Raw genomic sequence first — 57,059 nt, 5'->3', positions numbered from 1 at the left:
GGCTGAATTTTTCGCGGAAGGGTCCGGTTCAACAAGGAAAACCCCTGACACCGGTGGTGTCAGGGGTTTTGGTCTCCGGGAGCCCGCTTCGGGGATCTCCGCGGTGTGCTCCGGGACAACCTGTTCCCTTTTTTTACTATCTTTGTTCTGTTCAGCGGGAAAATCGAGTATGAAAAAGATCATCACCTTCGGAGAAATCATGCTGCGGCTCACGCCGCCCGCCCGGTTGCGTTTCAACCAAACGAAAATCTTTCAGGCCAGCTACGGCGGCAGCGAAGCCAACGTCGCGGTGGCACTGGCCAACTACGGACTGCCGTGCGAATTCATCACCTGCCTGCCCGACAACCGCATCGCCGAAGCCTGCATCGACGACCTGCGCAGCTACGGCGTCATCACGGAGCACATCCTCCGCAGCGGACAGCGCCTCGGACTCTACTACATGGAAGAGGCGGCGGCCATGCGCTCGTCGCAGGTAGTCTACGACCGGGCCGGCTCGTCGTTCGACACCCTCCGCCCGGGGATGATCGACTGGGCGGCGATCTTCCGCGGCGCCGCGTGGTTCCACTGGTCGGGGATCGCCGCGGCGGTGAGCGCCTCGACGGCGGAGGTCTGCGCCGAAGCCATCGCCGCAGCCCGGCAGGCCGGGCTGACCGTCTCATGCGACCTCAACTACCGCAAGAACCTCTGGAAATACGGCAAAACGGCACAGGAGGTCCTGCCGCCGCTCATGGCGCAATGCGACTTCTTTTTCGGCACGGATGACGAATACGAACGGATCCTCGGGCTGCAACTCCCGAAATTCGAAGCCCGGGACGCCGCCTACCAACCCGACACGGCGGGCTACGAAGCGGCTTCGCGACAAGTGGCGGAGCGTTTCCCGGCATGTCGCGGCATTGTCTTCGGACTGCGCAGCGTATTGAGCGCCAATCACCATCTGATCTCCGGAACACTCTACACCGACGGACGGCTCTACACGTCACGGGTCTATGATGTCGACTGTGTGGTGGACTGCGTGGGAGTGGGCGACGCCTTTGTCGGTGGATTGGTCTACGGATTGGCCTGCCACGCCGGCGACATGCAGTTCGCGCTGGATTTCGGCACGGCGGCCTGCGCCCTGAAAAACACCGTGCCGGGCGACTACGGACAATTCACGGCCGAAGAGACGGCCCAACTGGCCCGCGGCCCGATCAACGGCCGTATCGCCCGCTGACCCCGGTTTAAGAAACCGGGCCCCTTTAAGAAAGGGGTTTTAGGGGCTGCGGGACCTTTGTGGGGTTTCCGAAACCTTTACCCGCGTCGACAGCCGCCGCACTTTGCTTGGAGCGGAAAAAGAATCTTCGGAAAACCGAGCGCCCGGAACGGGAGGCTGTAAAGGCTTGATCTTACTGCACCCGTTCAGCGAGGAGTTCCGAAGATTCCCGCGAAAAGCAACTTGCGGCTGGTTTTGGTGGCACCTTTTGACACCAAAAGGTGCCGGTTTAAGAACCCGGTTTCAGCGGCAGAGGTGTCAGCGAAGAGTTTCCAAAGCAGTTCCTCGCTTCAACCGCCGGAAGCGGGTAAATGCTTCGGGCTCCTTGTAAGGTTCCGCAGCCCCTAAACCCGGTTAAGAAAGGGGAGCCCGGCTCCACTTCCGTGGGCCGGGCTTTCCGTATCATCGGATTCCGAACCGACTATTCGATACCCTTTGCCTGTTTGTAGAGGGCGTTGTAGGTGTTGTACTTGTCCATGATGCCCGGTTCGTCGCGCAGACGGAAGCAGAGCGATTTCAGGAACTCCAACGTATCCACATCCTCGGGTTTGATCTCATGAGCCTTCTCGAACCAGGGCACGGCGGCCAGATAGACCTCATTGACGGCTTTCAGATCCGTGTCGTATGCGGACTGGCTGCTGTACTGCTTCTCGTTCATCTCCTTATTGAGCGCATCGCCCTTGATCGTGTAGAAGACTCCCAGATAGTAGTTACCCTCGAACAGGTCGGGTTTCAGCTCCACGACCTTCTCGAACGACTCGATGCTCTTGTCGTAATCTTTCAGGGCATAGAAGATCCGTCCGCGGCCGAACCACAGGTCGACATTCGTCGGGTTGTCGGCAATCGCCTTGTCGATCAGCGCCACGAGGTCCGCGGGGTCACCGACACCCTCTTCCGACGTATAGAGCTGCATCAGACCGTCGAGGATCCGCTCGTTCTTCGGGAACTTCTCGATACCGGTCAGCAGCGCCTGCTTGGACTTCATGACATTCTCCTGATCGGCAGCCTTCTGGCCGTAGTAGCAGTGGAAGAGGTAGTAGTAGATATTGCCCTCCTCGTCGGCATAGCCCTGGTCGATGGCCTGTTGCAGGTAGTTGCCGCCCCGGACGAACGACTCCGCGTTGTTCGCACCGTCGACCGTCAGCAGGTAGCCCGCATAGTAGAGCAGCGCCGGATCGGCCTTGCCATAGGCCGGGCTGGACTGCGCCTCATAAGCCGTAACATAGGCATCCGCAGCTCCGGTATAGTCCCCGGAGTCGATGCCGGCATTGCCGACCTGCGAGCAGAAGTCGCTGACCTGCTGCAAGCCCTGCTTCACCTTGTCGGCGCTCTTCGGGTCGAGCTCATAGGCCTTGTTGTAGGCTTCGATGGCCTTCCGGGGCGCATCCTTGATCACCCATTTGGTCTGCTTCCACGTAGCGACCTTGTTGTCCTTGATGTAGGCCGTGAACCAGGGATAGACCCATGCCGTGTACTGCACGCCGTTGAGCGTCTCCTGCGAGGTTGACTTCGGATCCCCGACCGTCAGTTTGAGCATCGTGGCCTCCATGTTCACGAAGAGGTTCTTCGTCGGCTCGACTGCCACCTCATAGAAAGCCTTGCCGCGGTTGATCCACGTTGCGGACTTCGAAGCCTTCTTCTCGTTGGCGATGTCGGCATCGCTCTTCTCGATCTTGGCGAGGAGAGCCTCCTTGTTCACCTTCTGGGCCTGCACGGCGGGAACTGCAACGAGCAGCGCCGCGAGAGCCGTCAAAATCGTCTTTTTCATACGAATTGGAATTAAAAGTTTTTCAGTTGTTTTCCCTGTTCATTGCTATTCTTCCGCGGAGCCGTCGGTCCCGGGAGCCGCCGTCGCGGACTCCGCATCTGCGGAGATCCCGGCCTCCACGACGCCTTCGGGAGTTCCGCCCTCCTCCGCGGCCGGAGTCTCCTCCTCGCCGGCGGCCGGAACGGCCATCACCGAAGCAATGGCGTCGCCTTCGCGCAGGTTGATGATCCGCACGCCCTGCGTGGCTCGCCCGGCGAGCCGGATCTGCGACACCGCGGTGCGGATCGTCAGGCCCGAACGGTTGATGATCATCAGATCGTTGTCGTCCGTCACGGCCTGGATCGAGATCAGCTTGCCGGTCTTCTCCGTGATGTTGATCGTCTTGACGCCCTTGCCGCCGCGGTTCGTGATGCGGTACTCGTCCAGATCGGTACGCTTGCCGTAGCCGTTCTCGCTCAATACCAGCACGTCCTGCTTCGAGTCGGGCTCCACGCAGATCATGCCCACGACCTCGTCGCCCTCGTCGATCGAGATGCCGCGCACACCGGCGCCCACACGCCCGATCGGACGCACCGTCGTCTCGTTGAAGCGGATCGCCTTGCCTTCACGCGCCGCGATCATCACCTCGGCCTGGCCGCTCGTCAGCTTGGCCTCGATCAGCTGGTCGCCCTCGCGGATCACGATGGCGTTCACACCGTTCTGACGCGGCCGCGAGTAGGCTTCGAGCTTCGTCTTCTTGATCGTGCCGTCCTTCGTACACATGATGATGTAGTTGTTGTTCACATACTCCTCATCGTTCAGACGCTTCACGTTGATATAGGCGCGTACCTTGTCGTCGGGCTCGATCTGGATGACGTTCTGGATCGCGCGGCCCTTCGACGAACGCGTACCCTCGGGGATCTCGTAGACTTTCAGCCAGTAGCAGCGTCCCTTCTCCGTGAAGAAGAGCATCGTGTTGTGCATCGAGGCCACGTAGATGTGCTCGATGAAGTCCTCGTCGCGCGTGGCACTGCCCTTGGCCCCCACGCCGCCGCGGTTCTGCGTGCGGTATTCGGCCAGCGGCGTGCGCTTGATGTAGCCCATGTGCGAGATGGTGATCACCATGTCGTCGTCGGCATAGAAATCCTCCGGATTGAACTCCTCCGAGGCATAGATGATCTCCGTGCGGCGCTCGTCGCCGTATTTCTCCTTGATTTCCAGCAGCTCATCCTTGACGATCTGCATCTGCATGGCCACGCTGGCCAGCACCTCCGTGAGGTGGGCGATCAGGGCGGTCAGCTCGTCGCGTTCGGCGATCAGCTTGCCGCGTTCGAGTCCCGTCAGGGCGCGCAGGCGCATCTCGATGATGGCCGACGCCTGGATCTCCGAGAGCTCGAAGCGCTCCATCATCGCCTGCTTGGCGGCATCCGGCGTCTGCGACGAACGGATGATATGCACGATTTCGTCGATGTTGTCCTGCGCGATCAGCAGACCCAGCACGATGTGCAGACGCTCCTCGGCCTTGCGCTTGTCGAAGCGCGTGCGGCGAACCACCACGTCGTGGCGGTGATCGATGAAGTGTCTGATCAGGTCGCGCATCGACAGCAGCTGCGGCCGTCCGTTCACCAGCGCGATGTTGTTCACGGCGAACGACGTCTGCAACGGCGTATTCTTGAACAACGTGTTGAGCACCACGCTCGCCACGGCGTCGTGCTTCAGGATGATGATGATCCGCAGTCCGTTGCGGTCCGACTCGTCGTTGATGTAGGAGATGCCGTCGATCTTCTTGTCGTTGATCAGGTCGGCGATCTTCTTGATCATCTCGGCCTTGTTGACCATGTAGGGGATCTCCGTGACGACGATGCACTCGCGGCCGCTGGGCGTATGCTCGATCTCGGTCTTGGCGCGCATGATCACGCGGCCGCGGCCCGTCAGCATCGCCTCCTTCACACCCTCGTAGCCGTAGATGAGGCCTCCGGTGGGGAAATCCGGGCCCTTGACGTAGTGCAGCAGCTCCTCGCCCGAGATCTCGGGGTTGTCGACATAGGCGCAGCAGGCGTCGACCACTTCGCCCAGGTTGTGCGGGGCCATATTGGTGGCCATACCGACGGCGATACCGCTGGCTCCGTTGACGATCAACAGCGGGATTTTGGTCGGCAGGACCGTAGGTTCGGGGATCGTATCGTCGAAGTTGAGCGTCCAGTCGACGGTCTCCTTGTCGATATCGGCCATCACCTCGTCGGTGATCTTCTTCATGCGGGCCTCGGTGTAACGCATGGCCGCAGGCGAGTCGCCGTCCATCGAACCGAAGTTACCCTGCCCGTCGACCAGCGGGTAGCGCATCGACCACTCCTGGGCCAGGCGCACCATGGCGTCGTAGACCGACATATCGCCGTGGGGGTGGAACTTACCGAGCACGTCGCCGACGATACGCGCCGACTTACGGGTCGGTTTGTCGGAGTAGAGGTTGAGCTCCGCGCTCATATCGTAGAGGATGCGTCGGTGTACGGGTTTCAGACCGTCGCGCACGTCGGGCAGGGCCCGCGACACGATGACCGACATCGAGTAGTCGATGTAGGCCGACTTCATCTGCTCTTCGATATTGATGGGGATAATACGCCCCACCAAACCGGCATTCTTTTCTTCTTCTGTAAGCATCTATCTCTTCTATAAAACCGATTGCGCTCGCGGGTCGGCGTCGGAGCGTCTGCCGCCCCTCGGTACAACCCGCCAAATAACGAACAAAAATAGTAATTTCTTGCGATCCGGGCAACTTTGGGGGATAAAATCGCACGCGCGTGCGATATTTTTCAGGGAACATGCCGTTTTTTGGCCCTTTTCGGGCGATTTGAGGCAAAAAAAATTTTCACCCGACAGAGGGTCGGGAGAAACGGTCTGGAGGATGGTCCAATTCGCACAAACCCTCGGCCTCTCATCAAACCAACGACTTAAACCACGGAGGCAGTTTGCAGAAAGAACGGCAGTTTTTGCCGGGAAAAAGAGGGTTGTCACATTTTTTTTGCTATCTTTGTCGTAGGGCCATACCTGACCCGGGACATACTGAAAGAAGCGTTATGCTTATCTCGAAGTCGGGAACGTAGGAACTTCAAGACTATTCAGAGAGAAAGGCGTAATGGTTCTCACGCGTATAGCGTGGGCTGCTATTACCACATCTCTGAATAAAGGTTTTCCTACGACCTTCAAGTTTAGACGTGGCATTTGCGGCACCACGCTTCTTGTTTACAAATGACCGCCGGAGGAGCCGCCAGCGGGACAAAACGACAACACCTATGAAGAAATTTTTATGCGTAGCCATTGCTTTCGTCTGCACTACGGCTTTGCAAGCGCAAGAAACGGAAAAAGACGTCACAGAATTTCTCGGTATCCCGGTCGACGGATACAAGCCCGCCATGATTGAAAAGCTGAAAGCCAAAGGGTTCACATCCACCACATGGGACAAAGATGTTTTGGAAGGCGAGTTCAATGGAACCGATGTCTATGTACAGGTTGTAACAAACAACAATAAAGTCTATAGAATCATGTTGGCAGATAAAGCCCCCCGTGGTGAAACAGATATCAGAATCCGATTTAATTTGCTTTGCCAACAATTCGAAAACAATCCGAGATATACATCTTTGAGTGAAGACCAAACTATACCTGAAGATGAAGATTTCGCCTATGAGATGGCCGTCCACAATAAACGCTATGAAGCCATATTTTACCAGAAACCTCTGACTGATCTGACTGATTCGCTATCGCTCGCCAAAAGAACCCAACTTATCACAAAAAAAGTTCAATCAGATCTATTACATAAATACACTCAAGAACAGATAGATAACCCGTCAGAAGAAATTCTATCAGAAATTTTCAAATTAACGGCAAAATATTCGGTAGAATATGAGGTAAACATGCTGACCAAGAAATCTGTTTGGTTTATGATTTCAAAGCCATTGGGTAAATACCATATATTCATGTTCTACGATAACGAGTACAATAAAGCCAACGGAGAGGATCTCTAACGCTCTATCAACAACAGACGACGTGCCGCCATATTTTTAACGAACCTACTGACAATCCGCTCCGCCATTCGACAAGATTAACGGAAGTCGATGAACTCGTACCCCTCGAAGCGGCTCCGCTCGAAGCGGGCAAGCGGTCCCGCCAGCGGCGCGACACGCCGCACCACAACCCGGATGCGTTCGCCGTCATAGTCGTAATCGAGCTGCTCGGGACGCATCGTGGCGGTCGAGACCGTCACGGCGACCGTTCCGGCCGAGGCACCGCTGCCCTCCACCGGAGTCAGCCGGACCACGGCCTTGCCTCCCGTTTCGGAGAGGAGTTCGGCGCGGTAATCATCGCCCAGAAAATCGAACGCCCGCACGGGGTTGTTCAGGATGTTGCGGCTCGTGGAGTCGACTCCGGCAATCGTCACCTCGCGGCGGGCGTTGTCCACCTCGTAGCGGACCGTGCCGTCGCAGAAAACCTCGGCATCGCCCAGCGTCAGGAAATAGCCCTGCCCCTCGACGGCATAACTGCCTGCGGTGCGGTACTCCCCGGCCTCGACCGTGAAGTCCACCTCATACCCTTTCATGGCGCGGAACCCCGCGGCAAGCCTTTCGAGAATCTCCCCGGCGCGGTTCTCCGCCGCACGGACCGTGCCGCACAGCAACACCGCCAAAAGCAACCATCGTTTCATCTTCGGAATCTCTTTTTTTCGTTTTACCTGCCGGCTGCCCTCCGATGTCTCCGACAACCGACGCCTTATCACGCCCCACGACCGACCGGAAACCGACCCCGACGCCTTATCACGCCCGACGCCCCACGACCGACCCCGTAAACCGGACCCCACGGCCCACGCCCCACGGCCCGACGCCGGCCTACGACACCCCAAGCTCCTGCAACTTGGCTTCCAGCGAGGGAAGGTCGTAGAAGAGAATGTCACGGGGCTTGGCACCCTGCTGACGGCCGACGATGCCGGCCCGTTCGAGCTGCGTCATGATGCGACCCGCACGGTTGAATCCTACCTCGTAGTTGCGCTGGATCATCGACGTCGAGATCTGACCGCTCGACACCGCATCGCGGGCGATCTCGGCGAAGAGCGAGTCGTACTTCACCGGCGCCGAGGACTCCTCGCTGCCCATCTGCACCCCGTCGTTGCTGTCGGGCGTGTAGTCCGGCAGCGCATAGGCCTCCGTATAGCCCTGCTGCTTGGAGATGTAGTCCGTGATGCGCTCGACCTCCCTCGTCTCGACCAGCGCACACTGGATACGGGTCAGCTCGCCGTCCTTCGAGATGAGCATGTCGCCGCGGCCGATCAGCTGGTCGGCGCCCGGACGGTCGATGATCGTCCGCGAGTCGATCATCTGCATCACGCGGAAGGCGATACGGGCCGGGAAGTTGGCCTTGATCTTGCCCGTGATGACGTCGACCGACGGACGCTGCGTGGCGATGATCAGGTGGATGCCGATGGCGCGGGCCTTCTGGGCCAGACGCGTCACGGGCGTTTCGACCTCCTTGGCCGTCATGATCAGGTCGGCGAACTCGTCGATCACCACCACGATATAGGGCAGATAGCGGTGTCCGTTCATCGGATTCAGCTGCCGCGCCACGAACTTCGCATTGTACTCCGCGATGTTCCGCGCCCCGGCCCTCTTGCAGAGTTCCAGACGCGTGTCCATCTCCGTGCAGAGGGCGTTGAGCGTATAGACGGCCTTCTTCGGGTCCGTAACGATCGCCTCCTCCTCGGACTGCATCTTGGCCAGGAAGTGGCGTTCGATCCGGGCGTAGAGCGAGAACTCGACCATCTTGGGGTCGATCATCACGAATTTCAGCTGCGCGGGATGCTTGCGGTAGAGCAGCGACGTGATGATGGCGTTCAGTCCCACGGACTTGCCCTGTCCCGTGGCACCGGCCACGAGCAGGTGCGGCATCTTCGTCAGGTCGAAGACGTAGTTCTCGTTCTGGATCGTGCGCCCGATGACCACCGGCAGCTCGGCCTTCGACTCCTGGAAGCGCAGCGAACGCACCGCCGAATACATCGAGACGACCTGCTTGTTGCGGTTCGGGACCTCGATGCCGATCGTCCCGCGGCCCGGGATCGGCGCGATGATGCGGATGCCCGACTCGGCTTTGAGGCTCTGCGCAATGTCGTTCTGCAAGCCCTGGATCTTCGAGATCTTGACGCCCTGCGCCTGCACGATCTCGTAGAGCGTCACCGTCGGGCCCACCGTGGCCTTGATGCGCTGGATCGGAATGCCGAAATATTTGAGCGTCTCCTCGATCTTGGTCTTGTTCTCGAAGATCTCCTCGTCGGAGACCTCCGAATCCGAAATATAGTCCTCCAACAGCGTCACGGGCGGCTTGCGGTAGTTCACCAGGTCTTTCAGCGGATCGTAGCTCTCCGTGGGGATCGACTTCGCGTCGACCAGTTTCGCCGCATGCTCCTCGACCGTCACCACCAGTCCTTCCGGTGCGGCCGCAGGCGCTCCCGTTCCTGTCTCCGCGAATGCCGGCCCCTCCGCCCCATCCGCGCCGGACGCTTCCGGCTCTCCGGAAGCCGCTCCGGCGACGCCGACCGCGCCGGGAACCTCCTCCGCCCCGAAGGGCTCCGTGGCTCCCGACGGGCTGTTTTCCGCCTCCGACGCGGACTGTGCCGCCTCCGGGACGTCGTCTCCGACCGTGATCTCGATGAACGGATCGTCCGGATCCGCCGTCGGGCGTCCGCCCGACGGATTCCGGGGTGCCGGGCGTTCCAGCTCGACCAGCCCGCCGCGCCCCATTACCACACGTCCTTCCGGATGCGAAAGATCCACTTCGGTGAACTCCCCGTCCGCAACCGCGGCTCCGGCCGCCGGCTCCGGCTCCGCAGGCGCTCCGACCGGCGTACCGTCGGGCAGCAGCTCCACGAAGGGATCCTCCGCCGCCGGGCGTTGTACGCCCGTCCGCGGCGACACCGGAACCGGTCCGGCACCTTCCGGATCCCCGGCGCGCTGCACGGCCGGGCGCTCGACCTGCAAACCGACCGGACGACGTTCCGACGGCTCCGTGCTGCTCCTCTCCGCGGATTCCGGACGCCGGATCCCCGCATCCGTCGCGGACTCTGCTCCGGAGCGCTGCCGCGCAGTCGGTTCCGCAGCCGCGGCTGCCTCCGCTCCGCGCACGCCATTCGCCGCGGCATCCGCCAGCGGCGTCGGTCCGTCGAGCGGCGTATCCTCCCCGCCGCGCGGGTGGATCACCTTGCTGCGGACCGTATCGACGATCTTCTCGCTCTGATCCACGAGGACGTTGCCCGCCCGGTTGACCTTGTTGATGAAGTTGCGGTTGATGAAGACGCCCGTCAGGATCCACCCTCCGACAAGCAGGATCAGCGTCCCCAACGAGCCGATGGCCCCCGGCAGCAGACCGATCGCCGGGGTTTCGCCGAAGGGGCGGCGGCTGGCCATCAGGTTGCCGAAGGCGCCGCCCAGCCCCGTGCTCGAACAGAGCTCCCAACGGGTGTCGAGCAGGAAGCCCAGCGTCATCGACCCGAGGATCATGACGAGGAAGAGCGAAAGGATCGACTGGTTGAGCCGCAGCGGCTGCTGGCGGATGATCCGCAGACCGATGAGGATCAGCATCACGGGAATCAGGATCCCGAAAATGCCGAACGAATTGTCGACCAGCAGGCGTCCGAGCCGCGCGCCGAGCGGTCCGCAGGGGTTTTCGATCTCGGCGCCGAGCAACTCGCGGTCCTCGGCGGTTTTTTGCAGGACGCTCTGGTCCGCGTCCCAGCTGAAAAAGGAGAAGAAGACCGCCGCGGCAGCGAACAGACCCAGACACAGCACCAGCAGACCCGCAATCCAGCGGGCGCTGTCGCGATTCGAACGCTGCACGTTCTGCCGTGCGTTGGTGGATGTATTGCGGGATGCCATTTTCCTGAATTTCGTCTTGATTCTATCGAACAAAGATACGGTTTTTTTCCGAGATTCCGGGCCCCGAAGGGGTGAAAATGGAGAATGTGCCGTCAGAGGGATTCCAAAGCCTTCTGTTCGAGGCGCCGGCGGTAGGCTTCGTCGGCGAAGGTCTGGAAGTCGAACGCCGGGCGGTGGTCCGCTGCGGCCCGCAGTCCGTCGCGGTCGAGCAGCTGCACGACGCGCCTTGCCACGGCCGGCGACGGGTCGACGATCGCAACGCCCCGCCCCGCCACAACGCGATCCAGAACGGGAAGCAGGAAGGGATAGTGCGTACACCCCAGTACGATCTGGTCGGCGCCACGCGCCAGCATCGGTTCCACAGCCGCACGCACGCACGCTTCGGCTTCGGGAGTCGACTCCCGATTCCCCTCGACCAGCTCCACGAACCCCCGGCCGGGCACCATCAGCACCTCGATTCCCTCGCCGTACTTCGCGGCCGTATGGCGGAACAGCTCTCCGTCGAGGCTCCGCTCCGTGGCCAGCACCCCCACCACGCGGCTGCGGGTGGCCAGGCAGGCGGGTTTCACGGCCGGTTCCATGCCCACGATCGGCACCCCGGCGTATTTCGCCCGCAGGAAGTCGATCGCCGCGGCCGTCGCCGTATTGCAGGCCACGACGACGAGTTTGCACCCCGCCCCGACGAGCCGCCCCACGGCCTCGTCCGCCAGCCGGCGGATCTCCTCCCGGGGCCGCGAACCGTAGGGGCAGTTCTTCCCGTCGCCGAGGTACGTCAGTGACTCTCCGGGCAGCATGCGCCGGATCTCGCGCCAGACGGTCAGCCCGCCCAGCCCCGAATCATAAACGCCTATGGGTGCATTGTTCACGGCTCCGAGTCTTTGAAAATCAACGTCCGACGTGCGCCACGATCCGCTCCACCAGTTCGTCGTCCGGAAGCGAATCGCACGCCAGAATCAGTTTCGCCCGGCTGTAAAAAGGCTCCCGCGAGGCCATGTCCCGCGTCATGAAGGCCACCAGCTCCTCGTCGTTCAGTCCCTGCAAACGCGGACGCTTGCGGCGTCCGTAGGGGCTCAAACGGCCGGCAATGTTCTCCGCCGAGCGGCGCAGGTAGACCGTGCAGCCCGCGGCGTTCATCCGCGCCATGTTGTCGCCCCAGACGGGCAGTCCGCCCCCCGTGGAGATCACCGCCGAGTCGTTCCCGGCGATGGCCGCATCGAGCACCTCGCGCTCGATCTCGCGGAAGCGCTGCTCGCCCTCGTAGCGGAAGAGGTCCGAGACCGTGGCCCCCTCGCGCTCCTCGACCCGCGCGTCGGTGTCGATGAACGGAACCCCCAGACGCCGGGCCAGCCGCCGCCCCAGGGTGCTCTTGCCGCAGCCCATGTAGCCCACCAGAAAAATGAGTCCCATCACGTCAGAAAAGATTCAGTTGTTCGGGGTCGATCATCTGCTCGGCATCGCCCTTCGGGCGGTCGATCTCGAAGGCCACGCCCCCGGATTCCGAACCCGTGCGGGGCAGCCCCGCATCCGAGACAATGCCGCCCGACGAAGCCTCCTTCGACGGCTCCTTCGCGGAGGTATCCTCCGAAACCGCATCCGCTTGCAGACCGTCATCCGGGGTCTCCGTCAGCATGTCGCCGTCGAACGCCTCATCCTCCGACGACTCGGGCTCGGGCGGAAGCTCCGGCTCGATCATCCGCAGCGTATCCACCTCGTAGGTGGTCAGGCGTTTGCCCTTCGCGCGGTGGCTCTTCACGCCGACGAACTCGTCGACATCCACCAAATCGGCCGGACGCGAGGCATGCGCCCCCTTGTAGGTGATTTCCAGCTTCGCTCCGGCGCGCTCCGTCATGCAGACGAACCGGTCCTCCGGGTCGAGGAAGTCCTGCATGCGGTCCGACAGCTCCGCCGTGAAACGCTTCATGTAGTAGTATTGCTGTCCCTGATCGTAGTAGCAGAGACTGTACACCCGGTCGGGCGAGTAGCGCCCCACGTAGGTCGTATCGTCGGGGAAGTGCTGCCCGAGGTCGTAACCCGTGATGTAGTACTGGTTCTTGGCCGTCCAGACGATCAGCTTGTCGTCGCCCTTGAACTCGCCCAGCAGGCGGCCCCGCCCGTCGGCATTCAGCCGCCGCACATCCTCGTCGAACCAGATGTTCTGACCGCCCAGCGTCGACGTCCCGCGCTCTTTCAGCACGATCTTGTGGATCCCGTAGCGCGAGAAGAGGTTGCCCTGGCTCTGGCGTCCCTTGATCGCAAGCGTCGAGAAGTCCAGATCCACGATCACCTTCTTCAACCGCGGGCGCGGCTTGAAGTAAACCTTCAACACCTCGGCCTCACCGTTCGGATTCACAGACATATACAGAATCTCGCTCTTCGGCGTGCCCTTCGTGATGTCGTACTCCTTGTCGCGCGTGATGCCCTTGATCGCGCAACGCTTCATCATGATCGGGCCGTTCTTCCCGTCGCGGTACAGCACGTTGTAGATCGTCCGCTCGTCGTTGCGCTTGAAGACCCCGATGTAGTAGATCCCCTTGTCGAAGAAGGCCTTGTCGCTCACCTTCGTGATCACGTAACGCCCGTCCTTCGTGAAGACGATCACGTCGTCGATGTCCGAGCAGTCGCACACGAACTCCGCATCCTTCATCGACTTCCCGATCCCGAAGAACCCTTCGGCACGGTCCACGTAGAGCTTCGCGTTCGTCACCGCCACCTTCGTCGCCTCGATCGAGTCGAATTCGCGCAGCTCCGTGCGCCGTTCGCGCCCCTTGCCGTACTTGTCGCGGATCCGCTCGTACCATGCCACCGCATATTCGGTCAGGTGTTCCAGATTGTATTGCGTCGTCCTGATATCCTCCTCGATCTGCCGGATCTCGTTGTCGGCCTTCTCCGAATCGTAGCGCGAAATACGGATGAACTTCAACTCCGTGAGCCGCTGCACGTCTTCGAGCGTCACCTCCCGCCGCAACCGCTTCTTGAAGGGTTCCAGACCCTTGTCAACGGCCGCATAGGCCTCCTCGCGGGTCTTGCAGCCCTCGATCAGCTGGTAGAGCTTGTTCTCAATGAAGATCCGCTCCAACGACGCCGCATGCCACGCCTCGTTCAGCTCCCCGAGCCGGATTTTCAGTTCCAGACCCAGCAGCGACCGCGTATGTTCGGCCGAGCGGCGCAGGATCTCCGAAACCCCCAGGAAGTGCGGCTTCTCGTCCCAGATCACGCAGGCGTTCGGCGCGATCGACACCTCGCAGTCCGTGAAGGCGTAGAGCGCGTCGATCGTCTTGTCCGACGACTCGTCCGGAGCCACCTGGATGATGATCTCCACCTTGTCCGCCGTATTGTCGTCCACCTTCCGGATCTTGATCTTCCCCTTGTCGTTGGCCTTGATGATCGAATCCTTGATCGACTCCGTAGTGGTCGTATAGGGAATCTCCGTGATGGCCAGCGTCCGCTTGTCGATCTTCGAGATCTTCGCACGCACCTTCACCGTACCGCCCCGCAGTCCGTCGTTATAGCGGCTCACGTCCGCCATGCCGCCCGTCGGGAAGTCCGGGTAGAGCTGGAACTCGCGCCCCTGCAAATGGGCGATCGCCGCGTTGATCAGCTCGTTGAAGTTGTGCGGCAGGATCTTCGACGCCAGACCCACGGCGATGCCGTCCGAGCCCTGCGCCAGCAGCAGCGGGAACTTGATCGGCAAAGTCACCGGCTCCTCCTTGCGGCCGTCGTACGACAGCATCCACTCCGTGGTCTTCTTGTTGAAAACCACGTCGAGCGCGAATTTCGACAGCCGCGCCTCGATATATCGTCCCGCTGCGGCCTCGTCGCCCGTGAGGATGTTGCCCCAGTTGCCCTGGCAGTCGATCAGCAGGTCCTTCTGGCCCAGCTGCACCAGCGCGTCCTTGATCGAGGCGTCGCCGTGCGGGTGGTACTGCATGGTCTGGCCCACGAGGTTCGCAACCTTGTTGTAGCGCCCGTCGTCCACCACCTTCATCGCGTGCAGGATCCGTCGCTGGACCGGTTTCAGGCCGTCCTCGACGTGCGGAACGGCGCGTTCCAGAATCACATACGAAGCGTAGTCCAGGAACCAGTTCTTGTACATGCCCGTCAGCTTGCGCACGTCGCCCTCGTCCTGCGTCAGGCGGTCGAATTTCCCCGCCTTCGCCGGCGACGAGGAGCCCGGAGCATCATCCGCAGGCGCTCCGTCGGACATTCCTTCGCTCTCCTCCACCCCGGCATCCGCCCCCAGCTCCGCTCTCGGTTCCGTCCCCGCGTCCTCCTCCGCATCCGGGGTCGAGGTATCCCCGTCGAACGCCTCCTCCGGTATCAGATCGTCTCTATCCTTGTTCTTTGCCATAGTCGCTTAACTGATTTTCAGATCCTGCTCCACGAGGTCCTCCTCGATGCGCAGATTGTCGATGATGAAGCCCTGCCGCTCGTAGGTGTTCTTGCCCATGTAGAATTCCAGCAGGTCGTGGATCGGGTCGTCCTTCGTGATGCGCACCTTGTCCAGACGCATGTTTTCGCCGATGAACTCCCGGAACTCGTCCGGCGAAATCTCGCCCAGACCCTTGAACCGCGTGATCTCCGCATTGGCGCCCAGTTTGGCGATCGCACGCTGGCGCTCCTCCTCCGAGTAGCAGTAGAGCGTCTCCTTCTTGTTGCGCACGCGGAACAGCGGCGTCTGCAACACGAACAGGTGCCCCTGACGGATCACGTCCGGGAAGAATTGCAGGAAGAAGGTCATCATCAGCAGCCGGATGTGCATCCCGTCGACATCGGCATCCGTCGCGATGACCACCTTGTTGTAGCGCAGGTTGTCCATGTCCTCCTCGATGTTCAGCGCCGCCTGCAACAGGTTGAACTCCTCGTTCTCGTAGACCACCTTCTTCGTCAGCCCGTAGCAGTTCAGCGGCTTGCCCCGCAGCGAGAAGACCGCCTGCGTGCGCACGTCGCGGCTCTTGGTGATCGAGCCCGACGCCGAGTTGCCCTCCGTGATGAAGATCATCGACTGTTCGGCCAGTTCGTTCCGGTCCGTGCGGTGGATCTTGCAGTCGCGAAGCTTGCGGTTGTTGAGCGACACCTTCTTGGCCGTCTCCCGCGCCTTCTTCTGGATCCCCGAGATCGCCTTCCGCTCCTTCTCGTTCTCGACGATCTTCTTTTGCAGGATCTGCGCCGTCTCGGGGTGCTTGTGCAGGTAGTCGTCGAGGTGCTTGCCCAGGAAGTCCACCACGAAGTTGCGGATCGTCGGACCCGACTTCGACATCTCCTTCGACCCGAGTTTCGTCTTCGTCTGCGACTCGAAGATCGGGCTCGACACCTTGATCGAAATCGCCCCGATGAGCGACGTGCGGATGTCCGACGGATCGTAATCCTTGTGGTAGAACTCCTTGACCGTCTTCGCAATGGCCTCGCGGAAGGCCGCCTGGTGCGTACCCCCCTGCGTCGTGTACTGGCCGTTGACGAACGAATAGCAGCTCTCGCCGTAGCCCGTGCCGTGGGCGATCACCACCTCGATGTCCTCGCCCGAAAGGTGGATCGGCGGGTAGAGCGGCTCCTCCGACATGTTCTCGTTCAGCAGGTCCAGCAGGCCGTTCTTCGACGCATAGCTCCGACCGTTCAGCCGGATCGTCAGTCCCCGGTTCAGGTAGGTGTAGTTCCGGACCAGCTGCTCGACGTATTCCAAGTTATAGGCGTAGGGCCCGAAGACCTCCTCGTCGACCCGGAAGCGGATCTCCGTGCCGTCCTTCTCCGTGAGGCCGCTCTCCCACCTGTCGCTCTGTTCGAGACCCTTCTCGAAATAGACCGTATGGGCCTCGCCGTTGCGCACCGAACGCGCCGAAAAGGTGCTCGACAGGTAGTTCACAGCCTTGACACCCACACCGTTCAGACCGACGGTCTTCTTGAACGCCGCGCCCTCCTCGTCATCGTCGTACTTGCCGCCCGTGTTCATCACGCTCACCGCCGCCGACAGCGAATTGAGCGGAATACCGCGTCCGTAGTCGCGCACCGAGACCTCGTTATTCTCGACCGTGATGTCGATCTGGTGGCCGTAGCCGTTCATGTACTCGTCGATCGAGTTGTCGGTCACCTCCTTGATCAGCACGTAGATACCGTCGTCCGACTGCGTACCGTCGCCCAGCTTGCCGATGTACATGCCCGGGCGCAGCCGCACGTGTTCCCGTGGGGTGAGCGTGCGGATCGCGTCGTCGCCGTAGTTGTTTTGGTTCGTATTGAGTAAATCTGCCATAGTCTATCGTTGCTTGCGGATGTCGGACAGCGCCGCGCACATCGCATCGTGCACCTCCGTCATCAGTTCGTGCGGCTCCGTCGCCGCAACACGCTCCGCCGGAATCGGCGGAAGAACCCGGATCGTAATCCGGTTGCCCCAGTTGAAGAGCAGATTCTTCCGGATCAGCGTCCGCGTGCCGTCCAGCACCACCGGGAGAATGTCGACTCCCGCCTCGCGCGCCAGCGTAAAGGCTCCCGCCTTGAAGCGGTGGATCTCCCCGTCCTTCGAGCGCGTGCCCTCGGGGAAGATCGCAACTGACGCCCCGCGCGAAATCCACATCCTGCCCTTGCGCACCATCTGTTCCAGCGCCTCGGCCGCACGGCCCCGGTCGATGCAGATGTCGCCGTGCAGCACCAGGTACTGGCCGAAGAACGGAACCCGGAAGACCTCGCGCTTCGAAACCCACCGGAAGTTGAGCGGAAGGTAATAGAGCGTCGGGATGTCGATCACCGTGTTGTGGTTGATGACGATCACGTATTGTTTCCGGCGGTCGATCAGCTCCCGACCCTCGACCCGCTGGCGCCAGCGCAGCGGAATGAAGAAGAAGATCCGCACCAGAATGCGCGAGAGTTCGTGAACCACGCGACGCCCCCGGTCGAACGGGTAGCAGACGACCAGAGCCACGGCCGACAGGATCATGAACACGGTGCACAGAAGCACCAGAAACAAATAGTATAAAGCACTCAACATAAGGCGGTTGTTTTCCGACCGGAAGCGCCCCGAAAACCGGACCGAATCCCAATCAATCTGCAAATTTAGCAATTATTTCCCGGGTTTCCTACCCCTCCGCGCGCCCTTTTTTCAACAAAATTTTCACGCAATGCCCCCTTTTATACATAGGTCAAAAAGATTTTTTGAAAATTAAGGTACTATGTATTGCAAAGTACAAAACTTTTTACATATCTTTGTGTCGTAAAATAAAACGTCGCACAAATTACAAACCCGCAATCCTCACGCAGCATGAAAAAGTGGATCCTCCTGATCGTAACGCTTGCCGTAGCCGCCGCATCGGCCCTCGCCGCAAGACTCTGCCCCGCCGTCGGGCGCGTCGTCGACGAACAGGGAAAGGCCGTCGAATACGCCTCGGTCGTACTCCTCAAAGGAACCCAGCAGGTCGTCGGAATGGCCTCCGATGCCGACGGACGGTTCGAATTGAAGGTCGCACCCGGTGAATACACCCTCCAGATCCAGTACCTCGGATTCGATCCCGTGAAACGCATCGTCCGCGTCGAACAGAACAACGACCTCGGAGAGATCGTCATGCGCAACGCCGCCACCCGGATCGAAGGCGTCGTCGTCTCCGCACAGCTCGTGCGCCGCGAGGCCGACCGCTTCGTCGTCGACGTCGCAAATGCTCCCTCCGCCATCGGAAAGGACGGTATCGAACTCCTCGAACATGCTCCCGGCGTCTGGATCGACGGCGAGAAGATCTCCATCAACGGCAAAAGCGGATCGAAGGTCTACATCAACGACCGCGAACTGCGCATGGACGACGAACAGCTGCTCACCTACCTGCGCTCGCTGCGCGCCGAGGAGATTCAGAAAATCGAGGTCGTGCCCGTGACCGGTGCCGACTACGACGCCGATTCGTCGGCCGGCGTCATCCGCATCACCCTCAAAAAACGCCGCGAAAACGGGCTCAACGGTTCCGTCGCCTTCAATACCGCGCAGAGCGGTTACATCGGGTCATACAGCCCATCGGCCAACATCAACCTCCACTCCGGACGGCTCGACTTCTACGCCTCGGCCTGGGGGTATCTGGACAACAGCAAGACGATCTCCGACGAAAAAACCGTCTACAACGCCTCGAACAAGGGGCTGACCGCCCGCTCCGAGGGCACGAGCAACGACCGCAATTTCGGGATCAATGCCGGAAGCATCCTCGAAATCGACACCAGGAACAGCATCGGCGCCGAAGTCGAATACTGGCGCAACCGGTCCTGGGGCCCCACCGACACCGCCACCGATCTGGGCGACGGCCAGCAGACGGCCAACACCCGGAGCCGGTTCGACAACCACAACTACGGAAACAACTACACCGTGACGTTCAACTACATCCACAAGCTCGACACCCTCGGTTCGACCGTCAAGCTCCTGGCCGACTACACGCGCCGCGACTCCGACGCCGGAAACGACAACACGAGCCGCACGACCTCCGCCGACGGCACGCTCGACTCACTCTACCGCGACAACGCCGCGAGCATCTACGATGTCGCCACGGCAACCCTCGCCCTCGAAAAGAACTTCTCGCCCCGCTGGTCGCTCAAAGCCGGCGCCAAGTACACCTTCAACGACATGCGCAACAACGCCCGCTACGAATATCAGAAGAACGGTGCCTGGCTGCGCAACGACGAGCAGAGCTACACGGTCAACTACACCGAGAACATCGCGGCGGCCTACGCCACGGCAACGGCCCAACTGGGGCGTTGGAGCCTCGTGGCCGGGATCCGCGGCGAGTACACCCTCACCCACGGCAAGAGCGGCGACATCCGTCAGAACTACTTCTCGCTCTTCCCCAATGCCAACATCTCCTACGCCCTCTCGCAGGAGAAGGGACACTCGGTCATCCTGCAATACGCCCGCACGATCCAGCGGCCCCGTTTCTGGTGCCTCAACCCGCAGCGGTGGCAGATCTCCGACTACACCTACCAGACCGGCAACCCGTCGCTCGACCCCGCCTTCCAGAACGACCTGAACATCACGTTCGTCCTCGCCGGGAAATACACCCTCACCGGCGGCATGCAGATCGTCGACGGCGAGATCCAGCAGACGATGCTCGCCGATCCCGACGACCCCGACATGTTGCGGATCGCCTGGGTCAACTTCGACGCCACGACCAACTACTACGTGACGGCCAACCTCCCGTTCCAGCCGGCCAAGTGGTGGCAGCTGAACCTCAACGCCGTCTACATGCGCCGCGGACAGCGCGTCGAGCAGCACGGCGCCCAGCAGCACTTCAACTGGGCCTTCGTCAACGCATCGACCACCTTCAACCTCCCGGCCAAATTCTACATCGACCTCTCCTACGCCTACCAGAGCCGCATCGACCTGGGCAACATCTGGGTCATGCCCAACCACTTCCTGCAAGCCGGCGTCAAGAAGCGGTTCGGTGAGCGGTTCGTCCTCTCCTTCTCGGCCCGCAACCTCCTCGACCAGGGGCAGAAGGTCGGTGCCGCGGGCGACGGATTCGTCCGCACGGTCAACATCCGGCAGGCCTGGGGGAAGATCCAGTACCGCTTCGGCGTGACGTGGAACTTCAAGAGCGGAAAGGCCTTCAACAGGAAATCCGTAGAAGCGGGGTCCGCCGAAGAGAAAAAGCGGTTGTAACAAAACCCCGGAAAAAGATGGCGGCCGTCGGGAGAGTTCCCGACGGCCGTTCCGTTTCAGCAGGTCGGATCGAATCAATGGCGATGATGCAGGCGCGGCAGCGGAAGACGGTGCGCCCACCGCACCGCCCAGCGCGGAAGCCGCGGGCGCCACATCCAGCGGGCCAGGTGCGTCACCGCATTCGGGACATGCAGCGACTGACCCGCAATGATCAGCGTTACGGCCGTCAGGATCAGCAGGACTCCGGTGCCGATGCGCGGCGTGAAGGCCTCGCCGAAAACCGCAACGCCGAAAAACAGCGCCGTGACGGGTTCCAGCGCTCCGAGGATCGCCGTCGGTGTCGAGCCGATGCGGCGGATCGCCCCGGCCATCGTCACCAGCGAGATGATCGTCGGGAATAGTGCCAGCGACAACGCATTGATCCACAGCGATCCGCGCGGAATCTCCTGCAAATCGACGCCGCCCCGCAACCGCACGACATAGACCAGCGTGCCGAAAAGCAGGCAGTAGAAAGTCAGTTTCTCGGTCGGGAGGTTTTTCAGCGACGAGCGGTTGATCCCCACGATATAGACCGCATAGGAGAGCGACGACACAAAGACCAGCACGACGCCCGTCAGGTTGAGCGTCGAGCCGTCACCGCCCCGGTAGAGCAGCGAGATGCCCGTGCAGGCCAGTGCGATCGAGAAAACCGTCGTGAAGGTCACCCGTTCGTGGAAGAACGCCGCCATGATCACCGCCACCAGCACCGGGTAGACGAACAGCAGCGTCGAGGCGATGCCGGCGTCCATGAAGTTGTAGCTCTCGAAGAGCGTCAGCGACGACACCGAGAAGAGGATGCCCATCCCGGCCAGCGGCACGATGTCGCGCCGCGAAAGCGCAAACGAATGACGACGCACGAGCATCAGCGCTCCGAGCATCACCACTGCCAGCACATAACGGTAGAAGAGCACCGAATCGGCACCCAGCCCCGCCCCGTAGAGCGGCAGGGCAAAGAGCGGATTCATGCCGTAACTGGCCGCGGCAACGGCCCCGAGCACGTAACCGCGGGTACGTTCGGAGCGCATTTTCAGAACTGCACCTGCGGAACGCGCTCCGCGCCCTCCGATGCCTCGAAATAGGGCTTGCGTTCGAAACCGAACAGCCCCGCCACCAGATTCGCCGGGAAGCGGCGCACTGCACGGTTATAGGTCTCGGCCGCACGGTTGAAGTCCTGACGCGCCACCGTGATCCGGTTCTCCGTACCTTCGAGCTGCGCCTGCAATTCGAGGAAGTTCCGGTTCGCCTTCAAGTCGGGGTAGTTCTCCGCCACGGCGATCAGGCGCCCCAGCGCCGAACGGACCCCGGCCTGCGCCTGCTGGTACTCGGCCAGCCGCTCCGGCGTCAGATCCTCGGCCGAGAGGTTGATCGACGTGGCCCGAGTGCGCGCCTCGGTCACCTCGTTGAGCGTCTGCGACTCATGCTCCGCATAGCCCTTGACCGTGCTCACCAGATTCGGGATCAGGTCCGCACGGCGCTGGTACTGCGTCTCCACGTTCGACCACGCGCTCCGAACCCGCTCCTCCTTGTTCACGAATCCGTTATATTTCACATAAAAGAAAAGCGCAACTACGGCTACAACACCGATCCAAATCCACTTTTTCATCGTTCTATCTGTTTTTGATTCATTTTTCCTTTTCCGCATCCCGTCTCCGGAGCGGGCCGCTCCCGGGCGGGTGCTCACCGCCGCTTACCAGCGCGAGCCGGCACCTCCGCCACCGAACGAACCCCCGCCGAAGCCGCCCCCGAACGAGCCGCCGCCCAGACCGCCGAAACCGCCCCCGCCGATGATCATGCCGCCGCCCCGGCCGCCGAAACGGTCGTTCCGATAGCTGCGGAACCGGCGCCGGAAGCGTTTGCCGCAATGCGGGCAGAGGTATTCGCACTCTTCGAGCCGGTACTCCGGCGTAATGTCCAGCGTCCGCTGCGAGACCTGTTTCAAGGTACGACGCCCGCAGTTCGGACAGCGGTGCCGCCCGTAGCGGTTGGCCAGCCACAGCAGCAGCGGCACGACCACAAAGACGCTCCCGACCAGTGCAAGGGCCGCCCACCACGGAAGGTCGTCCGTCCCGTCCCCGCTCAAATCCGGTTCGCCGCCTTCGAGCACCGCGGCCGCAGCCTCGACCCCGGCGACCATTCCCGCGCCGTAATCCCCCGCACGGAAAAAGGGCAGCATGCGCTGCATCTGGATCCGTTTGCACAGGGCGTCGGGAAGGATGCCTTCGAGACCCCCGCCCGTGACGAAGCGGATCTCGCGCAGTTCCTTCACCAGCAGGATCCCCAACCCGTTGTTGCTCCGCGCGGAGCCCACGCCCCACTGCCGGAAGAGTTCGATCGCGAACGAGAAGGGATCGCCGCCCGCAATATCGTCCACGGCCACTACGGCCACCTGCGCCAGCCCCCGGTCGCGCAGCGACCCGCAGATCGAGTCGAGGCGCACGACCGTCTCCCTCGGCAGGATGCCGTCGGGATTCGAGACGTAGCGCCGCGCATCCCGCAGCTGGACGTTCGGGACCTCCTCCGGGCGCCACGTCCGGGCCGTTGCCGGGAGGGCAAGCGCCACGCCAAGCAGGAGCGCCCCTATAACAGGTATGATGCGTCGGTTTGTCATATCGCTGCCGCAAAGATAACGAAATATTCGCCCCCTGCAACTCCCGGACCGGAGACGCATCCGTTCCGGAGACAAAAAAAAGCGCCCGCCGCTGCCGGTTTCTCCGCAACCTTGCCCGCCGGTTCCGCTCCGCCCTGCCCCGCCGCAAAAAAACGGCCCGCAAACCTGCGGGCCGCCGTCGATGTCTCACAAACAGATTCCGGTCAGAAGCGGAAACTCAAATAGACGCGCATCGAGTTGGTCTTGAACTTGCTCTTCCCGGCCGACAACTTGTCCATCACGTCGTCCACCGTGACATCGCCGTCGCCATAGGAGTTCTCGTCGAAAGCCGCCTCGTCAAACGTCAGTCCACCGTATTTGGCCGTACCCCAGCGCCACTCGACACCCACCGAGATCACCTTCCACGCCACGGCAAAACCGGCATTCCACATCGATACGTAGTTGTGATAGAAGGTCTCGTCCGCATAAAGGGCCGAATAGGAGGGCGCAAAGCGGAAATAGCCGCTTACTTTCAGGTGATGGACCGGGTTGACCGTCACCGAAGGACCGAACTGCATGCCGATCTCCGCCTGGTGCATGCCCGACGTGGAGACCTCGCCCGCATCGCCGTCCGCAAATTCCAGCGTCGACTTCGCATAGTTGATGTCCAGCCACGTCCAGTCCAGTCCGAACTTGATCATCCCGACGATCGGCTTCCTGTGCAGGTAGTAGGTCTTGCCGCTGCTCAACGATACGCCGAAATCGCTCTTGATCTCTCCGCCGAAGGTCTTGTCCGTCACCGTCTGGTTCACGTAACCGATGTTGAAATACTTCGCACGGTCCTTCCAGATCTTCTGGTTCAGATTATCCTTTTCGAGCGTCTCCACATTCGACGTCAGCTGGTTGACGACCTGCTGCAACGAGTCCAGACGCTGTGCCGTCGCTTCATCGTTCTGCTCCGGAGCCTGCTCCTGGGCCCGGGTGCCTGCAACGGCAAGCATCAATCCAAGTAAAAGGCAAATTTTCTTCATGCTTCCGAGTATTTGGTTAAACGTATGGTCGTTTTTGTCCGCCGGATCCGGAACCGAACGACTACAAAACGGCCCGTAGTGACAAAGTTATAAACTTTTTTGTTTCAAAAGATCATTTTCTCCGCCATTTTTGCGGTCAGCGCGTCAGAATCCGGCAACTCCACGGCGCCATCTCCTCTTCGACCCGGCCCCGGAGCTCGTACGGAGCGCCCGTCATGGCATCCGTGTACATCCCCGCATGGATTCCCGTATAGTACTCCGCATGGATCGCATACGGCGACAGGTTCATCACCGCCACCACGCAGTTCTCCGCCACTTCACGCACCAGAATCAGCAGGCAGTCCTCGGCGTTGTTGCGGATCTTCGACAGCTCTCCGCCGCGACCCCCCGACGCCAGCGCCAGATTCGCATGCCGCAGGGCCGTCAGCCGACGGTAAAAGCGCGTATGGTCGTTCTCGCGGTAAAGCTCCGCCGGAATCGGATCCCGGTCGAAAAACGAAAACGAATGGTCGTAGCCCACCTCCTGCCCCGTGTAGATCAGCGGCAGCCCGCGCGGCACGACGAACGTGAAGAGCGCCATCGCCTCGCGCGCCGCGCCCATGCGCGTGAAATCCGTGCCGTTCCACGAATTCTCGTCGTGGTTCGACGTGAACGTCAGACGCATCGCCCACTCCGGATAGCGCGCCCGGTCGGCATAGAGGTAGTCGCGCAGCGCCGTCACCCGGCATCGCTGCTGCGCCACGTCGTTCAGCAGGTGGTGCATCTCCCACGCATAGCACGCATCGAACGCCCCCTGTTCGAAAAGGTTCTGCTCCTCGGCCTCCGCAAGCAGGAACAGGTCCGGCTTCAACGCCCGCAGCCGCGCGGCCGTCTCGTTCCAGAACGCCACCGGAACCAGCATCGCCATGTCGCACCGGAAGCCGTCCACGCCGTGTTCCCGCACCCAGAAGGCCATCGCATCGGCCTGCGCCGCCCACACGGCCCGCTCGCCGTAGTTGAGCTTCGCCGTGTCGGTCCAGTCCCACGGAACCGCCGGGGCCCCCGCCGCGTCGCGTTCGTACCACGACGACGGGCACTCCGCAATCCACCGCGCATCGCGCGACGTGTGATTCGCCACCCAGTCCAGCAGCACCTTCATCCCCAGGCGGTGGGCCTCCGACACGAAAGCGTCGAAATCCGCCATCGTCCCCATCTCGGGATTCACCGCGCAGTAATCCCGGATCGAATAGTAGGACCCCAGCGTCCCCTTGCGCGACTCCTCTCCGATCGGGTAAACCGGCATCAGCCACACCGCGTCGATGCCCAGCTCCTTCAAGAAGGGCAGCCGGCCGGCCGCAGCCCGCAGGGTCCCCTCCGGCGTCAGCTGGCGCACGTTCATCTCATAAATAACGGCCTGATAACTCCATTCGGGATGCAACATCGTTCCCTTTCTGTTTTCAAAGTTCCACAATCAATCGTCCGTCGGTCTCCAACCGCCGCAACGCCCCGCAGAGCCGCAGCTCCATGCCCGGGCCTTCGTTCTCCACCTCGACCCGCTCCCGCGTCACGCGCACCGTCAGCACCCGGCCCCGGAAGTTGACCCGGAAGCCCAGCGACTCCCACGCCGCCGGAAGCTGCGGGTCGAACGTCAGCACCCCGCCGCTCATCCGCATGCCGCCGAAGCCCTCCACCACCGAGAGCCACGTCCCGGCCATCGACGTCACGTGGCATCCCTCGGCCACCTCGCGGTTGTAGTCGTCCAGATCCAGGCGCGACGTCCGCAGGTAGAGCTCGTAGGCCTTCTCCATCTTGCCCAGACGCGCCGCAAGGATCGCATGCACGCACGGCGAGAGGCTCGATTCGTGCACCGTGCGCGGCTCGTAGAAGTCGAAGTTCCGGCACACGGTCTCCCGGTCGAAATCATCCCCGAAGAAGTAGAGTCCTTGCAGGACGTCCGCCTGCTTGATGAAGCACGACCGCAGGATCCGGTCCCACGACCACTTCTGGTTCAACGGACGCTCCGACGGATCCAGATCCGAGGCCAGCCGCTGCTCCTTGTCCAGATAGCCGTCCTGTTGCAGGAAGATACCCAGCTCCCGGTCCTCGCCCAGGTACATCCCCTCCACGATCCGCTGCCACTGCTCCGTCTCCGACGCCTCGTCGAACTTCCGCCGGGCGCAGATCCGCGCGTAATCCTCCGGGCGGTGCTCCCGAACCCACGCCGCAGCCTGCGCCGCATAGCGCATCGACCAGCACGCAATATAGGAGGTGTACCAGTTGTTGTTGACGTTGTTCTCGTATTCGTTCGGGCCCGTGACGCCCAGCATCACGTAGCGCTGCCGCGCCTCCGACCACGTGATCCGCTGCGCCCAGAAGCGCGCGATCGACAACAGGACTTCCAGGCCCGCTTCGGCCAGATAGCCCTCGTCGCCCGTATAGCGGATGTAATTGTAGATGGCATAGGCAATGGCTCCGTTGCGATGGATCTCCTCGAAAGTGATCTCCCATTCATTGTGGCACTCCTCGCCGTTGATCGTCACCATCGGGTAGAGCGCAGCGCCGCCCCCGAAGCCCAGCTTCGCGGCGTTCTCGATCGCCTTGTCCAGCTGGTTGTAACGGTAGAGCAGCAACTCGCGCGCCACGGCCGCTCCGGCCGTCGCCAGGTAGAACGGCAGGCAGTAGGCCTCCGTGTCCCAGTAGGTCACGCCGCCGTACTTCTCCCCCGTGAAGCCCTTCGGGCCGATGTTCAGGCGCGTATCCACGCCCGTATAGGTTTGCAGCAGCATGAAGATGCAGAACCGGATTCCCTGCTGCGCCGCAGCATCGCCCCCGATCGTGATGTCGCAGCCGTGCCAGCGCGCCGCCCACGCCGCCTCCTGCTCGCGGAGCAGCGTCGCGAAGCCCGCACGCCGGGCCTCCGCAGCCACGGAACGCGCCGCCGCGGCCAGCTCCTCCGGCGCGTGGTTCAGCGACGAGCAGATTCCCGCATATTTGGTCAGCGTCACCGTTTGCTCCGGCTCGCAGCGCCGCGTCACGCGGTGGCGAACCTGCTCCGGGCGCGTCTCGCAGGCGAAATCCGCCGTCGTGAGGTGTTCCGCGCCGAAATCCAGCGTCACGGACTGCGCCCACGCCGCCTCGAAACCGCTCTTCCGCGTCCGGCTCTGCGTGACGTCATCCTCCGTGAGCACCGGTTCCCAGAACTTCTCGTCGTAGTTCGCGTCCGCATTGCGCACGTCGGCGTCGATGAACGGCGTCAGGCTCACCTCCACGGCGCGGTTCAGCGGCGTGACCGCATACCGGACCACGCCCGCCTCGCGCCGCGACAGCGGCAGAAAACGCACCGCCTCCACGGCAACCTCGGCGCCGTTGCGCATCCGGACCCGCATGCGGCGCGTCAGCACCGACCGCCGCATGTCCAGCTCCCGGTAAAAGTCCAGGACCTCGACCCGGGCCAGGTCCAGAGGCTCGCCGTCCACCTGCACCTCCACGCCGATCCAGAACGCCGCGTTCAGCACCTTCGCAAAGTACTCCGGGTAGCCGTTCTTCCACCACCCCACGCGCGTCTTGTCCGGGTAATAGACCCCGCCGAGGTAGTTCCCCTGCAACGTCGCGCCCGAATAGGGCTCCTCGAAGTTCGCACGCCCGCCCATCACGCCGTTGCCCAGCGCAAAGAGAGACTCCGAACTCAATACCCGCGCGGGATCGAAATCCCGTTCGACGATCTTCCACGCATCGATCGTCAGGTTCAGTCTATTTGTCTGCATAACATGTCAAAGCTGAAATTCTCGAAACTCCGCAGCTGCATCGTCGCGCCCGATAGCGCCGGGCTGCCGCCAACGCCCACCGAACGCATCCCGGCCCGCGTCGCGGCCTCGATCCCCGCCGCCGCGTCCTCGAAGACCACGCACGACGATGCGGCGGCGCCGGCCCGCGCCGCACCTTGCAGGAAGACCTCCGGGTCGGGTTTCGCACGCGTGACCGTCGTGCCGTCGACCACCGCCTCGAACATCCGCCGAAGGTCGCAGCAATCCAGGATCACCCCCGCATTCTTCGACGCCGAGCCCAGCACCCGGCTGACGCCGTGGCGCCCCACATCTTCCAGAAACGAACGGACGCCCGGAAGCACGTCCGCCGGCGTCATCCCCGACACCTTCTGCAAATAGAGCGCATTCTTGCGGGCCGCCAACTGTTCCTTTTCGGCCGAAGTGAAGCGGTTTTCGAGCCCCCCGGCCCGCAGCACGATCTCCAACGACGCCATCCGGCTCACACCCTTCGTCGCCTCACCCTGCGCCGCAGTGAACGCAAAGCCCAATTCCCGGGCTATTGCCGCCCAGGCTTCGTAATGGAAACGGGCCGTATCGACCAGCACTCCGTCCAGATCGAATATGCAACAATCTACCATTTTTTTATTTTGAGTCACCAAATATACGATTTTTTCCCGAATTCAGACAACATTCCGGGCTTCGCACCCTCCAGACACTCCTCCGGACGGGAAAATAGCACGCCCGAAAAAGGCTGAAATACCGGATTTTTTTCATACCTTTGCCCCATAATGACAAATGCTCGTTTTTCCATGATGAATCGACTCCTTTGCCTGATCGGAATTCTCCTCCTGGGCCTGCCGCTGACCTCCTGCGCTCCGCAGAAACGCATCTGGTATTTGCAGGACATAACCCCACAGACCCCCGAACAGATCGCACAGAACGGACAGATCCGCATAAAACCCCTCGACCGGCTGACGATCGTCGTCAACAGTCAGGACCCCGAACTCGCCGTACCGTTCAACACCTCGTCGTCGTTCAGCTCACTCTCCGGAACACCTTCTACAACATCCGGAAAAGAATCGCTCCAAATATACACCGTCGATGAAAACGGTCGGATTGCCATGCCCGTCATCGGCGTCATCGACTGCGAGGGCCTTACCCGGACCGAACTCGCGGACCGAATCGCCCGCAAGATCATCGACGGAGGATACATCAACGACCCCTCGGTCAACGTCCGCTTCGCCGACATGAAGATCTCCGTCATCGGCGAGGTCACAAGACCCGGTGTGTTCGAAATCGACCGGGACAAGATCTCCATCTTCGACGCTCTCGCCCTGGCCGGCGACATGACCGTCTACGGCGTCCGCAACGAAGTCGTCGTGGCCCGCGAAACCAACGGCGTGAGAACCTTCGAAATCCTCGACCTCACCTCGAAGGAGATCTTCAACTCCCCGGCCTTCTACCTCCAACAGAACGACGTCGTATACGTCAAACCCAACAAGTACAAGGCACAGGCCGGAGAAATCAGCCAGAACCGATCCTTCTACCTCTCGCTCGTAGGTACGGCGATCTCACTCGCCACGCTCATCATTACCCTCACGAAATAACCGCACCCCGCCATGGCCGAAATACAATTCAATACGCAGACCCGCGACAAAATCCACGATCAGACCCCGGCGATCGACCTGCACGACATCATACGCATGGTCATCGCAAACTGGTACTGGTTCATCCTATCGATCCTCGTCTGCGTCGGCGCCGCCTACTACTATCTGGCGAAAACCCCAAAAATATACACCCGCAGCGCCACGATCCTCATCAAGGATTCCAGAAAGGGCGGCGATGTCGAACTCTCCGCATTCAGCGATTTGAGCGGATACCAGAGCCGCAAGAGCATCGACAACGAACTCTTCATCCTGCAATCCCGGAAACTCATGACCGAAGTCGTCCGAAGACTCAACCTGACCGTCAACTACACGGTCGACGGCCGGTTCCAGGACCGCGACCTCTACGGACAGTCGCCCGTCGAGGTGGTATTCGTCAACGACAACGACAACCTGACGCTCTCGCTCGAAGTGACGCCCGTCGACGATCAGAACATCCGGCTCTCGAATTTCCACGACCCGTTCATCTCCAAACAGGAAAGCGAAGACAGGGTCTCCGCACGGTTCGGCGACACGGTCGCCTCCCCCATCGGACAGATCATCGTCCGCAAAACGCTCTACATGGAGCCCTCCTATCGGGAAACCCCGATCCGGGTCAGCAAGGGCGACCTCAAAACCATCGCCAACATGTACCGCGGCGCCGTCAAGTGCGAAGTGACCAACCAGCAGGCCTCCGTAGTCACGCTCTCGATGAACAACGCAATACCCAAACGCGCGGAGGATGTCCTCAATACGCTGATCGAGGTCTATGAACAGGACGCCATCAACGACAAGCGCCGCGTCTCGGTATCGACCGCCGAATTCATCAAGAGCCGTCTCGAAGTCATCGGACGCGAACTCGGAGAGGTCGACCGCGACATCGAAAACCTCAAAAAGGACAACCGCATGGTCGACATCTCTTCGGAAGCAACCCGGAGCCTGACCGAAAGCTCCCAGTACAAAGCCGAGGGACTCTCGCTCGACAACCAGATCAACATCGCCGAATTCGTCCGGGGCTACCTCGCCGATCCGGCGAAATCCGGAGAACTGATCCCCGCCATGGCCGCCATCAGCAACGGAGCCGTGACCGCCCAGATCGACGAGTACAACGCCACCATCCTCCAACGCGAGAAACTCCTCGATAACAGCTCCCCGAACAACCCCGTCATCCGGAACCTCGACAACCTGCTGGCATCCATCCGCCGGGCCATCATCGCATCCCTCGACTCGCACATCGCAACGCTCGAAATCCAGCGAAACGCCATGCGAAACGAAGAGGAGAGCGCGAACCGCCGCATCTCGACGATGCCCTCCCAGGAGAAGATCATCCTCGGAATCACCCGCCAGCAGAAAATCAAGGAGGAACTCTTCCTCTACCTGCTCAACAAACAGGAGGAGACACAACTCAACTACGCCATCGCCGAAAGCAACTCACGGACCATCGACGTCGCGGACGGCAGCCCCGTGCCCGTATCGCCCCAACCGACCTTAATCCTCGGAATCGCCCTGATCGTCGGCGTGGCCATCCCCTTCGGGCTCTTCTTCCTGATCGGAATGCTCGACACCACGATCCACGGCCGCCGCGACATCGAAAACTACCTCTCGGCTCCCTTCCTCGGCGACATCCCCTACCACGAAGGCGCCAGCCAGGACGGAATCGCCGTCCGAGAAACCGGTCGCGACGCCCTCTCGGAGGCCTTCCGTATCCTGCGTTCCAACATGTCCTTCATGAGCGTCTCCGCAGAGAAGGAGATGAAGACCCTGCTCTTCACCTCGTCGAACCCCCATGCCGGAAAAACCTTCATCGCCATGAACCTCGCCATGACCCTCGCCATGGCCGGAAAACGGGTCCTGCTCATCGACCTCGACCTGCGTCGGCATGCCCTCTCCACACTCATGGGACACGGAAAGGACAAGAAAGGAATCACCGGATACCTCTCCGGAAGCATCGCCGATTTCCGAGAACTGATCGCCAAGACCAACTTCCACGAAAACTTCGACATGATCTACGCCGGCGTGCAGCCGCCCAACCCCACGGAAATGCTCCTCTCCGAAAAACTCGACAAGCTCATCGCCAAACTCCGGGAGACTTACGACTACGTTTTCCTCGACAGCACTCCCTCCATGTCGGTGGCCGATGCCGTCATTTCGGACCGGCTGGCGGATCTCTGTATCTACGTCATCCGCGACGGAGTCCTCGACCGCAGGCAGCTGCCCGACATCGAACGTCTCTATCAGGAACGCAAACTCCACAACATGTGCATCGTGCTCAACGGCGCCAGAATACGCCGACACGGGTACGGATATGGATACGGATACGGGTATGGATACGGATATGGCTACGGATACGGGTATGGATACGGCGACGAGGAGTACCACGAAGAGAGTTACCGCAGGAGAATCCGGAACTTCATCCTTTCGCTTACCCGCAGGAAAGAAAAACATTAAACACTTCGCATTATGGCAATCCGAGATGCCGTCATAGCCGTCGATTTCGACGGTACGGTCGTAACCCACGCCTATCCGGAGATCGGAGAGGATGCTGGCGCCGTGCCCGTGCTCAAAGAGCTCGTCGGGAACGGGTGCCGGATCATTCTCTATTCGATGCGTCACGGAAAACTGCTCGATCAGGCCGTGGAGTGGTTCCGGACCAACGGAATTCCGCTCTACGCCGTCAATGAAAATCCCGGACAAAAACGATGGACCTCGTCGCCGAAGATCCATGCGGATCTCTACATCGACGACTGCAACCTCGGGTGTCCCCTGCGTTTTATCGACGGCGAGAAGCGCCCCGTCGCCGATTGGGTCCGCATCCGGGAGCAGCTCGTCCGCGAAGGATTCCTCGACTGACGGGGGGGGGTGGAGAATGGAGAAGTGAGGGTGGGAAAAGAAGAATAAAAGAAAAGGTGTAAGAAAAAAGCGGGACCTCTTTTTGAGGCCCCGCTTCCTTTTTCCGATCCGGCCCGCGGCCGACCCGGCTATTTCCACAGATCGCGCGGATACTTCCCGTCGGCGATCATCCGCTCGATGGCGGCCATCAGCGCAGGTTTGTCCTCCTTGTAGGTCACACCGTGCCACTGTGCGGCCGAACGCAGCACCCGCAACGACGACGTTCCGTCGCCGATCAACTTGTTCACCATCGTCGGAATGTAGAACTCCGACTTGATGTTGCCGCTGTTCGCTTCGTACCACGTCTTGAAATAAGCCTGCGAATGGGCAAAATAATCCGGCGTGAAGCCGAACAGATTCATCGATACCGGCGTATCCTCGGCCAGCTCCTCATCGGCTCCGCCGTCGTGGAAGACGATCCGTCCGTCCGGCATCCGCTCGATCTGCGTGCGCTCGACCATCGACGACAGGTTCCCCTCGCCGTCCACGCCGCACACGCCGCGCGATACCGTTCCGTTCTCCGAAAGCGTCTTGTTCAGATCGTAGGCTACCATGCAGTAGCGGTTCGTCGAATCCCCGAGCTGCATCAGGTACTCCCCGATCGTCTTGTAGGCCTCCGCACCGTAGAAGTCATCGGCGTTGATCACGGCAAACGGCTCGTGGATCGCATCCGCAGCCATCATCACCGCATGGTTCGTACCCCAGGGCTTCACGCGGCCCTCGGGGACCGCAAGCCCGTCGGGAAGATAATCCAGCTCCTGGAAAACAATGTCCACGGCGATGCGTCCGCCGAAGCGGTCTGCCGAAAACAACTCCCGGAACTCCTTTTCGAACGAGTGCCGGATCACGAACACGACCTTGCCGAAACCGGCCCGGATGGCGTCGTAAACCGAATAGTCGATGATCGCTTCGTTGTTCGGACCTACGCCGTCCATCTGTTTGAGCGACCCGTAACGGGATCCCATGCCCGCTGCGAGCACCAGCAATGTGGGTTTTACCATAATTTTATCGTTGTTTTGACGTTTAGGTTTCAAATTCATACAAAGATAACAATTTATGCCCGAATCGCAAAGTTTTTCCCCGTTTTCGCATCCCCGGCTCTTTTCGGCCCCCGCAACCGGCAAATAAATTTGGCAGTCCGATGCGCTTGTGCTATCTTTGCAAGGATAAATCCCCGGCCGGGGCCATCCCCGGAGCCGGCTCCCTGAAAACCCGGGACCGGAATCGGTCTCCACAACAAAACGACAGACCATGAAGTGGTTGAAATACATACACGACCGGTGGCACGGATTCTTCCGCAAGCGTAGATTCAACATGCTCAACGCCACCGACCTCTCCGAAGAGTGGCACGTACACCTCTCGCCGGCAAGCATCCTCGCCGGAACGGTCGCATTCCTGCTCGTGCTCTTCATCATCACGCTCTCGCTGGTCGCCTACACCCCCGTGCTGGAATTCCTCCCCGGATACCGCACCGAAGCCGACCGCTCGCGCGAAAGCCTCATTCAGAACATCATCCGTCTGGACTCCATGCAGCGTGTCATGAACGACATGATGACCTACAACGAGAACATCGCCCTGATCATGGAGGGCCGCACGCCCGTCGCCCGCGTCCTCGGGCCCACGGACTCGACCCGCGGGGCGAAGGTCCTCGTCATGCCCTCGCCCGAGGACTCCCTGCTCCGCGCACAGATGGAGGGCGACGGCCCCTATGCCCTCTCGGGACAGAGTGCCGGATCCCGGCGCCGGCTCCGCGAGGCCATCGAGCTCACGGCGCCCGTCGAAGGAATCATCACCGACCGCTTCGACCTCAAAAAGGGATGCTTCGGCGTGAAGATCGCCGCGGCGGCCGCCGACCGCATCGCCGCCGTCGACAACGGAACCGTCGTCCAGAGCAGCTGGTCGCCCGACAACGGATGCACGATCGTCATCCAGCACGCCCGCAACCTGATCTCGATCTACAAGAACCTCTCCCAGTCGCTCGTCGCCATCGGGCAGACCATCCGGTCCGGAGAACTCATCGGATACAACGCCGAAGCCGAAAACGGAGAGGTCAAACTCTTCGAATTCGAACTCTGGAACAACGGAAAACCCGTCGACCCGGAGGAGTACATCGTCTTCTGATACGACCATGAAACAACGTCTCGCCATACTGGGATCCACCGGCTCGATCGGCGTGCAGACGCTCGACATCGCGCGCGAGAATCCCGACCGCTTCGAGGTCCGCATCCTCACCGCTCACCGCAACTGGGAACAACTCGCCCGGCAGGCCCGGGAATTCGACGCCGATACGGTCGTGATCGCCGACAAAACGTGTTACGAGCACCTGCGCCAGGCACTCGCCGGGACCGACACGAAGGTCTATGCCGGCGAGGAGGCCGTGGCGCAGGTCGCCGCCGGAGGGGACTCCGACGTCGTGGTCAATGCGCTGGTCGGATATGCCGGGCTCGCACCCACGGTGGCAACCGTCGGCGCCGGCAAGAAACTCGCCCTGGCGAACAAGGAGTCGCTGGTCGTCGCCGGAGCCTGCGTCATGCCCCTGGCCCGCGAACGCCGCGCCCCGGTGATCCCGATCGACTCGGAGCATTCGGCCATCTTCCAGTGTCTGCTCGGCGAACGCGCCCCGGTGCGGCGGCTCATCATCACGTGCAGCGGCGGCGCCTTCCGCGACCTCCCGCGCGAGGAGCTCGCCCGCGTGACCGTGGAGCAGGCCCTCCGCCATCCCCAATGGCACATGGGCGCAAAGATCACGATCGACTCCTCGACGCTCGTCAACAAGGGGTTCGAGGTCATCGAGGCCCACTGGTTATTCGGAACCCCGGCCGACCGCATCGCCGTCGTGATGCACCCCCAGTCGATCGTCCACTCGATGGTCGAGTTCGAGGACGGCGCCATCAAGGCCCAGTTAGGATCCCCCGACATGCGCATGCCGATCAGTTTCGCGCTGATGTATCCCGACCGCGCCCGGCGTCCCGGTGAGCGGTTCAGCTTTCTGGAACACCCCCAGCTCTCGTTCGCCGAGGTCGACGGCGGGAAATACCCCGCACTGGGCATCGCCTACGAGTGTCTCCGCCGCGGAGGCACGGCCGCCTGCACGATGAATGCCGCCAACGAAGTGGCCGTCGCGGCCTTCCTCGACCGGAAATGCGCATGGCTCGACATCGTACGCACGATCGAGCACGCCCAGCAACGCGCCTCGTTCGTCGCGCGGCCCTCGCTCGACGACTACGCCGCAGCCGATGCCGAAGCCCGCGCGCTGGCCGCCGAATTCCTGAATGTCGGACAACCGGAGGGCATCCCGGCAAGATAGCTCCGGGGCCCGAAACGCATACGAAACGCACAACACCGAAACAAATATGGACATACTCGTCAAAATCATCCAGTTCTTCCTCTGCTTCACCATCCTCGTCGGGATTCACGAATTCGGCCACTTCATCATGGCCCGCATCTTCCGCATCCGCGTCGAGAAATTCTACATCTTCTTCGACATCGGATTCTCGCTCTTCAAGTTCCGCCGCGGTGAGACCGAATACGGCATGGGATGGCTCCCCCTGGGCGGATACTGCAAGATCGCCGGCATGATCGACGAGTCGATGGACAAGGGATACCAGAGTCAGGCCGTACAGCCGTGGGAGTTCCGCGCCAAACCCGCGTGGCAGCGTTTTCTGGTCATGATCGCCGGCGTGGTGATGAACGTCCTGCTCGCCGTGGCCATCTACATCGGAATCTGCTACACCTGGGGCGACACCTACCTCTCGAACGAGGATGTCCGCTGGGGATACAACTTCAACGAGGCCGGGCACAGCCTCGGATTCCAGGACGGAGACCGCATCGTGACCGTCGACGGCGAGCCGATCGACAACTTCCTCGACATCCTCAACGCCATGATCATCACCGATGCGGACCGCACGGTCGTCGTCGACCGCAACGGCGAACAAGTCGAACTCATCCTCCCGCTCGACCGGCTGATCGCCATGCGGCAGTCGAAGGGATACGAGGGGCTGCTCGTCCCGCGCCAGCCCTTCGTCATCGACAGCGTCGTGGCTCCGACCGCCGCAGCCCTCCACAAGGGCGACGAGATCGTCGGCATGTCGAGCCGCCGCACGGAAGACAGCTACGAGAACATGGAGTTCCGCGACTACCGGGCCTATCTCGAACTGCACGCCGGCGACACCGTGACGCTCGCGGTTCTGCGCGGCGGCGAGCGGCTGTCGTTCGACCTTCCCGTCTCGGAGGAGGGTGCGCTCGGCGTCATCCGCGCGACCTACCCCCTCCGCACCCGGGAGTACACCCTCTGGCAGGCCATCCCCGCCGGAATCCACAAGGCCGGAGAGGTCATCGCATCCTACTGGGAGCAGTTGAAGATGATCGTGCAGCCCAAAACCAAAATGTATGAGGAGCTCGGCGGATTCCTCGCCATCGGAAGCATCTTCCCCTCGACGTGGGACTGGCAGGACTTCTGGATGAAGACCGCCTTCCTCTCGATCATCCTCGCCGTGATGAACATCATCCCCATCCCGGGGCTCGACGGCGGGCACGCCATCTTCACCTTCTGGGAGATGATCACCCGCCGGAAGGTCAGCGACAAGGTCCTCGAAGCCGCCCAGTACGTCGGGTTGGTCATCATCCTCATGCTGCTGCTCTACGCCAACGGAAACGACATCTACCGATTCTTCATCAAATAACATACGGCCATGACCGAGGTGGAAAAGATGATGCGGGGCGAGCTCTACGATTACAGCGACCCCGAGGCGCTGGAACTCAATTTCCAGGCCCATGAACGACTCGAAAGACTCAATGCGGCCCGCTACCGCGACACGCAGGGCTATCGTGCCGCCCTGCGCGAACTGATCCCCGGATTTCCCGATTCGAGCTACCTGATCACGCCGTTCCACTGCGACTTCGGATTCCGGACCACCGTCGGCGAAGGGGTCGTCATCAACTTCAACTGCACGTTCCTCGACGGCGGGGGCATCACGATCGGCGACCACACGCTCATCGGACCCAACTGCCAGCTCTACACGCCCCACCACCCGATCGACTACCTCGAACGCCGCAAGCCGATCGAAACCGGAAAAGCGATCCGCATCGGCGACGACTGCTGGTTGGGAGGCGGCGTGATCGTCTGCCCCGGAGTGACGATCGGCAACCGCTGCATCATCGCTGCCGGGAGCGTCGTCACGCGCGACATCCCCGACGACTCGCTTGCCGCCGGGAACCCCGCCGTCGTCAAACGAAAACTCGACAACCATCATGACAAACGCTGAAAAACTCCACGCCTGCGCCGAAGCGCTGCGCCGACACCACTTCGAAACCGCCGTCGTCGCGACCCCGCAGGAGGCCTTCGCGAAGATCCGGGCCGTCGTCGAGACCGAAGCCCCGAAGCTCGTCTCGTTCGGAGACTCGATGTCGATGCGCGAAACGGGCATCATCGAGTGGCTCCGCACGAACGGCGATTGGACGCTGCTCGACGGGTTCGACGCCTCGATGCCGCGTCCCGAACGGCTCGAAATCCGGCGTCAGGCCCTCATGTCCGACCTCTTCATCACGGGCGTGAACGCCATCACCGCCGAGGGTACGCTCCACTGGCTCGACATGGTCGGAAACCGCATCGCCCCGGTGGCGTTCGGGCCCCGGAAGGTCGTCCTTGTCGCCGGGCGCAACAAGATCGTCGCCTCTCGCGACGAAGCCGAAGAGCGCATCCGTCGCATCGCCGCACCGCAGAACATCGCCCGCCATCCGGGATTCCGAACCCCCTGCGCCAAAACCGGCGTCTGCATGGACTGCAACGCCCCCGACCGCATCTGCAACACCCGCATGGAGATGCTGCGGTGCCACCCTGCGGGCCGCATTCTCGTCGTATTGATTGATCAGGATCTGGGATTATGAAAAGACTCATCGCATATCTGTTTTTGACCGCCGCCCTGCTCGCTGCGGGCGGGTGCGGCGACGATTCGGAGGTCTTCTACTCGATCGCCTACCCCGTCGTGCGCATCGAGGCCGAAGTGACGCTTCCGGAGCCCGAAGAGCCCGAAGAGCCCTCGACCGGCGAAGACTCCGGATCGGAGGGGACGGACGGCACGGACGATTCCGGAAGTACGGACGGCACGGTGGATTCCGGCACAACGGACGGAACGGAGGAGCCGGTCGATCCGCTGGTGGCGCAGATTCAGGCCGAAGTGCTGGCCGAGGCGCCCGTACAGGCCGGCGGGAGCTATGCGCTCGACTTCACGCGCTACAACCGAGGGCCGCTCACGGTCGACACCGCCGCGGAGGCCGGGACCGTGCCGGGCGCCTTCTTCAAGGAGCCCGGAGCCACGGAGATCCGGTTTCTCTTCCTGGAACTCGACTACACCGCCGCACTCTCCTCCTACACCGACACGGACGGCGTGCGCAGGGTCCTCCTGACGGTCGACCTCACCAAGGAGTTCCAGAAACGCTATCCCGAGAGCGACCTCACGAAGGTCGTCCGCCGCGAATACACCTCGACACCCGCAAACTGACCCCGAAATGTCCGCCAAAGTCAAGAAAGCCTACTTCTGCAAAAACTGCGGATTCGAAGCCCCGAAATGGCTCGGGAAATGCCCCTCGTGCGGTGAATGGAACACCTTCACCGAGGAGATCATCGCCCGCGAAAGCGGTCCCGTGACGGCGAATGTCGCCGGGCCCCTCCCGACGTCGCGGCCCCAGCGCGTGCGCGACATCCGCGAAAGCGAACATCGACGCATCGACCTCGGAAATGCCGAGGTCAACCGCGTGCTGGGCGGCGGCATGGTCCCCGGATCGCTGATCCTGCTCGGCGGCGAGCCCGGAATCGGAAAATCGACCCTCTCGTTGCAGATCGCCCTCGCGGCAAACGGACTGAAAACCCTCTACGTCTCGGGCGAGGAGTCCGCCGAGCAGATCAAGATGCGCGCCGCACGCATCGGAATCGGCAACGACGAGTGCCTGATCTACCCCGAAACGCTGTTGGAGAACATCGTCGCCCAGATCGCCGAACAACAGCCCGACCTGGTGGTGATCGACTCCATACAGACCATCTACACCGAGTTGCTGGATTCGTCGGCCGGCAGCGTCTCGCAGATCCGCGAGTGCGCCGCCACGCTGCTCAAATACGCCAAGACCACCGGCACGTCGATCTTCATCATCGGCCACATCACCAAGGACGGAGCCATCGCCGGTCCCAAGATCCTCGAACACATCGTCGACGTCGTCCTGCAATTCGAGGGCGACAGCAACAACGTCTACCGCATCCTGCGCGGCATCAAGAACCGCTTCGGCGCCACGTTCGAGATCGGCGTCTTCGAGATGCTCGAAGGCGGCCTGCGCGGCGTGGACAACCCCTCGGAGATCCTGCTGACCCATTACGAGGAGCCGCTGTCGGGAATCGCCGTGGGAGCTTCGGCCGACGGCGTGAGACCCTATCTGATCGAGGTGCAGGCGCTCGTCTGCGGCGCCGCCTACGGAACCCCCCAGCGCTCGTCGACCGGATACGACGCCCGCCGCATGAACATGCTCCTCGCCGTGCTCGAAAAACGGGTCGGCATGAAGATGTTCCAGAAGGACGTCTTTCTGAACTTCGCCGGAGGATTCAAGGTCGCCGATCCGGGGTTGGATCTCGCGGTCGTGGCCGCCGTGATCTCCTCCTACTACGACCGTCCCGTGGCCGACGGCGTCTGCTGCGCCGGGGAGATCGGACTCTCGGGCGAGGTGCGCCCCGCACCCCGCACCGAGCAGCGCATCAGCGAGGCCGCCCGGCTGGGATTCCGCCGCATCGTCGTGTCGGGCTATCTCCCGAAGGGGTTCAAGCGGCCGAAGGGCATCGAAGTCGTAACGATCAACAGCATCGACCAGCTCCCGAAGGCCCTCTTCGTCGAGTAGCGGGAGGGCCCGGAGAGAACGACAGAGGTCCCGGAGAGCGGAAAGGAACAGAAAACAACGGATCCCGGCGCATTCCGAAACGGAAAAGGCGTCGGGATCCGTTTGTGTCATACGTATTTGCGGGAACCGGTCCGGAGCGGCGTCAACGCGCGTCGTGCGCGGATGCCATCAGCGGGCACCGTCAGCGGACAAGGGTGCGTCATCGGCAGGAGGCAGCTGCCACTCCAACTCCTCGCGGACCAGCGTCTCGGCAGGAAGCGTCCCCAGCGAACCCACAGCCCGGAGAACCTCCTGCCGCAGGGATTCGCTCCGCGATCCGATTGCCACGAGGGCCGCTACGGCGCCCCGGGCCACCAGCCGGCTTTCGGGCCGGTTTTCCTCGGCCATCCGACGGACCGTCCCGATGATCTGCGGGATCCAGGTCTCCGCGGGTTCCGCGGCGCGGGCTGCGGCCATCAGCGCCGCATAGGCCCGAAGCCAGCCCGCAGCGGGGGCCAGCCAGGCGTCGAACAACGCCGGAAGGGATGCCGCCCGGCTCCACAGGGCAAAGGCACCCTCCTCGGCCATCTCGGAATTCAGCATCCCGTCGCCCCAGAAGGAGAACTCATCGGGCGTCAGGCGTGCCGGATCGGCGATATGGAACGCCGCCAGGCGCAGCTCCCGGACATCCTGAAGGTAGAGGTAGCGGGCGAAATCGTGGTCCGTCGCCCCGGCGCGGGCCAGATGCCGGAGCGTCGGAAGGCTCACGCCGTAGTTCAGTCCGTAAGGGCGGCCGTAGAAGCGCATGGAATCGGCCACGGCGCCGTTCCGCTCCCGACGGAAGGCCCCGAGCAGGGTCGTCATGCGCGAGGTGAAATCCATCTTCGAAAGGAGGCTCGGCGGGTGGTACTATTTGCGGGGCAGGGCCACGTTGATCGTCCGGCCGAATTCGAAGACCGGAAGCACCGAACGCGCATATTCGCGTCCGCCGGCCACGACCGTACAGGTCGAAGGATCGGCCACACGGCACTTCACCACCTCCCGCTCCTTCGGCCCGGCTTCGAGTTCGCTGGCCGGAAGGGCTCCCGAAGGTTCGATTTGCAGCAGCACGATGTCGCCCGAAAGGTCGTTCTCGGGAAGAAGTCCCGCGGCCGGGCTGAACCGGCACACGATATACTGTTTCTTGTCCGATTGCGGATAGACCACGTAGCGGCGTGTCTCGGTCGAGACGACCTGCTTGCCGAGGAAGAGTTCCAGGCAGCTCTGCTCCTGGCGGTCGATCTCCGCAAGCGCGGCGTTCAGGCCCTCGCCGAAGACATGCTCGCCCGCTTCGCCCGTGATGAGTTCCAGCCGGTGGCGGCGCAGCGAGAAGATCCGCTCGGCAGCAGCCCGTGCGGCATCTTCCAGCGGCAGAACCGCCATGTCCAGTTTGTCGGGTTGCAGTCGCGCGAAATCCTCCTCCGAGACGGCATAACTCCGGGAACGGAGCGTCGCCGGTGCCGGTGCCGATGCCCGCAGGCTGGTCTCGGCATCGAGCAGGGCGATCTGCGCCCCGGTGATGCTCCACGTCGTCTTGTCGGCCAGCGACGCCCGCACGCCGAGGAACTTCTGCGCATAACGCGCATAGGGGCCTGCAAGAACCCGGTCGCACGCCACCGTAACATCCACGGCCAGAATCGTCCGCGGCTGCGAAATGCGGATCCCCTCCGAAGTGGCGTCCGCGCCTTGGAGCGCGATGTAGGGATTCTGGGCCATCACGGCGCCCGTCAGAAACAGCGCCAGCGACAAAAGTCTGAATTTCATGGTCTGAAAGTTTTAATGCCGTCCGACAAAAGTAGCTTTTTTTCGCGTGCCGTCAAAATTTCAGGTAAAAATCACGGGTCAGTGCCCGGTATTCGGGCGTGTAGTCTTCGTGTTCGCCCGTGCCGATCACCAGTTCGTCGACCATCGGGGCGCCGTCGGCCTCCTCCGTCCGCGCCAGTTCCAGCAGGGTCCGTTTCGCCGGACGCCGCGGCGTCGTGCGGACATCCGTGCGGCGGAGCGTCGTCAGACGCCCGCCCGCCGCCAGCAGGAACCGACCCACCTCGCTCTGCGGAAGCACCACGGAGAACCGCCCGCCCGGAGCCAGCAGCCGCAACACCGCATCGCACAACTCGGAAAAGGGCAGCGCTACGGTGTGCCGCGCCGTCGTGCGCCCTGCATCGGGACTCGGCAGCGTGGCGTCGTAGAACGGCGGATTCGAGACGATCCGGTCGAAGCGCTCCGCGGGTGCGAACCGCTGCACCGGAGTCTGCACGAAGTGCAGGCGGGAACCCCACGGCGATGCCTCGCCGTTCTCGCGCGCCTGCGACACGTCGTCGATGTCGATGCCCGTCACCTCGGCCTCCGGAGCCCGTTGCGCCAGCATCAGCGCGATCAGCCCCGTCCCGGTGCCGATGTCGAGCATCCGCCGCTCCGAGGAGCGCAGTCCGGTCCACGCCCCGAGCAGCACGCCGTCGGTCCCGACCTTCATCGGGCAGCGATCCTGACGGACCGTGAAACGCTTGAAGCGGAAAGCTCCGTCGATGCGTTCGATATGTGATTCGTTACGCTTCACAGGCATTCAGATAACCGTCCACCCCTGCGCCGAAGAGCGAAAAGTCGTAGCGCACGGGATCCGCCGGGTCGAAGGTGCGGAGCGCCGCGGTGATCTCCTCGACGGCCCGCCAGTCGTTCTGCCGCCGCGTCAGCAGTCCCAGGGCACGACCCATCGCCCCGACATGAAGGTCCAGCGGCAGGTAGAGCGCCGACATCGGGATCCCCCGCCACTCGCCGAAGTCCACGCCCCGGTCGTCGCACCGCACCATCCAGCGCAGGTACATGCAGAGCCGTTTGCAGGCCGCGCCGCGTTCGATCGCCGAGAGGTGTTTCTCGCAGCGCGGGGCATGCTCCGCGGCGAAGAACTCCCGCCGGAACTCCGCCAACACGGGACGCAGGTCATGCAGCTCCGCATAGCGCGTCTCGAAAAAGGCCCCGATCCCGCCGAAGCGCGCATCCAGGCGCCGCAGCGCCAGCACGAAATCCCGCAGGTCGCCGCCGTTGAACGTGCGGTGGGCATAGGTGTCCAGCTGCGCCAGCTCCCGATCCGAGGCGTGGCGCACGAAATCCGCCGGGGCATCGTCCATCAGGCGCATCATCCGGTGGCCGTTGCGCACGATCGACTTGCGGTTTCCCCAGGCGATCGTCGCCGAAAAAAAGCCCGCAATCTCCCGGTCGGCACGCTCCGCATAGCGGTGCGGCACCGAGATCGGATCCTCCGGGATGAACTCCGGACGGTTGTAACGGTCGTAAAGGCGTTCGAGAAGCGCGTGCAGTTCGGGTTGCTCCATAATTGGAAGGGTTCAAAGGGACGCTGCCGCGCGCGGGGCTCCGCAGGCTGGCAACGCCGCGAAGGGGGTCAGGGAAGAAGGATCCGGCCGTCGGACATCGTGATCGTCCGGTCGGCCATCGCGGCCAGGTGCTCGTCGTGCGTCACCACGACGATCGTCTGCCCCAACCGCTCGCGCAGTTCGAAGAACAGGCGGTGGATCTCGTCGCGGTTGTGCGAATCGAGGTTCCCCGAAGGCTCGTCGGCCAGCAACACCGCCGGGGAGTTGATCAGCGCACGCGCAATCGCCACCCGCTGCTGCTCGCCGCCCGACAACTGTCCCGGCTTGTGGTCGCGGCGTGCCGAAAGGCCCATCAGGTCGAGCAGCTCCGCGGCACGACGCTCCACCTCCGCACGCGGACGGCGCCCGATCAGCCCCGGAATGCAGACATTCTCGAAGGCCGTGAACTCCGCCAGCAGGTGGTGGAACTGGAAGACGAAACCGATCCGCTCGTTGCGGAAGCGCGACAGCTCCCGGTCGTTCAGCCGGAAAACATCCTGTCCGTCGATCTCCACCCGTCCGGAGTCGGGGCGCGACAGCGTACCGATGATTTGCAGCAGCGTCGTCTTGCCCGCACCGCTCGCCCCGACGATCGAGACCACCTCGCGCGGGGCCACATCCAAAGAGACGCCTTTCAGCACTTCCAGCGTGCCGAAACGCTTGTGTATCTCCGTAATCCGTATCATGATCGGTATGCGTTGAATAGTTTCACGGTATCCACGGCCTCACGCACGTCGTGCACCCGCAGGATCCGCGCACCCTGCCGCAGGCACTCCCAGCCCAGCGCAACGCTCCCCGCCAGCGACTCGGCAGGCGTACAACCCAGCGTGCGGTAGATCATCGACTTGCGCGACAGACCCGCCAGCACCGGGAAACCCAGCCCGCACAGGCGGTGCAGACCGGCCAGCAGTTCGAAATTCTGCTCCGCGGTCTTCGCGAAACCGAAACCCGGATCGAGGATGATTCGTTCGCGGCGGATTCCCGCCGCCAGCATCGCGTCGACCCGCCGGCGGAAATAGTCGACCACTTCGGTCGTGATGTCGCGCCGGTAATCCGTCTGCGACTGCATCGTCTGCGGCGTCCCCTTCATGTGCATCGCCACGTAGGGCACGCCGCTCTCCGCCACGAGCGCAAACATCTCCGGATCGAGCTCCCCGGCCGAGATGTCGTTGACGATCACCGCACCGAAGCGCTCGATGGTCCGCCGGGCCACCCCGCTGCGGAACGTATCGACCGACACCGGCAGCTCCGGGGCCATCCGACGCACCGTCTCCACCCCCAGCGACACCCGCCGCCACTCCTCCTCGGGAGAAACCTCGTCGGCCCCCGGACGCGAGGAGTAGCCGCCCACGTCGATCAGCGACGCTCCTGCTTCGAGCGCCTCCCGCACGCGGGTTTCAATGGCCGCGGCATCCGGAGTCCGGCTCCCGGCATAGAACGAATCGGGCGTGACGTTCAGGATCGCCATCACCCGCGGGGTCGAAAGATCAATTTCCATGTCGTTGTCGTGCTTCAAGCGTGAATCGGCGGTGCAGTTCCGCCACCGTGGGTTCGAGGTCCGACTCGAAAACGTTCACCACCGCGAAGTCGGCCCGTTCGCGCAGCGTGTCGTCATCCGCCTGCGCCGCAATCCGCCGGCGGACCGCATCGGCGTCGCAGCCGTCGCGGCGGCATGTGCGTGCGATGCGCAGGTCGAGCGGAGCCAATACGGCAACCGTCCGGTCCACGGCGTGTTCCAGCCCCGCCTCGAAGAGGATCGCGCTTTCGAGAATCACGTAATCCCCCGTCTGGCGTTCGGACCACGCCGCGAAATCCGCCAGAACGGCCGGATGCACCAGCGCGTTCAGTGCCGCCAGCGCCTCCGGGTCCGAGAAGACCCGCGCGGCCAGGTAGCCACGGTTCAGCACACCGTCCGCATAGCTCCCGGCGCCGAAGCGCCCGACGATCCCCCCGCGCAGCGCGGCATCCTCCGCCATGAGACGTTTGGCCTCCCGGTCCGAGTCGTAGACCGCAACGCCCAGTCGCGCAAAAAGGCGGCAAACCGTGCTCTTCCCGCTCCCGATGCCGCCCGTAATCCCGACCTTCATCATGACGCAGACTCCTGGGGTATGTCGATCTCGGGAATATCCCCGATCGAGATGATCTTGATGTCGCTGAACCGCGTGGAGAGCGCCTTCTGCAACGACTGCGGTTCGATCACGTATTTATTCTCATGGCCCTCCTCCCGCGAACGCTCCACCTTGATCTCATCGAGCGGAATGCGCAGCGTCTTGTTCATGTAGACCCGGTATCCGAAGAGGTTCGTACCCACCCCCTCGACCACGCAGGTCACCTCGATGCGCTGCCCGTCGATGTTCAGCCGGACATGCTGCTCGGTGGTGTACGTGTAGCTCAACTTGGCGATGTACCAGAGGATGAACGACGCCACCAGCAACGCCAGAAAAACCGGCGAAACGTAACGGCGCATCGTATGCAGCAGATTTTCCATAGTGCCCACTCTATCTTGTCGACAAAGATAAAAAATAAATGCCAAATCGGCAACGGCAATCCGCGACCTCCGGCTCCGGGAAGGCACAAAAAAAACCGGGAGCCCCACGGTTCCCGGGTGAGATTCCGGATGCGGGCGGATTCGACAGCGGATCAGAGCCGGCCGAGGTGTGGCCGGGAGGCCGCTCCCGAAGGTCCTCTTCCCTCTGGCGGGCAGGCAGGAGCAATCAGGCCCCGGCTACCTTGATAATCCGATAGGCTGGCGGTGATCAGAAGCCCGTGCCGTTGGCCACAAGCACATATCCGTTCAGATAGGTCGCAAACAGCAGCCACAGCAGGTACGGAACGAACAGCCAGCCCGCAGGAGATTCGTGACGCAACGCCCGGAACAGAAAGAGCGCCGCCAGAAGATCGGGCATCACCGTACCCGGCATCCCCAGCGGCGGATACCGCTCCCGCATGGCCGAAGCCTGCAACAGCGACAAAAAACGCCCACGGTGAGCTCTCAAGAAAGAAGGCCCGCTCCCGCAAGGGAGGGGCCTTCATCTCAGCATGCCGTTCGAGAACGGCTTTTACTCCTCGTCGATCTTCGCACGCTTCGCCATCAGGTCGTAGGCGATCGGCGTGGCGATGAAGATCGTGGCGATCGTACCGACAACCACTCCGATAATCAGCGCGAAGATGAAGCCGCGGATCGTCTCGCCGCCGAAGAAGAAGATCGCCAGCAGCGTCACGAGCGTCGTACCCGACGTATTGATCGTACGCGACAGCGTCGAGTTGATGGCGTTGTTGACATTCTCCTTCAGCTTGCGCTTCGGATAGAGACCCAGGTACTCGCGGATACGGTCGAAGACCACCACCGTGTCGTTGATCGCGTAACCGATGATCGTCAGGATCGCGGCGATGAACGCCTGGTTCACCTCCAGGTTGAAGGGCAGGATGCCGTAGAACATCGAGAAGATACCGATGATCAGCAGCGCGTTGATGGCCAGAGCCAGCGTGGCGCCCGTAGCCCACTGCCAGCGCTTGAAGCGGAACGTGATGTAGAGTCCGATGGCGATCAGCGAGAAGAGCACCGAGTAGATGGCGTTCCACGTCATGTCATTGGCGATCGAAGGACCGATCTTGTCGGCCGTCAGAATACCGTTCACGTCGGTCTGCGTGCTGCGGAACTGGTCGAAGGTGATCGGATACGAGTAGAGCGACTTCAGGGCGTCATAAATGACCTGCTCGACCTCGGCCGTAGCCTCATCCGACATGTCGTCGTAACGGTACTGCGTCACGATACGCATCTGGTTCTCGTTGCCGTACTGCTTCACCTCGAAGCTGATCGACGAGGCGTCGGCATCCGTAATCTGCGAGAAGGTCTCCTCCATGCTCGCACGGACCGCCTCGGCCGACACGGGCTTGTCGAAACGAACGACATAGGCACGACCGCCCGTAAACTCGGCTCCGAGGTTCAGGCCACGCACGAAGAACGATGCGATCGACAGGACGATTGCCACTGCGGAGATCACATAGGCGATCTTGCGCTTGCTGAGGAAGTCGACATGCGTATTGCAGAGGAAGTTCTCCGACCACTTGTGCGAGAAGGAGATCGAGCCCCACTTGGCAACGATCCACTCGATCAAGAGGCGCGTGATGAAGATCGAGCAGAAGATCGACGTAATGATACCGATGATCAGCGTCGTGGCGAAGCCCTGCACCGGACCTGTTCCGAAGACAAAGAGCACGATACCCGTGATGATCGTCGTCAGCTGTCCGTCGATGATCGCCGAGTAGGCCCTTGAGAAACCGTCCTTGATGGCCAGCGAGATGCCCTTGCCCTCGCGGAGCTCCTCCTTGATACGCTCGTAGATGATCACGTTCGCGTCGACGGCCATACCCATCGTCAGCACGATACCCGCGATACCCGGCAGCGTCAGCACGGCGCCGAACGACGCCAGAACGCCCATCAGCAGGAAGACGTTCACCAGCAGCGCAATGTCGGCCATCCAGCCCGCCGTCTTGTAGAAGAGGCTCATGTAGAGCAGCACCAGGATGAAGGCGATCACGAACGACAGCATACCGGCGTTGATCGACTCCTGACCCAGCGACGGGCCCACGACCGTATCCTGGATGATCTTCGCCGGGGCCGGAACCTTACCCGAATTGAGCACGTTGGCCAGGTCCGTAGCCTCCTGCATCGTGAAGTCGCCCGTAATCTGCGACTGTCCCTTGTCGATCTTCGTATTGACGCGCGGGGCCGAGTAGACATAGCCGTCGAGCACGATGGCAATGCACTTGCCGATGTTCTCGCCCGTCAGGCGGGCCCACTCCTGGGTGCCTTCGGCGTTCATCGTCATCGAGACCTCCGCCGTGGCGCCGCGCTGGGCATACTGGCCCGTGGCCTCCGTGACGACCGAACCGTCCAGCGGAGCCTTGCCGTCGGGCGTCGTCACCTTGATGGCATAGAGGTAGAAGCGGCCGTCGATGTGGTCGTCACCCTTCACGCCCCACTTGAAGAGAATGTCGGCGGGGAAGAGCTCGCGGACCTCCGGACGCGACAGGTATTCGTTCACAGCAGCGATGTCGGCCTTGTAGGCGGCACCGATGGCGGCTCCGCCCGCATAGTTGGGATCCAGCACGGCGAAGAGCGGGTTCTGCTCGCGGTCGTAGCCGGCCGTCCGGGCAGCATCCTCGGCAACGGCCGTCGAGTCGGCGCCGATCTCACCGATCAGGCCCTCCTCTTCGGATGCCGGTGCGGCGGTCTCCGTTGCGGGAGCCTCCTCAACGGCGGTCTCCGTCTGCCGGGCCGTAGCCTCCTCACGGATGAGCTTGTCGGCCGAAACCAGCGCCGGAATCACCTCGTTGGCATCGTACGTCAGCCAGAATTCCAGCGACGCCGTACCCTGCAACAGGTCACGCACGCGCTGCGGCTCCTTCACGCCCGGCAGCTCCACCAGAATGCGGTGCGAGTTCGGAAGCCGCATGATGTTGGGCTGCGTCACGCCGAAGTGGTCGATACGGCTGCGCAAAACGTTGAACGAAGCGCCGATAGCCGCGTCGGTCTCCTGCTTGAGCACCTTCTCCACATCGGCATCCGAGCTTTCGAGCGTAATGTCCTGGCGGTCCGGGCTCACGAAGATCTCCGCAATGGGACGGCCGTTCGACAGGCGCGAATAGGCCTTCACGAAGTCCCCGATATAGTCGCTCGACGTACCCTGCTTCAGCGCCTCGTTGGCCTCGGCAATAGCCTCCACGAAGGCCGGATCGTTCTGGCTGTCGCCCGCCAGAGCCTTCACCACGTCCTCGACCTGCACCTCCAGCATGACGTTCATACCGCCTTTCAGGTCCAGACCCAGGTTCAGCTCCTTCTCCTTGCACTCCTTGTAGGTGAACTTCTTGAAGCCCAGGTTGAAAACCTGAACGTTCTGAACCGAATCGAGGTAATGTTGTTCGGCCTCCGACTGCACGTCGAGAGGGAACTGTGCGGCGTAGGCCGCGGCTTTCTTCTCCACGCTCCGCGTCTTGAACGTGAACGAGAGCTGATAAACGCATGCGAGGGCCAGCAGGACCGCGATGAGTTTAATGAAACCTTTACTTTGCATTGGAATGGAAAATAGTTGTTATTATGTTATTTGTTCAGTCGTTACGCACAATAGCACGCAAAGATAGGAAAAAAGAATTAATTCGCACGGTTTCCGCGGCAGAAAATGCCCGCCGGGGCGAAATTATCCTCCGAACCGGCCGCCGCACACGGGCCGATTCTCCGGAAGCCGCCGGGTGCGGCTCCCGAAAAGCCCCGGACTGACATCCCGGAAGCCGCCGGACGAAACTCCCGGAAGCCGCCGGACAGACGCTCCGGAAGCCGCCGGGTGCGGCTCCCGGAAGCGCCCGACACCCCGGAAACGACATTTTTTGCTCTTCCGGGCGGCCGGGAGGGTCCGGTTTGCGAAAAAAAACGTACTTTTGAGCCGCCATGTCGAAATCCGGATCATACCGATACCACCTCGCGGCGCTCTTCTCCGTGGCCGTCTGGGGCGCGACGTTCGTCTCCACGAAGGTCCTCATCGCCCGCGGGCTGACCCCTGCCGAGATCTTCCTGCTGCGCTTCGCCATGGCCTACCTCTGCATCCTGCCCTTCGCCCGCGGACGTCTCTTCGCCGGGAACCTCCGCGACGAGGCTATTCTGCTCGCCGCCGGAATCTGCGGCGGCTCGCTCTACTTCCTGACCGAAAACATCGCCCTCGAATACGCCCCGGCCTCGAACGTCTCGCTGATCGTCTGCACGGCGCCCGTATGGACGGCCCTCGTGCTGGGGCTCCTCGACCGCCGGGAGCGCATGTCGCGACGTCAGGTCGCCGGATCGGCCCTCGCCTTCGCCGGCATGGTCCTCGTGGTCCTCAACGGGCATTTCGTCCTCCACCTCTCCCCGCGCGGCGACCTGCTCGCCCTCTGCGCCGCCTGGCTCTGGGTCTTCTACTCGATGGCCGTCAAACGCCTCGCCGGCCGCTACCCCGCGCTCTTCATCACCCGCAAGGTCTTCTTCTACGGACTGCTCACCATCCTCCCCGTCTTCGCCGTGCGCCCCTTCGCCGTCCCGTGGCAGACCCTCGCGCAGCCCGCCGTCGCCGGGAACCTCCTCTTCCTCGGACTCATCGCCTCGATGCTCTGCTACCTGCTCTGGAATGCCGCCATGCTCCGGCTCGGAGCCGTCCGGACCACCAACTACATCTACCTCAACCCGCTGGTGACGATCCTCACCGCCGCACTCTGCATCGACGAACGCATCACCCCCGTGGCACTGGCCGGCGCCGCCCTGATCCTCTACGGCATGTGGCAGGCCGAACGCCCCGCCCGACGAAAATAATCCGACCCGGAAACCGGGAAAATTCGGTTTTTCCGGATCCTTTTCGTATCTTCGGGAATCCAAACCCGAAAAACAACATGAAAAAACTCCTCCTCTGCTGCTGCGCCGCCCTGATGGCCGGAAGTGCAGCTGCACAATCCGGTTATGTCCCGACGCCCGAAAACCTCGCGGCACGCCGGCAGTTCGCCGACGACCGCTTCGGCATCTTCCTCCACTGGGGTCTCTACGCCCTGCTCGGACAGGGAGAATGGGTCATGACCAATCAGGACATCCATTTCCGCGAATACGAGAAGCTCGCCGGCGCCTTCTCCGCCCCGGCGTTCGACGCCCGGAGCTGGGTGACGGCCTTCCGCGAGGCCGGGGCGCGCTACGTCTGCTTCACCACGCGCCACCACGACGGATTCTCGCTCTTCCGCACCGCACAGTCACCCTACAACGTCGTCGAGGCCACGCCGCTGGGACGCGACGTGGTGAAGGAGCTGGCCGACGAATGCCACCGCCAGGGGCTCGGCATCCACTTCTACTACTCGCTCATCGACTGGTGGCGCGAGGACGCCCCCCGCGGCCGCACCGGTCTCGGCACGGGACGCGACCCCGAAAAGGAGGATGCCGACGCCTATTTCGACTTCATGAAGGCACAGCTCACCGAACTGCTCACGCAGTACGGCGAGGTCGGGGCCATCTGGTTCGACGGCGTCTGGGACCAGGACCAAAATCCCTCGTTCGACTGGCGGTTGGGTGAGCTATACGGGCTGATCCACCGGTTGCAACCCGCCTGTCTGATCATCAACAACCACCACCTCGCGCCCTTCGAGGGCGAGGACGCCCAGACCTTCGAGCGCGACCTCCCGGGTGAGAACACCGCCGGGCTCTCGGGGCAGGAGGTGAGCCGACTGCCGCTCGAAACCTGTCAGACGATGAACCGTTCGTGGGGATACCGCATCACCGACCGCGACTACAAGTCGACCGACGCCCTCATCCGCTACCTCGCGGGCGCGGCGGGGCGCGGCGGCAACCTGCTGCTCAACATCGGCCCCCAGCCCGACGGGCAGCTGCCCGAAGCGGCGCTCGAACGTCTGACGGGCATCGGCGCATGGCTGCGCACGCACGGCGAGACGATCTACGGAACCGAAGCCGGACCGGTCACGCCGCGGGCCTGGGGCGTCACGACACGCAAGGGAGACAAGATTTACGTGCATATCCTCGACTGGCCCGACACGGAGCTCTTCGTGCCGATCCGCGGGATGCGCATCCGCGGGGCAGCGGCCTTCGACGGCGGGCAGAAACTGGACTTCCGGCAGGATGACCAGGGCGTGACGATCCGGCTCGGCGGACAACCCGCAGCTCCGGACCACATCGTCGTGCTGACCGTCAAGGAATAGACAGGAATCCCGCACTCCGTACGTCAGGGTCCGGGGTGCGGGAGCAAACGGGAGCAAACGAAAAAGAGCGACCCGCTCCGGCCATGCGGAGCGGAACGAATCCCGGAGACCGGGACTCAATGGACCATTTTCAACCCCACGATGCCGATGAAGACCAACGTGAGGAAGAACATCCGCCAGAAAGTCACGGCGTCGTGGAAGAAAAGAATGCCGATCAGCACCGTCCCGATGCCGCCGATGCCCGTCCAGACGAGATAGGCCGTCCCCATCGGGATTTCACGCTGCGCCAGATAGAGCAGCCAACCGCTCACCCCCATCGAAACGACCGAAACCGCCAAAAACAAAAAGTGCCAGCGCGGAGAAATGCCCGCGAGTTTGAATCCCAACGGCCACCCGATCTCGAACAGCCCGGCCAACGTCAGATACAACCATGCCATCGCAACGTCGTTTTATTGAAACGTCTTATTGAAACCGGCCCAAAAATAGGAAATTTTCCGCTGCGCGACAACACAAAAAAAGGACGCATCCCGTTTCCGGAATGCGTCCTTCCTGTTTTCAGGCTTTCGGCCGGCCCCGCGAAGGGAGCCTGCGGCCTTATTTCACCTCCTCGAACTCGACGTCCTCGGGCTGGCTGGTGCCGTTGCCGCTCTGCTGGCCGCCGGCATTCGCCTGCTGCCCCGCATTGGACTGTGCGCCCTGCTGCTGGGCCTGCTGCGCCGAGTAGATGTCCTGCGAGGCGGCCTGCCATGCGGCGTTCAGTTCGTTCATCGCCGTGTCGATGGCGGCCACATCGGCGTTCTTGTGCGCCTCTTTCAGTTTGGCCAGAGCGCCCTCGATCGCAGCCTTCTTGTCGGCCGGCAACTTGTCGCCGTACTCCTTCAACTGCTTCTCCGTGGTGAAGATGTTCGAGTCGGCAGCGTTGATCTTGTCGATACGCTCCTTCTCGGCCTTGTCCTTCGCCTCGTTGGCCTTCGCCTCGTCGCGCATCCGCTGGATCTCCTGCTCGGTCAGGCCCGACGATGCCTCGATGCGGATCTTCTGCTCCTTGCCCGTGCCCTTGTCCTTGGCCGAGACGTTCAGGATGCCGTTGGCGTCGATGTCGAACGTCACCTCGATCTGCGGAACTCCGCGCGGTGCCGCCGGAATGCCGTCGAGGTGGAAGCGGCCGATCGACTTGTTGTCGCGCGCCAGCGGACGCTCGCCCTGGCAGACGTTGATCTCCACCGAAGGCTGGTTGTCGGCCGCCGTCGAGAAGACCTCCGACTTGCGCGTCGGAATCGTCGTGTTGGCGTCGATCAGCTTGGTCATCACGCCGCCCAGCGTCTCGATGCCCAGCGACAGCGGCGTAACGTCCAACAGCAGCACGTCCTTCACCTCGCCCGTCAGCACACCGCCCTGGATCGCCGCACCGATGGCCACAACCTCGTCGGGGTTCACCGACTTGTTGGGCGTCTTGCCGAAGAACTCCTCGACGATCTTCTGGATGGCCGGGATACGCGTCGAGCCGCCCACGAGGATCACCTCGTCGATCTGCGAAGCGTTCAGGCCCGCGTCGCGCAGCGCCAGTTTGCACGGCTCGATCGTCTTGCGGATCAGATGGTCGCACAACTGCTCGAACTTCGCGCGCGTCAGCGTCATCACCAGGTGCTGCGGAATCCCGTTCACCGGCATGATGTACGGCAGGTTGATCTCCGTGGTGGTCGACGACGACAGCTCGATCTTCGCCTTCTCGGCAGCCTCCTTCAAACGTTGCAGGGCCATCGGGTCCTCACGCAGGTCGATGCCGTGCTCGGCCTTGAACGCCTCGGCCATGTAGTCGATCAGCACGTGGTCGAAGTCATCGCCGCCGAGGTGCGTGTCGCCGTTCGTCGACTTCACCTCGAAGACGCCGTCGCCCAGTTCCAGAATCGAGATATCGAACGTTCCGCCGCCCAGGTCGTAAACCGCGATTTTCAGGTCGCTCGACTTCTTGTCCAGACCGTAGGCCAATGCGGCGGCCGTAGGTTCGTTGATGATTCGGCGCACTTTCAGACCGGCGATCTCGCCCGCCTCCTTCGTAGCCTGACGCTGCGAGTCGGAGAAGTAGGCCGGGACCGTGATCACGGCCTCCGTAACCTCCTGACCCAGGTAATCCTCGGCCGTCTTCTTCATCTTTTGGAGAATGATCGCCGAGATCTCCTGCGGCGTATATTGGCGTCCGTCGATGTCCACACGCGGCGTGTTGTTGTCGCCGCGCACGATCGTATAGGGAGCACGCGCGATATCGGCCGTTACCTTATCGTAGGTCTCGCCCATGAAACGCTTGATCGAGAAGACCGTGCGCTTCGGGTTCGTGATCGCCTGACGCTTTGCCGGGTCGCCCACCTTGCGCTCGCCCTCCGACGTGAAGGCCACGACCGACGGAGTCGTGCGGTGTCCCTCCGAGTTCGGAATCACGACGGGCTCGTTGCCCTCCATCACTGCCACGCAGGAGTTCGTGGTTCCCAAGTCAATACCAATAATCTTTGCCATAATCGTACTATGTTTTAATTGTTCGTAATCTGTTTTTTGTTCCTTCGGTCCTTCGGTCCTTCGCCCCTCCGGGTCCGACCGTCGGTTACGCCCCAACTCCACACAAAGGTCGTACCAATCGGCACTCTCTGCCAAATTGTCAGTTCTTTGGCAGAAACCGGTCCTCTTTTCTCCCCATTCCTCCTACCCTCCCGGCATTTTGTCACCCGGCTGAAAGCCGGGCGCACTTTGCTTTTTGCGGTCGGATTTTGCGGCGCTTTCTGCCGATTCAAAAAGCACCAGAGTCTGCAACCGAAACGGTTACAGACTCTTGTACCTTTTGCCGCCAAAAGGTACCCCTTCAAGCCCCTTATAAAAAAGGGGTTATTCCCACTCGATCGTGGCGGGCGGTTTCGAGGAGATGTCGTAGACGACGCGGTTCACCCCCTTGACCTTGTTGATGATCTCGTTCGAGACGTCGGCCAGGAATTCGTAGGGAAGGTGCACCCAGTCGGCCGTCATGCCGTCCGTGGAGGTCACGGCACGCAGCGCCACGCAACGTTCATAGGTCCGTTCGTCGCCCATCACCCCGACGCTCTGAACCGGAAGCAGAATCGCCCCCGCCTGCCAGACCTGGTCGTACAGCCCCGCGGCACGCAGCGAGTCGATATAGATTTTGTCGACGTTCTGGAGAATTTCGACCTTCTCCGCCGTGATGTCGCCCAGAATGCGGATCGCAAGGCCCGGGCCCGGGAAGGGATGGCGCCCGATCAGCTGGTCCGAAATGCCCAGCGAACGACCCACGCGCCGCACTTCGTCCTTGAACAGAAGCCGCAGCGGCTCGACGATCCGCAGGTTCATCTTCTCGGGAAGACCTCCGACGTTGTGGTGCGACTTGATCGTCGCCGAGGGTCCGTTGACCGAACACGACTCGATCACGTCGGGATAGATCGTTCCCTGCGCCAGCCACCGCACATCCCGGATCTGCATGGCCTCCTCGTTGAAGACCTCCACGAAGTCGCGGCCGATGATCTTGCGCTTCGTCTCGGGGTCCGAAACGCCGGCCAGGTCGCCCAGGAACTTCGCCCCGGCCTTCACGCCCTTGACATTCAAGCCCATGTCCTTGTACGAAGCCAGCACCTCCTCAAACTCGTTCTTGCGCAGCAGGCCCGAGTCGACGAAGATGCAGTAGAGATTCCGGCCGATGGCCCTGTGCAGCAGCACCGCCGCCACCGACGAATCGACGCCGCCCGAAAGGCCCAGCACGACCTTGTCGCTGCCCAGCTTCTCGCGCAGCTCGCGCACGGTCGACTCCACGAAGCTCTCCGAGGTCCACGACTGCGCGCAACCGCAGATCCCGACCACGAAGTTCTTCAACAGCTGCTTGCCGTCGGTCGAATGGTAGACCTCGGGGTGGAACTGGATGCCCCACGTCCGTTCGCCCTCGATGCGGAAGGCCGCCACGCGCACGTCCTCCGTGCTGGCGACGATCTTGTAGGAGTCGGGCACACGCGTGATCGTGTCGCCGTGCGACATCCAGACCTGTGTCGGCGACGGAAGCCCCGCCATCAGGGCATCCGCCGGATCGCCCACCGTCAGCATCGCACGTCCGTACTCGCGGCTCGGGGCCGGCTGCACCTCACCCCCGAAGGCCGCGGCCAGGAACTGTGCGCCGTAGCAGACGCCCAGCAGCGGAAGGCGGCCCTTGATGGCCGAAAGATCGGGATTCGGGGCCTGGGCGTCCCGCACCGAATAGGGGCTGCCCGAGAGGATCACACCCCGCACCGACTCGTCCAGAGCCGGGATTTTGTTGAAGGGGTGGATCTCGCAATAGACGTTCAGTTCGCGCACGCGCCGCGCAATGAGCTGCGTGTACTGCGACCCGAAGTCGAGAATCAATATTTTTTCCATCGGTTCGAAATTATTCGTTTGGATCCGGAGGGAAGAATCAATGTTCGCTCGAATAGTTCGGGGCCTCGCTCGTGATCGTCACGTCGTGCGGGTGGCTCTCGTGCATGCCCGACGAGGTGATGCGGATGAACTGTGCGGTTTGCAGCGCCGGGATGTCCTTCGCTCCGCAATAGCCCATGCCCGAACGCAGACCGCCGATCAGCTGATAGACCGTCTCGCTCAACG

General features: G+C 62.2%; 46 protein-coding genes (1 of these 46 only partly in view). 15 read left to right on the top strand and 31 right to left on the bottom strand.

Translation table 11 applies throughout. From position 1 onward, the window contains the following. Positions 1-169 precede the first annotated feature (169 nt). Positions 170-1,210 carry a sugar kinase gene (locus B5G16_RS07880; RefSeq protein WP_087263000.1) on the top strand — a complete coding sequence of 347 codons (1,041 nt, stop codon included), beginning with the start codon at positions 170-172 and terminating at the stop codon, positions 1,208-1,210. Positions 1,211-1,670: 460 nt separating this feature from the next. On the opposite strand, the gene B5G16_RS07875 is transcribed toward B5G16_RS07880, so the two are convergent. Together B5G16_RS07875 and gyrA are read right to left on the bottom strand one after the other, a co-directional pair. Next, on the bottom strand, positions 1,671-3,017 hold the full coding sequence (locus B5G16_RS07875; protein ID WP_087262998.1) for a tetratricopeptide repeat protein: 1,347 nt from the start codon (positions 3,015-3,017) through the stop codon (positions 1,671-1,673). Positions 3,018-3,062: 45 nt separating this feature from the next. Further along, positions 3,063-5,654 (bottom strand): DNA gyrase subunit A, encoded by a 2,592-nt coding sequence (gene gyrA, locus B5G16_RS07870; RefSeq protein WP_087262996.1) that lies wholly within the window; start codon positions 5,652-5,654, stop codon positions 3,063-3,065. 632 nt (positions 5,655-6,286) lie between these two features. Here gyrA and B5G16_RS07865 point away from each other — a divergent pair. Further along, a complete protein-coding gene (locus B5G16_RS07865; protein ID WP_087262993.1) occupies positions 6,287-7,015 on the top strand; it encodes a hypothetical protein in 729 nt (242 codons plus the stop codon). Positions 7,016-7,092: 77 nt separating this feature from the next. Here B5G16_RS07865 and B5G16_RS07860 read toward each other — a convergent pair whose 3' ends face one another. From B5G16_RS07860 to B5G16_RS07830, 7 genes are all read right to left on the bottom strand, one after another. Then, a complete protein-coding gene (locus tag B5G16_RS07860; RefSeq protein WP_239406031.1) occupies positions 7,093-7,692 on the bottom strand; it encodes a LolA family protein in 600 nt (199 codons plus the stop codon). A gap of 181 nt (positions 7,693-7,873) precedes the next feature. Continuing rightward, positions 7,874-10,906 (bottom strand): FtsK/SpoIIIE family DNA translocase, encoded by a 3,033-nt coding sequence (locus B5G16_RS07855; RefSeq protein WP_087262990.1) that lies wholly within the window; start codon positions 10,904-10,906, stop codon positions 7,874-7,876. Between the two features lie 92 nt (positions 10,907-10,998). After that, complete coding sequence (murI, locus tag B5G16_RS07850; RefSeq protein WP_087262987.1) at positions 10,999-11,772, bottom strand: glutamate racemase; 774 nt, start codon at positions 11,770-11,772, stop codon at positions 10,999-11,001. A 19-nt stretch (positions 11,773-11,791) separates the two neighbouring features. After that, on the bottom strand, positions 11,792-12,313 hold the full coding sequence (locus tag B5G16_RS07845; protein WP_087262985.1) for a shikimate kinase: 522 nt from the start codon (positions 12,311-12,313) through the stop codon (positions 11,792-11,794). Between the two features lie 4 nt (positions 12,314-12,317). After that, positions 12,318-15,110, bottom strand: coding sequence for a DNA gyrase/topoisomerase IV subunit A (locus tag B5G16_RS07840; RefSeq protein WP_442856543.1), 2,793 nt, complete (start codon positions 15,108-15,110; stop codon positions 12,318-12,320). Between the two features lie 150 nt (positions 15,111-15,260). Then, positions 15,261-17,147, bottom strand: coding sequence for a DNA topoisomerase IV subunit B (locus B5G16_RS07835; protein WP_087262980.1), 1,887 nt, complete (start codon positions 17,145-17,147; stop codon positions 15,261-15,263). 3 nt (positions 17,148-17,150) lie between these two features. Then, positions 17,151-17,879: a lysophospholipid acyltransferase family protein gene (locus tag B5G16_RS07830; protein ID WP_087262978.1), complete on the bottom strand. Its 729-nt coding sequence runs from the start codon at positions 17,877-17,879 to the stop codon at positions 17,151-17,153. A 270-nt stretch (positions 17,880-18,149) separates the two neighbouring features. Here B5G16_RS07830 and B5G16_RS07825 point away from each other — a divergent pair, with 270 nt between their 5' ends. Then, positions 18,150-20,516, top strand: a complete 2,367-nt coding sequence (locus B5G16_RS07825) for an outer membrane beta-barrel protein (RefSeq protein ID WP_087262977.1) — start codon at positions 18,150-18,152, stop codon at positions 20,514-20,516. Between the two features lie 74 nt (positions 20,517-20,590). On the opposite strand, the gene B5G16_RS07820 is transcribed toward B5G16_RS07825, so the two are convergent. From B5G16_RS07820 to pgmB, 7 genes are all read right to left on the bottom strand, one after another. Beyond that, positions 20,591-21,580, bottom strand: a complete 990-nt coding sequence (locus B5G16_RS07820) for a DMT family transporter (protein WP_087262974.1) — start codon at positions 21,578-21,580, stop codon at positions 20,591-20,593. Between the two features lie 2 nt (positions 21,581-21,582). Then, a complete protein-coding gene (locus B5G16_RS07815) occupies positions 21,583-22,158 on the bottom strand; it encodes a LemA family protein (RefSeq protein WP_087262972.1) in 576 nt (191 codons plus the stop codon). Between the two features lie 84 nt (positions 22,159-22,242). Further along, complete coding sequence (locus B5G16_RS07810) at positions 22,243-23,163, bottom strand: TPM domain-containing protein (RefSeq protein WP_087262969.1); 921 nt, start codon at positions 23,161-23,163, stop codon at positions 22,243-22,245. A 203-nt stretch (positions 23,164-23,366) separates the two neighbouring features. Further along, positions 23,367-24,173 (bottom strand): hypothetical protein, encoded by an 807-nt coding sequence (locus B5G16_RS07805; RefSeq protein ID WP_087262966.1) that lies wholly within the window; start codon positions 24,171-24,173, stop codon positions 23,367-23,369. A gap of 136 nt (positions 24,174-24,309) precedes the next feature. Beyond that, entirely contained in the window at positions 24,310-25,593 is a 1,284-nt protein-coding gene (locus tag B5G16_RS07800) for an alpha-amylase family glycosyl hydrolase (protein WP_087262964.1), read from the bottom strand. A 16-nt stretch (positions 25,594-25,609) separates the two neighbouring features. Further along, positions 25,610-27,916 (bottom strand): family 65 glycosyl hydrolase domain-containing protein, encoded by a 2,307-nt coding sequence (locus tag B5G16_RS07795; protein WP_087262962.1) that lies wholly within the window; start codon positions 27,914-27,916, stop codon positions 25,610-25,612. Next, on the bottom strand, positions 27,898-28,554 hold the full coding sequence (gene pgmB, locus B5G16_RS07790) for a beta-phosphoglucomutase (RefSeq protein WP_087263022.1): 657 nt from the start codon (positions 28,552-28,554) through the stop codon (positions 27,898-27,900). The genes B5G16_RS07795 and pgmB overlap by 19 nt, the downstream gene beginning before the upstream one ends. A gap of 174 nt (positions 28,555-28,728) precedes the next feature. Between pgmB and B5G16_RS07785 the strand changes: the two genes are divergently transcribed. The 3 genes from B5G16_RS07785 to B5G16_RS07775 are packed head-to-tail and all read left to right on the top strand — an operon-like array spanning position 28,729 to position 32,409. Continuing rightward, a complete protein-coding gene (locus B5G16_RS07785; RefSeq protein ID WP_087263020.1) occupies positions 28,729-29,523 on the top strand; it encodes a polysaccharide biosynthesis/export family protein in 795 nt (264 codons plus the stop codon). A 12-nt stretch (positions 29,524-29,535) separates the two neighbouring features. Continuing rightward, complete coding sequence (locus B5G16_RS07780) at positions 29,536-32,007, top strand: GumC family protein (protein ID WP_087262960.1); 2,472 nt, start codon at positions 29,536-29,538, stop codon at positions 32,005-32,007. A 12-nt stretch (positions 32,008-32,019) separates the two neighbouring features. Continuing rightward, positions 32,020-32,409 carry a hypothetical protein gene (locus B5G16_RS07775; protein ID WP_087262958.1) on the top strand — a complete coding sequence of 130 codons (390 nt, stop codon included), beginning with the start codon at positions 32,020-32,022 and terminating at the stop codon, positions 32,407-32,409. A gap of 128 nt (positions 32,410-32,537) precedes the next feature. Here the strand turns inward: B5G16_RS07775 and B5G16_RS07770 are convergent, their stop codons facing one another. Then, positions 32,538-33,449, bottom strand: coding sequence for a nucleotidyltransferase family protein (locus tag B5G16_RS07770; protein WP_204228066.1), 912 nt, complete (start codon positions 33,447-33,449; stop codon positions 32,538-32,540). 250 nt (positions 33,450-33,699) lie between these two features. On the opposite strand from B5G16_RS07770, the gene B5G16_RS07765 reads away from it, so the two are divergent. From B5G16_RS07765 to radA, 7 genes are read left to right on the top strand one after another with little or no spacing between them, the layout of a single operon-like run. After that, entirely contained in the window at positions 33,700-34,569 is an 870-nt protein-coding gene (locus B5G16_RS07765) for a murein hydrolase activator EnvC family protein (protein WP_087262956.1), read from the top strand. A 7-nt stretch (positions 34,570-34,576) separates the two neighbouring features. Continuing rightward, positions 34,577-35,755, top strand: a complete 1,179-nt coding sequence (locus tag B5G16_RS07760) for a 1-deoxy-D-xylulose-5-phosphate reductoisomerase (protein ID WP_087262955.1) — start codon at positions 34,577-34,579, stop codon at positions 35,753-35,755. A 46-nt stretch (positions 35,756-35,801) separates the two neighbouring features. Next, positions 35,802-37,130, top strand: a complete 1,329-nt coding sequence (rseP, locus tag B5G16_RS07755) for an RIP metalloprotease RseP (protein WP_087262952.1) — start codon at positions 35,802-35,804, stop codon at positions 37,128-37,130. A gap of 9 nt (positions 37,131-37,139) precedes the next feature. Continuing rightward, positions 37,140-37,712: a sugar O-acetyltransferase gene (locus tag B5G16_RS07750; RefSeq protein ID WP_087262949.1), complete on the top strand. Its 573-nt coding sequence runs from the start codon at positions 37,140-37,142 to the stop codon at positions 37,710-37,712. Beyond that, the gene (locus tag B5G16_RS07745) at positions 37,699-38,334 is read left to right on the top strand and encodes a lactate utilization protein (RefSeq protein ID WP_087262946.1); all 636 of its coding nucleotides are present in this window, start codon (positions 37,699-37,701) and stop codon (positions 38,332-38,334) included. Before B5G16_RS07750 ends, B5G16_RS07745 begins: the two co-directional genes overlap by 14 nt. Continuing rightward, complete coding sequence (locus tag B5G16_RS07740) at positions 38,331-38,948, top strand: hypothetical protein (protein ID WP_239406029.1); 618 nt, start codon at positions 38,331-38,333, stop codon at positions 38,946-38,948. The genes B5G16_RS07745 and B5G16_RS07740 overlap by 4 nt, the downstream gene beginning before the upstream one ends. A gap of 7 nt (positions 38,949-38,955) precedes the next feature. Then, on the top strand, positions 38,956-40,326 hold the full coding sequence (gene radA, locus B5G16_RS07735; RefSeq protein ID WP_087262943.1) for a DNA repair protein RadA: 1,371 nt from the start codon (positions 38,956-38,958) through the stop codon (positions 40,324-40,326). Between the two features lie 168 nt (positions 40,327-40,494). On the opposite strand, the gene B5G16_RS07730 is transcribed toward radA, so the two are convergent. The 10 genes from B5G16_RS07730 to secDF all read right to left on the bottom strand — a co-directional run bounded on the left by B5G16_RS07730 (position 40,495) and on the right by secDF (position 49,789). Next, a complete protein-coding gene (locus B5G16_RS07730; RefSeq protein ID WP_087262940.1) occupies positions 40,495-41,187 on the bottom strand; it encodes a DNA alkylation repair protein in 693 nt (230 codons plus the stop codon). A gap of 27 nt (positions 41,188-41,214) precedes the next feature. Beyond that, entirely contained in the window at positions 41,215-42,108 is an 894-nt protein-coding gene (locus B5G16_RS07725; protein WP_087262938.1) for a DUF4831 family protein, read from the bottom strand. A 52-nt stretch (positions 42,109-42,160) separates the two neighbouring features. Then, complete coding sequence (locus B5G16_RS07720) at positions 42,161-42,817, bottom strand: tRNA1(Val) (adenine(37)-N6)-methyltransferase (RefSeq protein ID WP_087263014.1); 657 nt, start codon at positions 42,815-42,817, stop codon at positions 42,161-42,163. Between the two features lie 73 nt (positions 42,818-42,890). Beyond that, the gene (locus B5G16_RS07715) at positions 42,891-43,673 is read right to left on the bottom strand and encodes a TIGR02757 family protein (protein WP_087262936.1); all 783 of its coding nucleotides are present in this window, start codon (positions 43,671-43,673) and stop codon (positions 42,891-42,893) included. A gap of 68 nt (positions 43,674-43,741) precedes the next feature. Beyond that, the gene (locus B5G16_RS07710; protein ID WP_087262932.1) at positions 43,742-44,398 is read right to left on the bottom strand and encodes an ABC transporter ATP-binding protein; all 657 of its coding nucleotides are present in this window, start codon (positions 44,396-44,398) and stop codon (positions 43,742-43,744) included. Continuing rightward, entirely contained in the window at positions 44,395-45,210 is an 816-nt protein-coding gene (folP, locus tag B5G16_RS07705) for a dihydropteroate synthase (RefSeq protein WP_442856542.1), read from the bottom strand. The genes B5G16_RS07710 and folP overlap by 4 nt, the downstream gene beginning before the upstream one ends. Continuing rightward, entirely contained in the window at positions 45,200-45,802 is a 603-nt protein-coding gene (coaE, locus tag B5G16_RS07700; RefSeq protein WP_239406028.1) for a dephospho-CoA kinase, read from the bottom strand. Before coaE ends, folP begins: the two co-directional genes overlap by 11 nt. Continuing rightward, positions 45,799-46,200 carry a hypothetical protein gene (locus tag B5G16_RS07695; RefSeq protein ID WP_087262927.1) on the bottom strand — a complete coding sequence of 134 codons (402 nt, stop codon included), beginning with the start codon at positions 46,198-46,200 and terminating at the stop codon, positions 45,799-45,801. The genes coaE and B5G16_RS07695 overlap by 4 nt, the downstream gene beginning before the upstream one ends. 268 nt (positions 46,201-46,468) lie before the next feature. Then, positions 46,469-46,708 (bottom strand): tryptophan-rich sensory protein, encoded by a 240-nt coding sequence (locus B5G16_RS07690; protein WP_239406027.1) that lies wholly within the window; start codon positions 46,706-46,708, stop codon positions 46,469-46,471. 63 nt (positions 46,709-46,771) lie between these two features. Beyond that, a complete protein-coding gene (secDF, locus tag B5G16_RS07685; protein ID WP_087262925.1) occupies positions 46,772-49,789 on the bottom strand; it encodes a protein translocase subunit SecDF in 3,018 nt (1,005 codons plus the stop codon). A 371-nt stretch (positions 49,790-50,160) separates the two neighbouring features. Here secDF and B5G16_RS07675 point away from each other — a divergent pair, with 371 nt between their 5' ends. Both B5G16_RS07675 and B5G16_RS07670 read left to right on the top strand, forming a co-directional pair. Further along, positions 50,161-51,051 (top strand): DMT family transporter, encoded by an 891-nt coding sequence (locus B5G16_RS07675; RefSeq protein ID WP_087262920.1) that lies wholly within the window; start codon positions 50,161-50,163, stop codon positions 51,049-51,051. Between the two features lie 77 nt (positions 51,052-51,128). Continuing rightward, a complete protein-coding gene (locus B5G16_RS07670; protein WP_087262918.1) occupies positions 51,129-52,433 on the top strand; it encodes an alpha-L-fucosidase in 1,305 nt (434 codons plus the stop codon). Between the two features lie 116 nt (positions 52,434-52,549). Here B5G16_RS07670 and B5G16_RS07665 read toward each other — a convergent pair whose 3' ends face one another. The 4 genes from B5G16_RS07665 to guaB form a co-directional block, all read right to left on the bottom strand. Continuing rightward, positions 52,550-52,870, bottom strand: a complete 321-nt coding sequence (locus B5G16_RS07665; protein WP_204228065.1) for a DMT family transporter — start codon at positions 52,868-52,870, stop codon at positions 52,550-52,552. Between the two features lie 157 nt (positions 52,871-53,027). Beyond that, entirely contained in the window at positions 53,028-54,944 is a 1,917-nt protein-coding gene (gene dnaK / locus B5G16_RS07660) for a molecular chaperone DnaK (RefSeq protein WP_087262913.1), read from the bottom strand. Positions 54,945-55,307: 363 nt separating this feature from the next. Beyond that, positions 55,308-56,834, bottom strand: a complete 1,527-nt coding sequence (guaA, locus tag B5G16_RS07655) for a glutamine-hydrolyzing GMP synthase (RefSeq protein ID WP_087262911.1) — start codon at positions 56,832-56,834, stop codon at positions 55,308-55,310. A gap of 37 nt (positions 56,835-56,871) precedes the next feature. Then, positions 56,872-57,059: the final stretch of an IMP dehydrogenase gene (gene guaB, locus B5G16_RS07650; protein ID WP_087262908.1), read on the bottom strand. It continues 1,291 nt past the right edge of the window; 188 of the gene's 1,479 nt are visible here — the last part of the coding sequence; its start codon lies off the right edge, out of view; its stop codon occupies positions 56,872-56,874.

The sequence above is a fragment of the Alistipes sp. An66 genome, assembly GCF_002161445.1.
In the GTDB taxonomy this organism is placed as follows: domain Bacteria; phylum Bacteroidota; class Bacteroidia; order Bacteroidales; family Rikenellaceae; genus Alistipes; species Alistipes cottocaccae.
This window is presented reverse-complemented; position numbering and strand designations above follow the sequence as displayed.

Bases quoted from the DNA above. Each gene is read 5' to 3' on its own strand.
- B5G16_RS07880 (WP_087263000.1), top strand. From the start codon at position 170: ATGAAAAAGATCATCACCTTCGGAGAAATCATGCTGCGGCTCACGCCG.
- B5G16_RS07875 (WP_087262998.1), bottom strand. From the start codon at position 3,017: ATGAAAAAGACGATTTTGACGGCTCTCGCGGCGCTGCTCGTTGCAGTT.
- gyrA (WP_087262996.1), bottom strand. From the start codon at position 5,654: ATGCTTACAGAAGAAGAAAAGAATGCCGGTTTGGTGGGGCGTATTATC.
- B5G16_RS07865 (WP_087262993.1), top strand. From the start codon at position 6,287: ATGAAGAAATTTTTATGCGTAGCCATTGCTTTCGTCTGCACTACGGCT.
- B5G16_RS07860 (WP_239406031.1), bottom strand. From the start codon at position 7,692: ATGAAACGATGGTTGCTTTTGGCGGTGTTGCTGTGCGGCACGGTCCGT.
- B5G16_RS07855 (WP_087262990.1), bottom strand. From the start codon at position 10,906: ATGGCATCCCGCAATACATCCACCAACGCACGGCAGAACGTGCAGCGT.
- B5G16_RS07845 (WP_087262985.1), bottom strand. From the start codon at position 12,313: ATGGGACTCATTTTTCTGGTGGGCTACATGGGCTGCGGCAAGAGCACC.
- B5G16_RS07840 (WP_442856543.1), bottom strand. From the start codon at position 15,110: ATGTCCGACGGAGCGCCTGCGGATGATGCTCCGGGCTCCTCGTCGCCG.
- B5G16_RS07835 (WP_087262980.1), bottom strand. From the start codon at position 17,147: ATGGCAGATTTACTCAATACGAACCAAAACAACTACGGCGACGACGCG.
- B5G16_RS07830 (WP_087262978.1), bottom strand. From the start codon at position 17,879: ATGTTGAGTGCTTTATACTATTTGTTTCTGGTGCTTCTGTGCACCGTG.
- B5G16_RS07825 (WP_087262977.1), top strand. From the start codon at position 18,150: ATGAAAAAGTGGATCCTCCTGATCGTAACGCTTGCCGTAGCCGCCGCA.
- B5G16_RS07820 (WP_087262974.1), bottom strand. From the start codon at position 21,580: ATGCGCTCCGAACGTACCCGCGGTTACGTGCTCGGGGCCGTTGCCGCG.
- B5G16_RS07815 (WP_087262972.1), bottom strand. From the start codon at position 22,158: ATGAAAAAGTGGATTTGGATCGGTGTTGTAGCCGTAGTTGCGCTTTTC.
- B5G16_RS07810 (WP_087262969.1), bottom strand. From the start codon at position 23,163: ATGACAAACCGACGCATCATACCTGTTATAGGGGCGCTCCTGCTTGGC.
- B5G16_RS07805 (WP_087262966.1), bottom strand. From the start codon at position 24,173: ATGAAGAAAATTTGCCTTTTACTTGGATTGATGCTTGCCGTTGCAGGC.
- B5G16_RS07800 (WP_087262964.1), bottom strand. From the start codon at position 25,593: ATGTTGCATCCCGAATGGAGTTATCAGGCCGTTATTTATGAGATGAAC.
- B5G16_RS07795 (WP_087262962.1), bottom strand. From the start codon at position 27,916: ATGCAGACAAATAGACTGAACCTGACGATCGATGCGTGGAAGATCGTC.
- pgmB (WP_087263022.1), bottom strand. From the start codon at position 28,554: ATGGTAGATTGTTGCATATTCGATCTGGACGGAGTGCTGGTCGATACG.
- B5G16_RS07785 (WP_087263020.1), top strand. From the start codon at position 28,729: ATGAATCGACTCCTTTGCCTGATCGGAATTCTCCTCCTGGGCCTGCCG.
- B5G16_RS07780 (WP_087262960.1), top strand. From the start codon at position 29,536: ATGGCCGAAATACAATTCAATACGCAGACCCGCGACAAAATCCACGAT.
- B5G16_RS07775 (WP_087262958.1), top strand. From the start codon at position 32,020: ATGGCAATCCGAGATGCCGTCATAGCCGTCGATTTCGACGGTACGGTC.
- B5G16_RS07770 (WP_204228066.1), bottom strand. From the start codon at position 33,449: ATGGTAAAACCCACATTGCTGGTGCTCGCAGCGGGCATGGGATCCCGT.
- B5G16_RS07765 (WP_087262956.1), top strand. From the start codon at position 33,700: ATGAAGTGGTTGAAATACATACACGACCGGTGGCACGGATTCTTCCGC.
- B5G16_RS07760 (WP_087262955.1), top strand. From the start codon at position 34,577: ATGAAACAACGTCTCGCCATACTGGGATCCACCGGCTCGATCGGCGTG.
- rseP (WP_087262952.1), top strand. From the start codon at position 35,802: ATGGACATACTCGTCAAAATCATCCAGTTCTTCCTCTGCTTCACCATC.
- B5G16_RS07750 (WP_087262949.1), top strand. From the start codon at position 37,140: ATGACCGAGGTGGAAAAGATGATGCGGGGCGAGCTCTACGATTACAGC.
- B5G16_RS07745 (WP_087262946.1), top strand. From the start codon at position 37,699: ATGACAAACGCTGAAAAACTCCACGCCTGCGCCGAAGCGCTGCGCCGA.
- B5G16_RS07740 (WP_239406029.1), top strand. From the start codon at position 38,331: ATGAAAAGACTCATCGCATATCTGTTTTTGACCGCCGCCCTGCTCGCT.
- radA (WP_087262943.1), top strand. From the start codon at position 38,956: ATGTCCGCCAAAGTCAAGAAAGCCTACTTCTGCAAAAACTGCGGATTC.
- B5G16_RS07730 (WP_087262940.1), bottom strand. From the start codon at position 41,187: ATGGATTTCACCTCGCGCATGACGACCCTGCTCGGGGCCTTCCGTCGG.
- B5G16_RS07725 (WP_087262938.1), bottom strand. From the start codon at position 42,108: ATGAAATTCAGACTTTTGTCGCTGGCGCTGTTTCTGACGGGCGCCGTG.
- B5G16_RS07720 (WP_087263014.1), bottom strand. From the start codon at position 42,817: ATGAAGGTCGGGACCGACGGCGTGCTGCTCGGGGCGTGGACCGGACTG.
- B5G16_RS07715 (WP_087262936.1), bottom strand. From the start codon at position 43,673: ATGGAGCAACCCGAACTGCACGCGCTTCTCGAACGCCTTTACGACCGT.
- B5G16_RS07710 (WP_087262932.1), bottom strand. From the start codon at position 44,398: ATGATACGGATTACGGAGATACACAAGCGTTTCGGCACGCTGGAAGTG.
- folP (WP_442856542.1), bottom strand. From the start codon at position 45,210: ATGGAAATTGATCTTTCGACCCCGCGGGTGATGGCGATCCTGAACGTC.
- coaE (WP_239406028.1), bottom strand. From the start codon at position 45,802: ATGATGAAGGTCGGGATTACGGGCGGCATCGGGAGCGGGAAGAGCACG.
- B5G16_RS07695 (WP_087262927.1), bottom strand. From the start codon at position 46,200: ATGGAAAATCTGCTGCATACGATGCGCCGTTACGTTTCGCCGGTTTTT.
- secDF (WP_087262925.1), bottom strand. From the start codon at position 49,789: ATGCAAAGTAAAGGTTTCATTAAACTCATCGCGGTCCTGCTGGCCCTC.
- B5G16_RS07675 (WP_087262920.1), top strand. From the start codon at position 50,161: ATGTCGAAATCCGGATCATACCGATACCACCTCGCGGCGCTCTTCTCC.
- B5G16_RS07670 (WP_087262918.1), top strand. From the start codon at position 51,129: ATGAAAAAACTCCTCCTCTGCTGCTGCGCCGCCCTGATGGCCGGAAGT.
- B5G16_RS07665 (WP_204228065.1), bottom strand. From the start codon at position 52,870: ATGGCATGGTTGTATCTGACGTTGGCCGGGCTGTTCGAGATCGGGTGG.
- dnaK (WP_087262913.1), bottom strand. From the start codon at position 54,944: ATGGCAAAGATTATTGGTATTGACTTGGGAACCACGAACTCCTGCGTG.
- guaA (WP_087262911.1), bottom strand. From the start codon at position 56,834: ATGGAAAAAATATTGATTCTCGACTTCGGGTCGCAGTACACGCAGCTC.